This is a genomic window from Exiguobacterium profundum, from assembly GCF_001909285.1.
In the GTDB taxonomy this organism is placed as follows: domain Bacteria; phylum Bacillota; class Bacilli; order Exiguobacteriales; family Exiguobacteriaceae; genus Exiguobacterium; species Exiguobacterium profundum.
In genome coordinates this window covers 57,672-108,066 of the sequence record NZ_MRSV01000001.1, presented here as the reverse complement: position 1 = coordinate 108,066, position 50,395 = coordinate 57,672, and the positions used below count along the sequence as shown (strand labels likewise).

At 47.9% G+C, this 50,395-nt stretch carries 67 protein-coding genes, 2 tRNA genes and 1 pseudogene (1 of these 70 running past the window's edge); 49 read left to right on the top strand and 21 right to left on the bottom strand.

Annotated features, from left to right (window positions below; genetic code table 11):
• The first annotated feature begins 151 nt into the window (after nucleotides 1-151).
• The 4 genes from BBB58_RS00650 (at nucleotide 152) to BBB58_RS00630 (ending at nucleotide 2,727) form a co-directional block, all read left to right on the top strand.
• Entirely contained in the window at nucleotides 152-385 is a 234-nt protein-coding gene (locus BBB58_RS00650; protein WP_031424468.1) for a helix-turn-helix transcriptional regulator, read from the top strand.
• Nucleotides 382-675 carry a hypothetical protein gene (locus BBB58_RS00645; RefSeq protein ID WP_244150651.1) on the top strand — a complete coding sequence of 98 codons (294 nt, stop codon included), beginning with the start codon at nucleotides 382-384 and terminating at the stop codon, nucleotides 673-675. Before BBB58_RS00650 ends, BBB58_RS00645 begins: the two co-directional genes overlap by 4 nt.
• A 167-nt stretch (nucleotides 676-842) precedes the next feature.
• Nucleotides 843-1,781 (top strand): coiled-coil domain-containing protein, encoded by a 939-nt coding sequence (locus tag BBB58_RS00640; protein ID WP_074034846.1) that lies wholly within the window; start codon nucleotides 843-845, stop codon nucleotides 1,779-1,781.
• 304 nt (nucleotides 1,782-2,085) lie between these two features.
• Entirely contained in the window at nucleotides 2,086-2,727 is a 642-nt protein-coding gene (locus tag BBB58_RS00630) for a uridine kinase family protein (RefSeq protein ID WP_074034841.1), read from the top strand.
• On the opposite strand, the gene BBB58_RS00625 is transcribed toward BBB58_RS00630, so the two are convergent.
• Nucleotides 2,712-3,494, bottom strand: coding sequence for a sporulation protein (locus BBB58_RS00625; protein WP_074034838.1), 783 nt, complete (start codon nucleotides 3,492-3,494; stop codon nucleotides 2,712-2,714). The two genes, BBB58_RS00630 and BBB58_RS00625, sit on opposite strands and share 16 nt — an antisense overlap.
• 139 nt (nucleotides 3,495-3,633) lie before the next feature.
• On the opposite strand from BBB58_RS00625, the gene BBB58_RS00620 reads away from it, so the two are divergent.
• From BBB58_RS00620 to BBB58_RS00590, 7 genes are all read left to right on the top strand, one after another.
• Nucleotides 3,634-3,710, top strand: a tRNA-Met gene (locus BBB58_RS00620).
• Between the two features lie 25 nt (nucleotides 3,711-3,735).
• A tRNA-Met gene (locus BBB58_RS00615) sits at nucleotides 3,736-3,812 on the top strand.
• Nucleotides 3,813-3,913: 101 nt separating this feature from the next.
• Entirely contained in the window at nucleotides 3,914-4,363 is a 450-nt protein-coding gene (gene tsaE, locus BBB58_RS00610; protein ID WP_015880566.1) for a tRNA (adenosine(37)-N6)-threonylcarbamoyltransferase complex ATPase subunit type 1 TsaE, read from the top strand.
• The gene (gene tsaB / locus BBB58_RS00605; protein ID WP_074034836.1) at nucleotides 4,360-5,016 is read left to right on the top strand and encodes a tRNA (adenosine(37)-N6)-threonylcarbamoyltransferase complex dimerization subunit type 1 TsaB; all 657 of its coding nucleotides are present in this window, start codon (nucleotides 4,360-4,362) and stop codon (nucleotides 5,014-5,016) included. Before tsaE ends, tsaB begins: the two co-directional genes overlap by 4 nt.
• Nucleotides 5,009-5,470 (top strand): ribosomal protein S18-alanine N-acetyltransferase, encoded by a 462-nt coding sequence (gene rimI, locus BBB58_RS00600; protein WP_074034834.1) that lies wholly within the window; start codon nucleotides 5,009-5,011, stop codon nucleotides 5,468-5,470. The genes tsaB and rimI overlap by 8 nt, the downstream gene beginning before the upstream one ends.
• Nucleotides 5,467-6,489, top strand: a complete 1,023-nt coding sequence (gene tsaD / locus BBB58_RS00595; protein WP_074034832.1) for a tRNA (adenosine(37)-N6)-threonylcarbamoyltransferase complex transferase subunit TsaD — start codon at nucleotides 5,467-5,469, stop codon at nucleotides 6,487-6,489. The genes rimI and tsaD overlap by 4 nt, the downstream gene beginning before the upstream one ends.
• 14 nt (nucleotides 6,490-6,503) lie before the next feature.
• A complete protein-coding gene (locus tag BBB58_RS00590; RefSeq protein ID WP_074034830.1) occupies nucleotides 6,504-7,070 on the top strand; it encodes a hypothetical protein in 567 nt (188 codons plus the stop codon).
• A gap of 9 nt (nucleotides 7,071-7,079) precedes the next feature.
• Here BBB58_RS00590 and BBB58_RS00585 read toward each other — a convergent pair whose 3' ends face one another.
• From BBB58_RS00585 to BBB58_RS00575, 3 genes are all read right to left on the bottom strand, one after another.
• A complete protein-coding gene (locus BBB58_RS00585; RefSeq protein WP_074034828.1) occupies nucleotides 7,080-7,553 on the bottom strand; it encodes a flavodoxin in 474 nt (157 codons plus the stop codon).
• A gap of 104 nt (nucleotides 7,554-7,657) precedes the next feature.
• On the bottom strand, nucleotides 7,658-8,065 hold the full coding sequence (locus BBB58_RS00580) for a hypothetical protein (RefSeq protein WP_074034826.1): 408 nt from the start codon (nucleotides 8,063-8,065) through the stop codon (nucleotides 7,658-7,660).
• Nucleotides 8,062-9,963, bottom strand: a complete 1,902-nt coding sequence (locus tag BBB58_RS00575; RefSeq protein ID WP_074034823.1) for an ABC-F family ATP-binding cassette domain-containing protein — start codon at nucleotides 9,961-9,963, stop codon at nucleotides 8,062-8,064. Before BBB58_RS00575 ends, BBB58_RS00580 begins: the two co-directional genes overlap by 4 nt.
• Nucleotides 9,964-10,113: 150 nt before the next feature.
• On the opposite strand from BBB58_RS00575, the gene BBB58_RS00570 reads away from it, so the two are divergent.
• The 6 genes from BBB58_RS00570 (at nucleotide 10,114) to BBB58_RS00545 (ending at nucleotide 14,052) form a co-directional block, all read left to right on the top strand.
• A complete protein-coding gene (locus BBB58_RS00570; RefSeq protein ID WP_015880579.1) occupies nucleotides 10,114-10,770 on the top strand; it encodes a redox-sensing transcriptional repressor Rex in 657 nt (218 codons plus the stop codon).
• On the top strand, nucleotides 10,770-10,988 hold the full coding sequence (tatA, locus tag BBB58_RS00565; RefSeq protein WP_034770678.1) for a twin-arginine translocase TatA/TatE family subunit: 219 nt from the start codon (nucleotides 10,770-10,772) through the stop codon (nucleotides 10,986-10,988). The genes BBB58_RS00570 and tatA overlap by 1 nt, the downstream gene beginning before the upstream one ends.
• A gap of 3 nt (nucleotides 10,989-10,991) precedes the next feature.
• Complete coding sequence (tatC, locus tag BBB58_RS00560) at nucleotides 10,992-11,780, top strand: twin-arginine translocase subunit TatC (protein WP_074034821.1); 789 nt, start codon at nucleotides 10,992-10,994, stop codon at nucleotides 11,778-11,780.
• Nucleotides 11,781-11,911: 131 nt separating this feature from the next.
• Entirely contained in the window at nucleotides 11,912-12,205 is a 294-nt protein-coding gene (locus BBB58_RS00555; protein WP_074034818.1) for a hypothetical protein, read from the top strand.
• 38 nt (nucleotides 12,206-12,243) lie between these two features.
• Nucleotides 12,244-12,435, top strand: a complete 192-nt coding sequence (locus tag BBB58_RS00550; protein ID WP_074034817.1) for a hypothetical protein — start codon at nucleotides 12,244-12,246, stop codon at nucleotides 12,433-12,435.
• A gap of 270 nt (nucleotides 12,436-12,705) precedes the next feature.
• Nucleotides 12,706-14,052 carry an FAD-dependent oxidoreductase gene (locus BBB58_RS00545; RefSeq protein WP_031424506.1) on the top strand — a complete coding sequence of 449 codons (1,347 nt, stop codon included), beginning with the start codon at nucleotides 12,706-12,708 and terminating at the stop codon, nucleotides 14,050-14,052.
• 35 nt (nucleotides 14,053-14,087) lie between these two features.
• Here the strand turns inward: BBB58_RS00545 and BBB58_RS00540 are convergent, their stop codons facing one another.
• A complete protein-coding gene (locus BBB58_RS00540; protein WP_074034816.1) occupies nucleotides 14,088-14,270 on the bottom strand; it encodes a PspC domain-containing protein in 183 nt (60 codons plus the stop codon).
• 84 nt (nucleotides 14,271-14,354) lie between these two features.
• Nucleotides 14,355-15,287 carry an ABC transporter substrate-binding protein gene (locus BBB58_RS00535; protein WP_074034815.1) on the bottom strand — a complete coding sequence of 311 codons (933 nt, stop codon included), beginning with the start codon at nucleotides 15,285-15,287 and terminating at the stop codon, nucleotides 14,355-14,357.
• Between the two features lie 121 nt (nucleotides 15,288-15,408).
• On the opposite strand from BBB58_RS00535, the gene BBB58_RS00530 reads away from it, so the two are divergent.
• The 5 genes from BBB58_RS00530 (at nucleotide 15,409) to BBB58_RS00510 (ending at nucleotide 19,386) form a co-directional block, all read left to right on the top strand.
• Nucleotides 15,409-16,389 carry a FecCD family ABC transporter permease gene (locus BBB58_RS00530; RefSeq protein WP_074034813.1) on the top strand — a complete coding sequence of 327 codons (981 nt, stop codon included), beginning with the start codon at nucleotides 15,409-15,411 and terminating at the stop codon, nucleotides 16,387-16,389.
• Nucleotides 16,386-17,432 carry a FecCD family ABC transporter permease gene (locus tag BBB58_RS00525; protein ID WP_074034812.1) on the top strand — a complete coding sequence of 349 codons (1,047 nt, stop codon included), beginning with the start codon at nucleotides 16,386-16,388 and terminating at the stop codon, nucleotides 17,430-17,432. The genes BBB58_RS00530 and BBB58_RS00525 overlap by 4 nt, the downstream gene beginning before the upstream one ends.
• A complete protein-coding gene (locus BBB58_RS00520) occupies nucleotides 17,429-18,235 on the top strand; it encodes an ABC transporter ATP-binding protein (protein WP_074034811.1) in 807 nt (268 codons plus the stop codon). The genes BBB58_RS00525 and BBB58_RS00520 overlap by 4 nt, the downstream gene beginning before the upstream one ends.
• Before the next feature lie 95 nt (nucleotides 18,236-18,330).
• Nucleotides 18,331-18,804 (top strand): hypothetical protein, encoded by a 474-nt coding sequence (locus BBB58_RS00515; protein WP_031424514.1) that lies wholly within the window; start codon nucleotides 18,331-18,333, stop codon nucleotides 18,802-18,804.
• Between the two features lie 3 nt (nucleotides 18,805-18,807).
• Nucleotides 18,808-19,386 (top strand): NADPH-dependent F420 reductase, encoded by a 579-nt coding sequence (locus BBB58_RS00510; RefSeq protein ID WP_074034810.1) that lies wholly within the window; start codon nucleotides 18,808-18,810, stop codon nucleotides 19,384-19,386.
• Nucleotides 19,387-19,425: 39 nt separating this feature from the next.
• Here BBB58_RS00510 and BBB58_RS00505 read toward each other — a convergent pair whose 3' ends face one another.
• The gene (locus BBB58_RS00505) at nucleotides 19,426-19,761 is read right to left on the bottom strand and encodes a TM2 domain-containing protein (protein WP_074034809.1); all 336 of its coding nucleotides are present in this window, start codon (nucleotides 19,759-19,761) and stop codon (nucleotides 19,426-19,428) included.
• 104 nt (nucleotides 19,762-19,865) lie between these two features.
• On the opposite strand from BBB58_RS00505, the gene BBB58_RS15100 reads away from it, so the two are divergent.
• A complete protein-coding gene (locus tag BBB58_RS15100) occupies nucleotides 19,866-20,024 on the top strand; it encodes a hypothetical protein (protein WP_031424520.1) in 159 nt (52 codons plus the stop codon).
• Nucleotides 20,021-20,419, top strand: a complete 399-nt coding sequence (locus BBB58_RS00500; RefSeq protein ID WP_074034807.1) for a hypothetical protein — start codon at nucleotides 20,021-20,023, stop codon at nucleotides 20,417-20,419. Before BBB58_RS15100 ends, BBB58_RS00500 begins: the two co-directional genes overlap by 4 nt.
• Before the next feature lie 35 nt (nucleotides 20,420-20,454).
• On the opposite strand, the gene BBB58_RS00495 is transcribed toward BBB58_RS00500, so the two are convergent.
• Nucleotides 20,455-21,690, bottom strand: a complete 1,236-nt coding sequence (locus BBB58_RS00495; RefSeq protein ID WP_074034805.1) for an MDR family MFS transporter — start codon at nucleotides 21,688-21,690, stop codon at nucleotides 20,455-20,457.
• 101 nt (nucleotides 21,691-21,791) lie between these two features.
• Between BBB58_RS00495 and BBB58_RS00490 the strand changes: the two genes are divergently transcribed.
• Both BBB58_RS00490 and BBB58_RS00485 read left to right on the top strand, forming a co-directional pair.
• A complete protein-coding gene (locus tag BBB58_RS00490) occupies nucleotides 21,792-23,417 on the top strand; it encodes an ABC transporter substrate-binding protein (protein ID WP_074034803.1) in 1,626 nt (541 codons plus the stop codon).
• Nucleotides 23,418-23,428: 11 nt separating this feature from the next.
• A complete protein-coding gene (locus tag BBB58_RS00485) occupies nucleotides 23,429-23,830 on the top strand; it encodes a hypothetical protein (protein ID WP_074034801.1) in 402 nt (133 codons plus the stop codon).
• Between the two features lie 14 nt (nucleotides 23,831-23,844).
• Here the strand turns inward: BBB58_RS00485 and BBB58_RS00480 are convergent, their stop codons facing one another.
• The gene (locus BBB58_RS00480; protein WP_015880600.1) at nucleotides 23,845-24,054 is read right to left on the bottom strand and encodes a YdiK family protein; all 210 of its coding nucleotides are present in this window, start codon (nucleotides 24,052-24,054) and stop codon (nucleotides 23,845-23,847) included.
• Nucleotides 24,055-24,070: 16 nt separating this feature from the next.
• Complete coding sequence (locus BBB58_RS00475) at nucleotides 24,071-24,766, bottom strand: CPBP family intramembrane glutamic endopeptidase (RefSeq protein ID WP_084543013.1); 696 nt, start codon at nucleotides 24,764-24,766, stop codon at nucleotides 24,071-24,073.
• Between the two features lie 213 nt (nucleotides 24,767-24,979).
• Between BBB58_RS00475 and groES the strand changes: the two genes are divergently transcribed.
• From groES to BBB58_RS00460, 3 genes are all read left to right on the top strand, one after another.
• Nucleotides 24,980-25,264, top strand: coding sequence for a co-chaperone GroES (groES, locus tag BBB58_RS00470; protein WP_015880602.1), 285 nt, complete (start codon nucleotides 24,980-24,982; stop codon nucleotides 25,262-25,264).
• Nucleotides 25,265-25,303: 39 nt separating this feature from the next.
• Complete coding sequence (gene groL / locus BBB58_RS00465) at nucleotides 25,304-26,938, top strand: chaperonin GroEL (RefSeq protein WP_074034799.1); 1,635 nt, start codon at nucleotides 25,304-25,306, stop codon at nucleotides 26,936-26,938.
• 197 nt (nucleotides 26,939-27,135) lie between these two features.
• The gene (locus BBB58_RS00460; protein ID WP_074034797.1) at nucleotides 27,136-27,942 is read left to right on the top strand and encodes a hypothetical protein; all 807 of its coding nucleotides are present in this window, start codon (nucleotides 27,136-27,138) and stop codon (nucleotides 27,940-27,942) included.
• Nucleotides 27,943-28,342: 400 nt separating this feature from the next.
• On the opposite strand, the gene BBB58_RS00450 is transcribed toward BBB58_RS00460, so the two are convergent.
• The 3 genes from BBB58_RS00450 to BBB58_RS00440 form a co-directional block, all read right to left on the bottom strand.
• Nucleotides 28,343-29,050, bottom strand: a complete 708-nt coding sequence (locus tag BBB58_RS00450) for an ABC transporter permease (protein WP_074034793.1) — start codon at nucleotides 29,048-29,050, stop codon at nucleotides 28,343-28,345.
• Nucleotides 29,047-29,895 (bottom strand): ABC transporter ATP-binding protein, encoded by an 849-nt coding sequence (locus BBB58_RS00445; RefSeq protein WP_074034792.1) that lies wholly within the window; start codon nucleotides 29,893-29,895, stop codon nucleotides 29,047-29,049. The genes BBB58_RS00450 and BBB58_RS00445 overlap by 4 nt, the downstream gene beginning before the upstream one ends.
• A gap of 130 nt (nucleotides 29,896-30,025) precedes the next feature.
• Nucleotides 30,026-31,006 carry a LytTR family transcriptional regulator DNA-binding domain-containing protein gene (locus tag BBB58_RS00440; RefSeq protein WP_074034791.1) on the bottom strand — a complete coding sequence of 327 codons (981 nt, stop codon included), beginning with the start codon at nucleotides 31,004-31,006 and terminating at the stop codon, nucleotides 30,026-30,028.
• Between the two features lie 133 nt (nucleotides 31,007-31,139).
• Between BBB58_RS00440 and BBB58_RS00435 the strand changes: the two genes are divergently transcribed.
• The 3 genes from BBB58_RS00435 to BBB58_RS00425 are packed head-to-tail and all read left to right on the top strand — an operon-like array spanning nucleotide 31,140 to nucleotide 33,525.
• Nucleotides 31,140-32,783, top strand: coding sequence for a DUF2075 domain-containing protein (locus BBB58_RS00435; protein WP_074034790.1), 1,644 nt, complete (start codon nucleotides 31,140-31,142; stop codon nucleotides 32,781-32,783).
• Nucleotides 32,784-32,785: 2 nt separating this feature from the next.
• Nucleotides 32,786-33,094, top strand: coding sequence for a nucleotide pyrophosphohydrolase (locus BBB58_RS00430; protein ID WP_074034788.1), 309 nt, complete (start codon nucleotides 32,786-32,788; stop codon nucleotides 33,092-33,094).
• Between the two features lie 14 nt (nucleotides 33,095-33,108).
• On the top strand, nucleotides 33,109-33,525 hold the full coding sequence (locus tag BBB58_RS00425; RefSeq protein ID WP_074034787.1) for a hypothetical protein: 417 nt from the start codon (nucleotides 33,109-33,111) through the stop codon (nucleotides 33,523-33,525).
• Between the two features lie 73 nt (nucleotides 33,526-33,598).
• On the opposite strand, the gene BBB58_RS00420 is transcribed toward BBB58_RS00425, so the two are convergent.
• Nucleotides 33,599-34,174 (bottom strand): cysteine hydrolase family protein, encoded by a 576-nt coding sequence (locus BBB58_RS00420; protein ID WP_074034786.1) that lies wholly within the window; start codon nucleotides 34,172-34,174, stop codon nucleotides 33,599-33,601.
• Nucleotides 34,175-34,319: 145 nt separating this feature from the next.
• Between BBB58_RS00420 and BBB58_RS00415 the strand changes: the two genes are divergently transcribed.
• Both BBB58_RS00415 and BBB58_RS00410 read left to right on the top strand, forming a co-directional pair.
• Nucleotides 34,320-34,742, top strand: a complete 423-nt coding sequence (locus BBB58_RS00415; RefSeq protein ID WP_074034785.1) for an Lrp/AsnC family transcriptional regulator — start codon at nucleotides 34,320-34,322, stop codon at nucleotides 34,740-34,742.
• A gap of 215 nt (nucleotides 34,743-34,957) precedes the next feature.
• Nucleotides 34,958-35,320 carry a hypothetical protein gene (locus BBB58_RS00410; RefSeq protein WP_143180197.1) on the top strand — a complete coding sequence of 121 codons (363 nt, stop codon included), beginning with the start codon at nucleotides 34,958-34,960 and terminating at the stop codon, nucleotides 35,318-35,320.
• A gap of 6 nt (nucleotides 35,321-35,326) precedes the next feature.
• On the opposite strand, the gene BBB58_RS00405 is transcribed toward BBB58_RS00410, so the two are convergent.
• On the bottom strand, nucleotides 35,327-35,551 hold the full coding sequence (locus tag BBB58_RS00405; protein ID WP_074034783.1) for a hypothetical protein: 225 nt from the start codon (nucleotides 35,549-35,551) through the stop codon (nucleotides 35,327-35,329).
• Between the two features lie 157 nt (nucleotides 35,552-35,708).
• Here BBB58_RS00405 and BBB58_RS00400 point away from each other — a divergent pair, with 157 nt between their 5' ends.
• Nucleotides 35,709-36,452 (top strand): nucleotidyltransferase domain-containing protein, encoded by a 744-nt coding sequence (locus BBB58_RS00400; protein WP_074034781.1) that lies wholly within the window; start codon nucleotides 35,709-35,711, stop codon nucleotides 36,450-36,452.
• Here BBB58_RS00400 and BBB58_RS00395 read toward each other — a convergent pair.
• Nucleotides 36,449-36,733, bottom strand: coding sequence for a hypothetical protein (locus tag BBB58_RS00395; RefSeq protein WP_074034779.1), 285 nt, complete (start codon nucleotides 36,731-36,733; stop codon nucleotides 36,449-36,451). The two genes, BBB58_RS00400 and BBB58_RS00395, sit on opposite strands and share 4 nt — an antisense overlap.
• Before the next feature lie 73 nt (nucleotides 36,734-36,806).
• Between BBB58_RS00395 and BBB58_RS00390 the strand changes: the two are divergent.
• Nucleotides 36,807-37,847, top strand: a pseudogene (locus tag BBB58_RS00390) (flavin monoamine oxidase family protein); the annotation flags it as partial.
• Between the two features lie 41 nt (nucleotides 37,848-37,888).
• Here the strand turns inward: BBB58_RS00390 and BBB58_RS00385 are convergent.
• Together BBB58_RS00385 and BBB58_RS00380 are read right to left on the bottom strand one after the other, a co-directional pair.
• The gene (locus BBB58_RS00385; protein WP_074034775.1) at nucleotides 37,889-38,320 is read right to left on the bottom strand and encodes a MarR family winged helix-turn-helix transcriptional regulator; all 432 of its coding nucleotides are present in this window, start codon (nucleotides 38,318-38,320) and stop codon (nucleotides 37,889-37,891) included.
• 19 nt (nucleotides 38,321-38,339) lie between these two features.
• Complete coding sequence (locus BBB58_RS00380; RefSeq protein ID WP_074034773.1) at nucleotides 38,340-39,545, bottom strand: MFS transporter; 1,206 nt, start codon at nucleotides 39,543-39,545, stop codon at nucleotides 38,340-38,342.
• 162 nt (nucleotides 39,546-39,707) lie between these two features.
• On the opposite strand from BBB58_RS00380, the gene BBB58_RS00375 reads away from it, so the two are divergent.
• The 11 genes from BBB58_RS00375 (at nucleotide 39,708) to BBB58_RS00325 (ending at nucleotide 46,202) form a co-directional block, all read left to right on the top strand.
• Nucleotides 39,708-40,166: a hypothetical protein gene (locus BBB58_RS00375; RefSeq protein ID WP_074034772.1), complete on the top strand. Its 459-nt coding sequence runs from the start codon at nucleotides 39,708-39,710 to the stop codon at nucleotides 40,164-40,166.
• 9 nt (nucleotides 40,167-40,175) lie between these two features.
• Entirely contained in the window at nucleotides 40,176-40,679 is a 504-nt protein-coding gene (locus BBB58_RS00370; RefSeq protein ID WP_015880631.1) for a hypothetical protein, read from the top strand.
• The gene (locus tag BBB58_RS00365; protein ID WP_074034771.1) at nucleotides 40,676-41,161 is read left to right on the top strand and encodes a hypothetical protein; all 486 of its coding nucleotides are present in this window, start codon (nucleotides 40,676-40,678) and stop codon (nucleotides 41,159-41,161) included. The genes BBB58_RS00370 and BBB58_RS00365 overlap by 4 nt, the downstream gene beginning before the upstream one ends.
• Nucleotides 41,136-41,618, top strand: coding sequence for a hypothetical protein (locus BBB58_RS00360; RefSeq protein ID WP_015880633.1), 483 nt, complete (start codon nucleotides 41,136-41,138; stop codon nucleotides 41,616-41,618). Before BBB58_RS00365 ends, BBB58_RS00360 begins: the two co-directional genes overlap by 26 nt.
• Before the next feature lie 106 nt (nucleotides 41,619-41,724).
• Nucleotides 41,725-42,663, top strand: coding sequence for a DMT family transporter (locus BBB58_RS00355; RefSeq protein WP_074034769.1), 939 nt, complete (start codon nucleotides 41,725-41,727; stop codon nucleotides 42,661-42,663).
• A gap of 12 nt (nucleotides 42,664-42,675) precedes the next feature.
• Nucleotides 42,676-43,101, top strand: a complete 426-nt coding sequence (locus tag BBB58_RS00350) for a DMT family transporter (RefSeq protein ID WP_015880635.1) — start codon at nucleotides 42,676-42,678, stop codon at nucleotides 43,099-43,101.
• A gap of 12 nt (nucleotides 43,102-43,113) precedes the next feature.
• Nucleotides 43,114-43,773 carry a Crp/Fnr family transcriptional regulator gene (locus BBB58_RS00345; protein WP_015880636.1) on the top strand — a complete coding sequence of 220 codons (660 nt, stop codon included), beginning with the start codon at nucleotides 43,114-43,116 and terminating at the stop codon, nucleotides 43,771-43,773.
• A 12-nt stretch (nucleotides 43,774-43,785) separates the two neighbouring features.
• The gene (locus BBB58_RS00340; RefSeq protein WP_074034767.1) at nucleotides 43,786-44,259 is read left to right on the top strand and encodes a DMT family transporter; all 474 of its coding nucleotides are present in this window, start codon (nucleotides 43,786-43,788) and stop codon (nucleotides 44,257-44,259) included.
• A gap of 455 nt (nucleotides 44,260-44,714) precedes the next feature.
• Nucleotides 44,715-45,185: a hypothetical protein gene (locus BBB58_RS00335; RefSeq protein WP_015880639.1), complete on the top strand. Its 471-nt coding sequence runs from the start codon at nucleotides 44,715-44,717 to the stop codon at nucleotides 45,183-45,185.
• 58 nt (nucleotides 45,186-45,243) lie between these two features.
• Nucleotides 45,244-45,726, top strand: a complete 483-nt coding sequence (locus tag BBB58_RS00330) for a hypothetical protein (RefSeq protein WP_015880640.1) — start codon at nucleotides 45,244-45,246, stop codon at nucleotides 45,724-45,726.
• Nucleotides 45,726-46,202: a hypothetical protein gene (locus tag BBB58_RS00325; RefSeq protein ID WP_074034766.1), complete on the top strand. Its 477-nt coding sequence runs from the start codon at nucleotides 45,726-45,728 to the stop codon at nucleotides 46,200-46,202. Before BBB58_RS00330 ends, BBB58_RS00325 begins: the two co-directional genes overlap by 1 nt.
• A gap of 110 nt (nucleotides 46,203-46,312) precedes the next feature.
• Here the strand turns inward: BBB58_RS00325 and BBB58_RS00320 are convergent, their stop codons facing one another.
• From BBB58_RS00320 to BBB58_RS00310, 3 genes are all read right to left on the bottom strand, one after another.
• On the bottom strand, nucleotides 46,313-47,041 hold the full coding sequence (locus BBB58_RS00320) for an AAA family ATPase (RefSeq protein ID WP_074034764.1): 729 nt from the start codon (nucleotides 47,039-47,041) through the stop codon (nucleotides 46,313-46,315).
• A 9-nt stretch (nucleotides 47,042-47,050) separates the two neighbouring features.
• Nucleotides 47,051-47,776, bottom strand: coding sequence for a hypothetical protein (locus BBB58_RS00315; protein ID WP_074034762.1), 726 nt, complete (start codon nucleotides 47,774-47,776; stop codon nucleotides 47,051-47,053).
• A 113-nt stretch (nucleotides 47,777-47,889) separates the two neighbouring features.
• On the bottom strand, nucleotides 47,890-49,386 hold the full coding sequence (locus tag BBB58_RS00310) for a phytoene desaturase family protein (RefSeq protein WP_074034759.1): 1,497 nt from the start codon (nucleotides 49,384-49,386) through the stop codon (nucleotides 47,890-47,892).
• Nucleotides 49,387-49,583: 197 nt separating this feature from the next.
• Here BBB58_RS00310 and BBB58_RS00305 point away from each other — a divergent pair, with 197 nt between their 5' ends.
• Both BBB58_RS00305 and BBB58_RS00300 read left to right on the top strand, forming a co-directional pair.
• Entirely contained in the window at nucleotides 49,584-49,967 is a 384-nt protein-coding gene (locus BBB58_RS00305) for a hypothetical protein (protein ID WP_074034758.1), read from the top strand.
• 92 nt (nucleotides 49,968-50,059) lie between these two features.
• On the top strand, nucleotides 50,060-50,395 hold the 5' portion of the coding sequence (locus tag BBB58_RS00300; protein WP_074034757.1) for an efflux RND transporter periplasmic adaptor subunit. The gene runs 306 nt beyond the window's last position; only the first 336 of its 642 coding nucleotides appear in the window; it begins with the start codon at nucleotides 50,060-50,062; its stop codon lies off the right edge, out of view.

Here is a 50,395-nt window from a genome sequence, read left to right as displayed (position 1 = left end):
AGGACGTTGCCAGGCAACAACGCAGGACGACCGAGCATACGCTCGGTCGTTTTTTTGTATGTTTAAGTGTAATATTTATTTGACTAAATGACAAAAAAATATTACATTCGAATGAGAGAGAACGCTTTTTTAAGAAAGAAGGCATTTAAAAATGGTCAAAAAAACGAGCGGACAACTTTATAACCGATTAAGTGTGCTACGAGCAGAACGGAAATGGTCACAGCAACAAGTCGCAGATTTTTTAGGGGTAAGTCGACAAACGATTGTATCGCTTGAACATAATCGATACAGTCCCTCGCTAAAATTGGCATTTGAGATTGCCATTTTATTTGATACAACAGTGCATGACGTATTTCAATATGAAAAGAAGGAGCAACCTTTATGATGTTATGGATCAACATTCTTATTTTTCCAATTTTTCTTGTCATGCTTATCGTTACATTGAGGTTTTTGTTTGGAAAGGAAGGCAAGGACGAACGTGGAAAAGAAATTGCAACTACTTCTTATATGGTAGCCGCTCCGATTTTTCCCATCGGATGGTTACTTATCGAATGGTATCATCGCTGGTTACATGTCTTGTCGTTTGATGTGTATCGTGATGTGATTTCACTTCTGATCGGTTTGACGTTTACTGTTCAAGGAGTGACCATCACCGTATTAAAATATCGAATTTGATTGGCACTCATATCGAGTGCTTTTTTTGTTGGATGAAACATTTAACGAGTGAAGCACGTATAGCATTGTATAGAGTCAGCATGACCTAACAAATGACGAATCGAAGGCATGACGATAAATGGCGTTCCAATCGACACTTTAATCAGTACAAAGAGAGGGGAAACATAATGGGAAATTTTCAGCAGACCCAATTAGACTTACAACAGCGTATCGCCGAGCGTGATCGACTTGTTCGTAAGCAAGAGATACTAAACAAACAGTTGAACGAGCATGAGGCGGTGCGGAAGGCACTACTCAACACATTCACGAAAGAACAACGTGATGTGTATGACCTTGAAGAATTCTCGCTCGTCAACACATGGCGAAAGTTACGAGGTACGTTTGATGAACAACGGACAATCGAAATGGAAGAGGCTGCTCGCGCTGAACTGAAATTACGAGAACACGAGGCGATGATTGACGAATTGACGCTCGAACATCGAGAATTACAAGAACAGCTCGAGGTTTATGAGGGCATCGACGCTGAGTGGGAGACCTTCTTAGAAACAAAAGAATCCCATCTTGCGAAAGATCCAGCTATTCGCCGAGACCTACACCATCTCACGAATCAACAAGCCGAAACGAATGAACTTCTTATCGAGTATCGGGAAGCCATCGTTGCCGGTAAGGCGGCGCGATCAACGATTGCAAAAACACTCAAACATCTAGATAGTGCGAAGGGGTGGTCGACGTATGATACGTTCTTCGGGGGTGGCTTGATTGCCACAGCAATGAAACATGAGGCGCTAGATGCTTCCGAGCAGACGATGCACGAATTACAATCTGCGTTAGAGCGTTTCTCCCGTGAATTAGCGGACGTGCAAGGTATTGTTCAGGAGTTGCATGTCGATCGAGGTTCACTCATTCAGTTCGCAGATTACTTTTTGGATGATATTTTTTCAGAATGGACGATGCATGGACGAATCAATGATTCCTTAGATCAAGTGAACGGACTGGATAAGGAAATCAGTCAGCTGATTGCTCGTATGACGAGACAAGTGGAAACGTTAGAACAGAAGCTTGACGAGACTGAAGAAAAAAGAAGACAGCTCATCCTGACACGATGAGCTGTCTGTCATTATATTTATAGTAAGGGTTCTTTTGCTTAGTTCAAGGAAAGTGAAGAGAAAATGAGTAAAACGATGGTATTTCTTATTAGAGGGATGGCAGTCACCGGGGCGCTATTGATTTTATCGATTCCATTTTTCTTTAGTTCTCCCATATCGACCACTCTGATCATTGTCAGTTCGATTTCGTTGATTGCCTTTGTGATGTTTACTGTTTCAGCAATCAGGCTTCGAAAACGGATAGAGGATGAATGACGTGTATTTGTTTTTCTGAAACAACAAAATTACCAAAAGGGAGAGAATCATGGAACAACTGATTGAGGGTATCGTACAAAGCGTGAGACCGGATCAACGAACGCTGATTGCTATCTCCGGACACGGGGCAGCCGGAAAATCGACGTTGGCAGAAAAATTACGGGAACGACTCGGTGATATAAACCTGCTTCACACAGACCCGTATATTACAGATTCACAGTTGCGGAAACAAACGATCCTCACGTATCAACACGATGGAACGACCCATCAGTATAAGATGACGGCGTGTCATCCGGCCGCACATCATCTGCTCTCACTCGAGCGAGATGTCCGTATGATTCGGGAAGGAATTGGGTTTTATACGATTGATGTCCCCTATCTAGAGCGGACATGGATTGATCCGGAGAAGCCGATCACGATTATTGAAGGGATGAGTGTCGCATTCCTGGATCTTTCATCTTTTGATCAATCGATTTATCTCTACACAGACGGGGAGACTGAGTTCAAGCGACGTTCGCATCGTGATATTCAGGAACGGGGTATGGAGCTGGACTACTTACACGCTTCACATGTAGAGCGACGTCTGCAATATGAATTGTTCATGCATCCGTATCGCCACCACTTTCAAACTATCGTCAATACGAGTAAGGATGGAATTCAAATTGAAAAAACCGCTCACGAGGAGCGGTGACTGCGTAACGTATCTTGAATGCCGAGACCGAGCTGTTCCTGTTCGCGCTCGAGCTGCCCCCAGGTGAGGGAACGATGACGCAATTCGACGTCGGTCGCCATCGATTCGAGCGTTCGCTGGGTCTCGATGTTGTCGAGCCAGTAGTAGAGGTCGATCCCGTCTTCATGTAAGCGCCAAAACGATTTGACGACCTCGAACTCATCGGCCCATTCTCCGACCGGCTTGAATCCATACTTTTCAACGAATGGATACGGACGTTCTTCCCCGAGCGGGTCGATTACGTTTCGGACGAACATCGGCTCAAGTCCAGCGTGAGCGGTCGCATCGAGTAATCGTTTCAGTTCAGGCATCGGTTCGATTTCGATGTGTTCGATTACATCAAACCAAACTCGTTTGATGTCCTTGTCCCACAATGTAGCCTCTATACTATACGGGGCGCCGGCAGAAGAGGGTGCGTACATCGTCAACTCGAATGAAAACGGAACGTCCTCTTTCGCTCCAGGCTCTAATACAAGCGATAGTGGAATCGGGACTTCTTGAATATCAGCTTCTCGATTGAACTCGTTTCCTTCCATGGTGATGTCTTTGAACGTCGTCAAGAAGGTCAGGGTGAGTTCCTGTAATCGAACGGCATTCGTTGTCGGGTTGGAGACGTGCAACGTACCCGTCACGGTCTGCTTCGGAATGAGTGCTGCCGGGTCAAACGTGATCTCGGCTTCGATCTCCGAAAAGAACCATTTCTTGAATCGATTTCCCCATTTGGACATGGCGGTCGCGCCCCTTTTCTCTGATAGTTTATGCTGTTATATCTGTTCCCGATTCCATTTTTGAAAAAACATTAAGAAAATGGTTGCTTTTTATAACTGTCTCGCTTATTATAGAGGATGTCGAAACAATTCAAACCATCGCGGGGTGGAGCAGTCTGGTAGCTCGTCGGGCTCATAACCCGAAGGTCGTCGGTTCAAATCCGGCCCCCGCAACCAATTTTTATTTAATTTCATATGTCGTCGCGGGGTGGAGCAGTCTGGTAGCTCGTCGGGCTCATAACCCGAAGGTCGTTGGTTCAAATCCAGCCCCCGCAACCAATTTTTAAATGAGATAGCGAAACGATAGCGTTTCGTGTTTTTTTTTGCTTAAAATGAAGTGTACAATGAGTACGTATGAGAAGTGAAAAAGGAAACCATTCATGTATACATTGATTACGCATTCTGCGGCGGAGACGCAGGCGGTGGCAGAACGTTTGGCCACACTCGTCGAAGCAGGGACGGTCATCACGTTAAACGGTGACCTCGGTGCCGGCAAAACGACGTTCACACAAGGGTTCGCAAAAGGACTCGGTGTCACGCGGAACGTCAACAGTCCGACCTTCACCATTATGAAACAATATAAAGGGCGATTGCCGCTCTATCATATGGATGTCTATCGTCTCGAAGATACGGGGGATGACATCGGTCTTGAGGAATATATCAACGGTGATGGTGTCGCCATCGTCGAGTGGTCGAACTTGATCGAGTCCTCCCTCCCGGAAGAACGCTTGGCCATCACGATTGAACGGGTTGGCGACGAAGAACGTAAACTGACACTTGCTCCGACGGGTGAGCGTTACGTTCAAATCGCCAAGGAGGTGCTCGCATGAAGCAATTGATGATTGATACGGCGACGACACGTTTGTCAGTCGCGTTAAGTGAGGCTGGAGAGATTCAAGCCGAAGCAACGGTAATGGTCTCAAAAAACCATGCGGTCACACTCATGCCAATGATTGAACAGCTCATGGCAGCGGTCAAGTGGACACCGAACATGCTCGAACGCATCGTTGTCACGACAGGACCCGGGTCGTACACGGGAATTCGGATTGGAGTGACGACAGCGAAGACACTCGCCTATACGCTCAATCTTCCACTCATCGGTGTATCTGCCCTTCAGCTCATGGCAGCGGCCCCGAATACCGATTTGCCGGTCGTTTCATTGATTGACGCGCGCCGTGGCAACGCGTATATCGGATATTATCAACACAACAAAGCACTCACACATGATCAGCACGCTTCCGTCTCAGATTGGTTGCGACTGAATAGTCAAGGGCGCTTCCTTGTCGTCGGAGACGTGGAACCGTTCCGTGACGTGTTAAGTGAATATGACTATATCGAAGCACCGGCTGCCCATCGATATGGGCGTGCGAGTGATTTGGTCGTCTTCAGCGATGAGACGAGCGATGTTCACTCGTTTGAACCGGAGTATTTGCGACTCGCCGAGGCGGAAGCGAAATGGTTAGAGGGACAAAACAATGGCTGACGTGAAAATTCGTCGGATGACGTGGCTTGATGTCGAGGAAGTGACGAAAGTCGAAGAAGCGTCGTTCGCCATCCCGTGGACAAAAGAGGCGTTCATGAATGAGATGCTTCGAAATGAACAGGCCATTTACTTTGTCGCGGTCCATGACAAACGGGTCGTCGGGTTTGTCGGCGTTTGGACAATCGTCGATGAAGGACATATCACAAACATTGCCGTCTTACCTGAGTTTCGTGGACAGGGCATCGGCAATCAATTGTTAGCGGAACTTGTCGCGTTCGCCAAGTCAAAAGGACTCGTCGGATTGACGTTAGAAGTCCGCGTGTCGAACGTTGGCGCGCAAAAACTATATGAACAGTTCGGTTTTATGCAAGCCGGTCGGAGAAGACGCTACTATCAGGATAATAATGAAGACGCCTATATTTATTGGGCGAAGTTAGGAAGTGAGTCAGAATGAACACATCACTGATTCTTTCGATTGAGTCGAGCTGTGACGAGACGTCTGTTGCGCTCGTCAAAGACGGAAAGACGTTATTGTCGAACGTCGTCTCTTCTCAAATCGAGAGTCATAAACGATTTGGTGGCGTCGTCCCTGAAGTGGCGTCTCGTCATCATGTGGAACGAATCACGTACGTGATTGACGACGCATTGAGTGAGGCCGGCGTGACGATGGAAGACGTCGATGCGGTCGCGGTCACACAAGGACCGGGTCTCGTCGGTGCCCTTCTCGTTGGGATCAGTGCGGCCAAGGCGTTGGCATTCGCCCATCAAAAACCGCTCATCGGTGTCCACCATATCGCCGGACACATTTACGCGAACGAACTTGTCGAAGAGATGCAGTTTCCGCTCGTCTGTCTCGTCGTTTCAGGGGGACATACAGAACTCGTCTATATGCCAGAACATGGTGTCTTCGAAGTCATCGGGGAGACACGTGACGACGCGGCAGGTGAGGCGTACGATAAGGTTGCGCGCACGCTCAGTCTCCCATATCCGGGAGGTCCTGCGATTGACCGCCTGGCAGCGGTCGGGGAAGACACGTACAACTTCCCACGCGTTCGTCTCGAACCGGGTAGCTTTGATTTCAGTTTCAGTGGCTTGAAGTCATCGGTCATCAACGCCGTACACAATGCGGAACAACGTGGAGAGACGGTCATCCCTGAAAACTTGGCGGCGAGCTTCCAGGCGAGTGTCGTCGAAGTGCTCGTCGAGAAAGCGATTCGTGCCGTGAAGGAAAAAGGGGCGAAGCAATTGCTTGTCGCGGGTGGTGTCGCGGCGAACCGTGGCCTCCGCACAGCGCTTCAAGAAGCTGCTACAGCTGAAGGAATTCAACTCGTCATTCCACCGCTTGACCTCTGTGGGGACAATGCGGGCATGATCGGGGTGGCGGCACATCACGCGTATGTGCGCGGTAAGCGCGATACACTAGCGATGAACGCGGTTCCTGGGTTATCCTTAGAAGAGAGCATGACAGTCTAGGGGGAAATAGAGACATGACGAAACGCATCATCATCGGAGGGCTCATCGTACTACTCGTCGTTGCGACGTTCTTACAAGTACGTGAGATTATCCGCGCTTACAATATCGCCTATCAAGAGGAGATTGTTCCAGAAGAGACACGAGTGAAGTCACTCACTGGAGAAGAGGCATTAGAAGGTATCGGTCGCGTGACCGGAGAGAATACGCTCATCAAGTCACTATATGGCTACACAAGTGTCGTCGACCAAGAGCCGGAGCGTGTGATCGTCGTCGATCGCAATCTCGGGGTACAACCAAAAGCGAGCGATGCTTATTATGAAATCGAGCGGGGTCGCGAGGCAACAGAAGAAGAAGCGGCGAAGTTTGATGATTTGATTGAGGAGCTCGACGAACAGCAACTGTTCGCACAAGTCATTTCGACGCATGAAGCACGCTATGTGACGAATGGCGAAAAGCCGATGACGTTCTATAAAGTGTTCACACGTGACGTCGACACGAACGAGGCTGTCTTCTTTATCGCTGAAGACGGGACGAAGCTCGACTTCCATACAATCGGATTCCAACCACTGCGTTACTTCTAACAAAAAGGTTCAGCCACGAGGCTGAACCTTTTTGAGTGCTTCAAGTTGTTGAAGGAATGTATGGGCGAACGCGAGACATGCTTCCTTTTTTTCATCCGTATCCGGGTCGAATTCAATCTTGAGCGCAGGAACAAGAACGTGTCCACCGGCAGTTTGAAAGGCTTGCTCGACGGTATCGACGGCTGCACAATACTTGGGATAATCCGTGTCCCCTGAACCGAAGGCGGCACACGGCAAACCGTTTAGCGACGATTCTTCCAAATCATATACGAAATCCTCGGCCTCATACGGAACATCTCCGTCTCCCCACGTATACGTACCGAGTATGACTGCATCATATTCGGCGAATTGCTCGATACGTAAGGATTCCAAATCGTCAGATATCGATACATCGTGTCCTGCGTCCTGCCATGTATGTCGAATCAGATTCGCGATGTCTTCCGTATTGCCAGACATGCTCACGTACCCAATCAATAGTTTCATTGTCATCACCTCAACAACAGACTAATTGAAAATGATTATCAATGTCAATGATAACGTTGATTGTACAAACAAAACCACGCCTTCAAACAGAAGACGTGGTTTTGTTATGCTTTTGGTTGTCGATAATTCTCCCGATGCCACGTATTGATGCGGCTCACGATGAACACGAGCATGGCGAGGATCCACATGAAGAGCGTCTCTTCATAGAAGTGGGCCCACACCGATCCAGGCGCATAGAACGTGTGAACGGTCACATCGACCGGCCAGACGACGACACGGATGAAGAGCGTGCTCATGAGCAGGCCACTGAAGAGACTGAGTAGTATCCCTGGCCACGTCTGAATGATGAAGCCGATGACGACCGGCAGGAAGAAAAAGAGAATAGACGGGACAATCGTTGGCTCCCCACGGATGAGTTCAGACACGAACTCGGTCCCGGTCGGCACGATGTAGGCGAGTCCCGTGAGGAACGCTTGAATGAACTCGATTCGCATGGCACGGGTACGCATCATGTATGGAGTTCCTCCCATTCCGCATAGAGCGCGGTAATCGATTCTTTCGCTGCGTCCGATTCGGTCGACAACTCCTGGGCACGGGCGAAGTCGTTGAAGACGTCCGGCTCACAAAGCAACTGTTCGATTTCATCAAGACGATTCTCATGTTGCTCAATCGCTTGCTCAATCTCTTCGATGCGCTGTTTGATGCGGCGCTCTTCCCGTTGCTGCTCTTTGTCAGCGCGCTGTTTTTTCACGACGACCTGCTTCGTCTCTTCACGGGCGAGTCGCGCGAGTTCCTCGAGCTCTTCTTTCTTCTCGACATAGTACGAATAGTCCCCGAGATACTCGTCGATACCGTTCGGTGTGATCTCTAGAACACGCGTCGCGAGTCGATCGATGAAGTAGCGGTCATGCGAGACGAAGAGAATCGTGCCCGGATAGTCGAGAAGGGCATTCTCTAAGATCATCTTCGAGTCGAGGTCCAAGTGGTTCGTCGGCTCGTCCAGGATGAGGAGGTTCGGTTGCTCGAGCTTCAGCTTGGCCAACGTGAGTCGTGCCCGTTCGCCACCGGATAGTTCATGGACACGCTTCATGACGTCATCGCCGCTGAAGAGGAACTGTCCGAGCAGACTCCGCACTTCTTGCTCGCGCATGAGCGGCCAGTCGTTCCAAATCTCATCGATGACACGGTTCGCGTCAGACAAGTTTTGTTGCTCCTGGTCGTAGTAGCCGATTTCGACGCCCGTCCCGTAACGGATCTCACCGGTGAGGGCGGCTTGTTGTTTCGTCAACACTTTGAGGAGGGTCGACTTCCCGACCCCGTTCGGACCGACGAGCGCGACGGATTCACCGCGTTGCAGTTGGAAGCGGAGATTCTGAGCGATCGCTTCCTCGTACCCGATGGCGAGGTCACTCGCGCTCAACACATCGTTCCCGCTCTGGCGTTTGATGGAGAACGATAGGACGGCGCTGCGCTCGTCACCATCCGGAGCATCGAGTCGGTCGACTTTCTCCAGACGTTTCCGCACGCTTTGTGCCCGTTTCGTCGTCGTCGCCCGGGCGATGTTTCGCTGAATGAAGTCTTGCATCTTGGCAATCTCTTCTTGTTGCGACTCGAACTGCTTCTTCTCTTGTTCGTAGAGGGCCGCCTTCTGTTCGAGATACTTCGTATAGTTCCCGACGAAACGACGGCTCCGATGACGTGACAACTCATAGACGACCGAAACGACGCGGTCGAGGAAGTAGCGGTCGTGGGAGACGATGAGGACGGCGCCTTTATAGCCGCTTAAGTACTTCTCAAGCCAGGCGAGCGTCTCGATGTCCAAATGGTTCGTCGGCTCATCCAAGATGAGCAGGTCGGGACTTTGAAGGAGCATTTTCGCCAAGGCGAGACGCGTCCGTTGTCCACCAGAGAGCGTGTCGATGCGACGCTCGAAGTCGTCCGGGTAGAAGCGCATCCCGTGAAGGACCGAGCGGATGGTCGCTTCGTATTGGTAACCGCCACGCTCTTTGAACGTATGTTGCTCTTCATCATAAGAAGAGAGGAGGCGTTCATATGCAGCGGCGTCATTTAGGATTCGTTCGGAGCCCATGTCAGCCTCCATGCGACGGAGCGTCTTCTCTTGCTCGATCAAGTCCGTGAAGACGGTGAGCATCTCATTCCAGATCGTCTCGTCGGATTCTAACCCTGAGTCTTGGGCGAGATAGCCGATCGTGACGTCTTTTGGCTTCATGATGTCCCCGGAGTCATAGTTGTATTCACCAGCGATGACTTTCAAAAGCGTCGACTTCCCGGCCCCGTTACGACCGACGAGGGCGACGCGTTCGCCTTCCTGGATTTCGAGTTTTACGTTTTCTAAAATCGGCTCGACGCCGAAGGATTTGGATAAGTTGTTGACTTGCAGTAGGATCAAGTGAAAAAACCCCTTTCTCTCTATTTAGTATACTGTATTTTTCAGCGATTTTAGGTATATTCGTTGAGTGGTCATGTGAATTCGTTTACAATCAAGGTGTATGAAATTCAGATTCGTTTGTAACGTGTCGTAAAAAGGAGGCTCTTTCCGTTGAGTCAAAACGAACCAAAGATTCCACAAGCGACAGCCAAACGGTTGCCACTATACTATCGATTTATTCAAAGCCTACATGCTTCAGGGAAACAACGTGTCTCTTCAGCAGAACTGAGTGAGGCGGTCAAGGTCGATTCGGCTACGATTCGCCGTGATTTCTCGTACTTCGGTGCGCTCGGTAAAAAGGGATATGGCTATAACGTGCAGTATCTGTTAGACTTTTTCCGAAAGACACTGAATCAAGACGAGATTACGAATGTCGCCTTGGTCGGAGTCGGTCACCTTGGGACGGCATTCGTCAACTATAACTTCCTTAAAAACAATAACACACATATCGTCGTCGGGTTCGACGCAGACGAGACAAAAGTCGGCACGACGATGTCAGGCGTCCCAATTCATCACGTCGATGAGATGGAACAAATCATGAAGCAAAACAAGATCGACGTCGCTATTTTGACGGTACCTTCTGCATATGCGCAGTCCGTCGCAGACGACTTGGTGCGTTTCGGCATCAAGGGCATCTTGAACTTCACACCGGCACGACTTACTGTACCGGATACGGTTCGCGTCCATCATATCGATTTGTCGATTGAGCTGCAGTCACTCATTTACTTTATGCAACACTATCCAACCGCTGAGGGGGTCCATCAATAATGGAATTACTAGCATCATCACTCGTCGTCGGGATTCCGGGTGGGGCGAGTCTATTCATCATCGCCATCATCGCGCTCATCATCTTCGGACCGAAGAAATTGCCGGAGTTTGGTCGCGCGGCCGGACAAACGCTTCGTGAGTTCAAAAATGCAACGAACGGCATGATGAACGAGCACGACGAGAACGACAAGAAAGCTATCGAAAAGAAAGAGCAGTAAGCCATGAATCATCAACCTGATCAAGAGCGGGAACTCACCGATCACTTGACAGAGCTGCGGAGACGACTGATGCTATCTGCATTTGTCGTCTTTGCCTTCTTTTTGATGGCTTTGCCGAGTGTCAAATATGTACTCGCGTATTTGCAAAAAGACCTCGTCGAACGCGGGCTCGAACTGAACGCCTTTGGGGTCGCGGACCCGCTCATGATTTACTTGAACTTGGCGCTCATCATCGGCCTGATTGCGGCGAGCCCATTTCTACTGTATCAAGTGTGGGCGTTTGTCGCACCCGGTCTGCATCCGAATGAGCGGAAAGGCACGCTTGCCTATATCCCGATCATCTTCGGACTGTTCTTGATTGGCCTTGCGTTCGCCTACTACTGGTTGTTCCCGCTCGTCCTCGATATCTCGACGGACCTCGGGCAAGACCTCGGACTCGAACAAATCATCGGGGCCAACAATTACTTCACGTTCTTGTTGCAGCTGACAATTCCGTTCGGTCTATTGTTCCAACTACCGGTCGTCATGATGTTCTTGACCCGAATCGGTGTCGTGACCCCGTACTTCTTATCAAAGATTCGAAAGTACGCATACTTCGCCCTATTCGTGATCGCGGCATTCATCACACCGCCGGATTTGACGTCGCACCTCATGGTGTCGTTACCACTCTTCTTCCTATATGAAATCAGTTTATCGATTTCACGTATCACCTACAAAGGGGTGCTGCGCCGGGAAAAAGAGGCGATGGTGCAAGAACAGATGGATATAATGAAACAGATGAATGAAAAATGAGCATCGTTCCGTAAGTGGGATGATGCTTTTTTGTTGTGACATACTGTTATGATAGGAAACGAGTGATTGAGAAAATTTTCCATTTTATATGCTATAATAAAAAGAGGCACAGATGTAAGGGAGGATGCACGATGATTCGGGAGTACAACGGAGAGGACTTTATATTGCTAGGCACGATGACAACCATCTTACTGTTTTTCTTATTTTTCTCTATACAATCTCGATTGCGACGTCAATTCATCGTTTCGTCGTTCCTACTCGTGACTGGCTATATCTTCTTTCTTGTCGGAATGACAATCGTACGTGGTTGGGACGCGATTGGCTGGCTTGCACTAGGGCTGATCCTGTACGTGCTTGGTATGATTCTTCACGTTGGCATTGTCATTTATCAGAAAGTGAAAAGTAGACGTGAAGGACAGTCTTGAAAGAGTTGTTCCAATCAAGTTATGAGGAGGTAAAAAGGATGAATGACATTATCATTTTGCTCGTATTGCTGTTTGGACTGACACTGGGAGTCATCATTTCAACGTATCAAATGATTCGAACGAAGAAACAAAGGCCTTTTCCATTCATCTTGAATACAGTATTAGTCGTAAGTGGCTATACGCTATTGGTTGGCAGTTTAATGCTTGGATACGGATGGGGAGCATTGTAGTGGGCGGTCGTTGGGCTCGCTATGAACGTCTTCGGTTTGATCGTGCATCTATTTGTAATAATCTATCATCTATTGAAAAAGCGGCGAGTCCGGTCATGAGAATGAGCGGATTTTTTCTGTTCAAACTTTAGACACTTCTACGTGAAATAGTGAGCAAAGTCATTGAATCTTATATTGTGAAATAGTACACTAAGGTCAAGAAGTAAATGTGATGTTTATCACAATATAAAACGAAACGTATTGTTTAACATAAAAGGAGAGACGACTCATATGAAAATCGCAGTCATCGGATGTACACACGCAGGAACAGCAGCAGTCAAAGGATTACTCGCCAAGCACGACAATCTCGATATCACCGTTTACGAGCGGAACGATAACGTTAGCTTCCTCTCGTGTGGGATTGCGCTCCACGTTGGTGGTGTCGTCCAACGTGCGGAAGAGTTATTCTACTCGTCTCCACGTGAACTTGAAGAACTCGGTGCGACGATGCGCATGAAACATGACGTCTTGTCGATCGACTCCGAAGCGAAGACGGTCCACGCTAAAAATCTTGAGACCGGGGAAGACGTGCATGACACGTATGACCGCTTGATCGTCACGACGGGTTCATGGCCGATCGTCCCGACGCTCCCGGGGATCGAAATGAATGGAATCGAGCTCTGTAAAAACTACGCGCACGCCCAACGCATCATCGAGCGGGCGACAGACGCGACGAAGATTGCCGTCATCGGGGCGGGCTATATCGGCGTCGAGCTCGTCGAAGCGTTCGAAGCATACGGAAAACATGTCACGTTTATCGATAGTGCCGACCGCATCTTGAACAAGTATCTCGACAAGTCGTTCACGGATCAATTGGAAGCGGATATGACAAGTCGCGGAATCGACCTCGAACTCGGTCAGACGGTCGAGGCATTCCGTGGAACGAGCGGAAATGTCACACATGTCGTAACAGACAAAGGTGAATTCGAAGCGGATCTCGTCATTCTCTGTGTCGGATTCCGTCCGAACACGGGACTCTTAGAAGGACAGGTCGATATGCTCGGGAATGGTGCCATCATCGTCGATGAATATATGCGTACGAGCAACCCGGATATCTTTGCGGCAGGGGACAGCTGTGCCGTCTACTACAACCCGGCGCGTACACACGCCTATATCCCACTTGCGACGAACGCTGTCCGCATGGGGACGCTCGTCGCGGAGAACATGATGCAACCACGCGTCCGTTACCAAGGGACACAAGGAACGTCAGGACTTCGACTCTATGACTGGAATATCGCGTCGTCTGGTTTGACGGAAGAAGCGGCAGCACTCTTCGGACTCGAAGTGGAGAGTGTCGTCATCGAGGACGCGTATCGTCCGGAGTTTATGCCGACCGCAGAGAAAGTCGAATTCAAACTCGTCTATGAAAAAGGGACACATCGTATTGTCGGTGGACAAGTGTTATCGAAAGCAGATTTGACGCAAGCGGTCAACACGCTCTCGCTAGCCATCCAAAACGAGATGACGATCGAAGAGCTCGCCTATGTCGACTTCTTCTTTCAACCACACTACAACAAGCCATGGCACTTCCTGAACAGCGGAGCGCTTGAAGCGATGAAAGACAAAGTGAATGCTTAACAAAAAACGCGGAAGCTCATGGCTTCTGCGTTTTCTTATAGATACCTTGGCGTATCTTTCATGGAATTCGTCAAAATCATATAAAGCAGGAAACTCCCAGGTAGAATCAAGAAGATGAGTCGAACTCCTATTGAAGAAATACCAAAGTATTCAGCAATTCCACCACATACTCCTGACAGAGAGCGGTCCGTCGCCGACTTTCGAAGTGTACGTTGCATAGTAAAGCTCCTTATGAGTTGATATGTAAATTTTACCATATGAGTGTATGAAAAAGCGCATCAATTCAATTGATGCGCTACTGTTTATTTCAAGATGTCGACGAGTTCATCGAGCACTTGGTTGGCAGACAAGACGCCACCAGACGTGTTCCAAATGTCATCACTGACTTCTGTCACTTCCCCTGCTTTGACAGCATCGAGGTCTTTCCACAACTGATTCGATTGCCATTCTTCGGCTGTCTTCGACCCGTCTGCTCCACCATATGTGAAGTAGACGATGTGGTCGCCCGCCATCTCTGGGATTCGTTCCATCGCGACTGGCTCAGCGAATTCCGCTTTATCTTGTGACGCTGGACGTTTGATGCCGACATCGTTAAGGATGACGCCGGAGAAGCTGTCATTGAAGTAGATGCGTGACTCGCCAGGAAGGAAGCGGACGACCGAGAGTTCTTTATTCACGGCGTCTCCGAGTTCTGCTTTCGTATCTTCGACGTGCTGTTCGTAGTCGGCCAACGCTTGATTACCTTCCTCTTCTAGGTTGAGTGCGTTCGCATAAAGGGCGAAGTTTTCTTGCCAATCACCTTTCAAAGTCTCTGACATGACCGTCGGTGCGATTGCGTTCAATTTGTCGTAAATGTTCTCTTGACGAAGTTTCGTCCCAATGATGAGATCTGGCTTGAGTTTCGCGATGGCCTCTAAGTTGACTTCACTTTCTGTCCCGACTTCCGTGACGTCTGTCATCTCAGACTCGATGTGCGGGTACCACGGGTCGCCGTTCCATGATTTGACGGCTCCGACTGGTTTGACGCCGAGGGCGAGAAGGGCTTCTGTCCCTTCGTTCGTCAAGACGACGACGCGTTCCGGGTTTTCAGGTACGTCCGCCGTTCCCATCGCGTGCTCAATCGAGCGAGTCGCTGTTTCTGAACTTGTATCGTTCTCTGTATCGTCAGACCCGCCGCAAGCAGCGAGGACGACGGTTAAGCAAAGCGTAAGTAACGCGAGCATCCATTTTTTCATTACAATTCTCCTCTATGTAGGTGATTTTCCTTCCTGACTATAAGTGATAATGATTCTCACTGTCAACCCCTTTTTATGGAACGCAATATTTGCTATGGTAGGAAAGGAAAGAAGTGAGGACATGAAAAAACCTTGGATCAAATTACTTTTCTTGATCATCTGTTTACCTATCTTAAGTTATATCTCCTTGCGCGTCGGTGTGATTGCGGTCAGCCATGAAGATGTGATGACGTTCCAAGCGGACGGTTCATCACAAGCGATGATTGCGTTGGCAGACAATCGCATCCCACGGACGGTCGTCGCGCTACTCGTCGGTAGTGTCCTAGGTCTCGCCGGGCTCATTTTTCAACTCGTGACCCGTAACCCGCTCGCATCTCCTGATATTTTGGCGGTGAATGCCGGAGCGAGTCTGGCCATCGTGCTCGTAACGCTTTTTGGGTTCAGCAGTATCGCCTCGTTCACGACAGCCTCGCTCATCGGAGCATTTGTTGCCGGCGTGATTGTCTATCTACTGAGTGCGAACGGAGGGAACGTCATGTATATGACGCTTGCCGGGGCGTCGCTTGCCGCTCTATTCAGCTCATTTACCCAGTCAATCATCGCGTATGAGGAAGGTGCGCTTGATGAGGTACTGTTCTGGCTAACCGGATCAGTCGCCGGACGATCGCTCACGCTCGTCGAGACGTTGTTGCCATGGATGGCGGCGGCGGTCATTCTCGTTCTCTTGCTCAGTAAAGAGTTAGAGACGTTATCGCTCGGAGACCAGGTCGCCCGTTCACTCGGACAAAATGTCGGCATCATCAAGTTCGTCGCCGTGACGCTCGCCGTCGTGCTCTCCGCATTCGGGGTGGCACTTGCCGGACCAATCGCATTTGTCGGTCTGCTCGCTCCCCATTTGGCGAAATATCTGTTCGGGACGGCCTTTTTCGCTCGTCTCGCCGGAAGTGCCCTTATCGGTAGCGTCCTGTTGCTTGCGGCGGATATTCTGGGACGTATCATCCTGTTCCCACGCGAAGTGACCGTTGGGGTCGTACTCGCCGTCATCGGTGGGGCATTCTTCATCTATCTCGTCAGTGTCAGACAAGGAGTCTTTAAATCATGAAAACATATCGCTTTCGAAAAGGTCCTGTCTCGTTCACGCTCCGGAAGCGTGAAATCGAGTTGGCGCTTCTACTTGTCGTTGGATTGCTCGTGTCGATTTATTTCGGGCTCGCCATCGGTGACACATTCCTTAGTCCCGCCTCACTCGCTGCCCTGTTCATCGGAGCAGGGGATGCATTCGAGCAGCTCGTCGTCTTCGAGTTTCGGATGCCACGTGTGTTGATGGCAATCACTGCCGGCGCAAGTCTCGCCGTCAGCGGTCACTTGTTACAACTGACAATCAAAAACGAACTGGCATCCCCGGAGATTTTCGGGATTGTCGGAGGTGCAGGGGTTGCGACGGCTACGTTCTTCACCGTTTTCTCGGATGAGCGAACGAATCAGCTGTCAGTGCCGCTCGCCTATATCCCAATCGCTTCGTTCCTTGGGGCGATTGTTGTCGGGATGTTCCTCTTCTATTTGTTGAAACGTGGAGTCCCACCTGTCCGGCTAGCACTTGTTGGGATTGGAATCAGCATCTTCTCGCAAGGGATCGTTCAGTTCATGATGCTCGCCTCGAACGTTTACCGAAAGAACGATATCCAACAATGGCTCACCGGTACAGTCTACGCCGCGACGTGGAATCAATTGAAGATTATGGTGCCGTTCGTCCTTCTCTTTTTGCTGGCAGCCTTCTTGATTGAACGTCATGTTCGTCCGCTTCATATCAGTGAAGCGACAGCGACGAGCATCGGCGTACCGGTACGCGGGATTCAGCGTGGGACGTTGTTGCTTTCCTGTTTACTCGCCGGAATCGGTGTCGCCTTTGTCGGTGCAATCGGTTTTGTTGGGTTGATGGCACCTCATATCGCTCGACAAGGGTTGAAGCTCCCTTACATTTGGGCGACGCTGCTTGTAGGGGCGACGATTGTCGTGTTGGCGGACGTACTCGCTCGGACGATTTTTTATCCGTATGAACTACGGACCGGCGTGATGACAGCCGTCATTGGAGCACCGTATTTCTTCTACTTACTTCGACGGATGATGAAAGGAAGCATGAGATGAACACATTTGATTTGAACCACGTAACCATCGGATACGAACAGAAGACGGTGCTCGATCAATTATCCTTCTCCATCCCACATGGGAAAATCACCGTCCTTCTCGGCGCGAACGGCTGCGGGAAGTCAACGCTCCTCTCGACGCTTGCGAGACAGCGAGATGCACTGGGCGGGGAGATCGCATTTCGGAACAAACCGCTCGATTCGTATCGGGCGAAAGAGGCGGCTCGACTTATGGCATTCATGCCACAAGTGAACGTGGCACCGGATGGATTGACCGTCGAACAACTCGTCCGATTCGGGCGTTATCCGTACCAGACGTTCTTCAAACGATATTCGGAAGACGATGAACGGGCCGTCGAGCGGGCACTCGCCTTCACCGATACGGTATCGCTCCGTGACACGCTCGTCAGCAACCTTTCCGGAGGACAAAAGCAACGGGTATGGATCGCGTTGGCACTTGCTCAAGAATCGGAGACGATTTTGCTCGATGAACCGACGACATATTTGGACATGTCTCACCAAATCGAAATTTTAGATTTGATGTATCGATTGAATCGATTGGAAGGAAAGACAATCATCATGGTACTTCACGATCTTCACTTGGCCTGTCGCTATGCCGATCATGTCATCGCATTAGCTGGCGGTAACGTGTATCGCGAAGGAAGTCCGAACGATGTCGTCGATGAGACGTTCATGAAAGACGTATTCGGTCTCAAAGTCGTGGTGACCGAGGATCCGCTATACGGGACACCGCTCTGTGTACCGTATTCGCACTATGAGTTGAATGAAAAACGACCGACCTGAACCTAGTCTGCGGACTAGGTTTTTTTACGGAAAAGCAGGGAAAAAGAGTAGGGTAAGTGCGTGTCATGTTTTCTACCTAAGAGGAGGAATTTTTCATGGCTAAAAAGGAAAAACAACCGTATCACATCGTCACGTTCACGTTCCCAGAAGAGGCAATCTCGTATCAGGCGTTCAGTAAGCTGAAAAAGTACCATTCGGATGGGCTCGTCGGTTTTGAACAATTGGTCGTCATCAAGCGTGAAGAGAACGGGGCGTTCTCGTTTGAGGATGCGGCACAGCTCGCACCGGTCAATAAGTCGACGAAAGGTGCGCTCATCGGGATGGCTGTTGGAATCCTCGGAGGTCCGTTCGGTATCCTGTTCGGGACACTCACAGGTGGTCTCATTGGCGGCACGAAAGACGTAAAACATTTACAAGGCATCCAAGACACGTTCAAACGGACGGTCGGTAACATCGAACCAGGTCAGACCGGGGTCATGGCGATCGGAGAAGAATTCGACCCATCGATTTTAGACGGGCTTGCAGAAGAGTTCGGAGGAACGGTCACGCGGACAGACGAGGAGCTGTGAATCATGAAACTCGGGATCTTAGGTGCCGGGAAAGTGGGACGCACGCTCGGGGAGCAGTTCGAACGAGCGGGCTATGAGGTGCTGTACGGGACACGGACGGAGCGAGAAGGCACAATGACCTTACAAGAGGTCGCCTCGACGAGCGATGTTCTATTGCTCTGTACACCGTTCGCGGCTGCAGTCGATCTGTTACCGATACTCGACGGACTAAATGGGAAAGTATTGATCGATGTGACGAATCCGATCGCGATCGAGTTTAACGAGGTCGAGCGACCGGACGGGGTGTCGGGTGCGGAATATTTGCAGCGACTCATTCCTGATACGAAAGTTGTGAAGGCGTTCAATCAGACAGGGGTCGAGAATTTAGGCGATCCGGATGGCTCCGTCATGTTCGTCGCAGGTGAAGATGAGGAAGCGGTGCGGCTTGTCGTCGAGCTTTCGAACAAAATCGGCTTCGATACGCATCCGCTCCACGGGCTGAAGCTTGCTCGTGAGTTGGAAGGGTTGGCGTGGCTCTGGATTCATAATGCAGTGAAAGAGCGAAAATCACGGGACTTCGCCTTCTACTTAACAGAACATTAAAAGACGATCGGGGCGATATGCCTCAATCGTCTTTTTTGATTAAAAACCTGTATAGCGATCAGAGCGTGTTTGAAGCAGCTCAATCGTCTCGCGCTCAATCTGCTCGACTTCCCGTTGTTGCCAACCTGGCATGAGGAACGCATCGACGAGTGCCCAAATGCCTGTGATGAATGCACCGAGACCGAGCGTCAAGACGACGAGTAGGACCATGGCGATTCCTGAACCGATTTTTTTGAAATAGAAACGGTGCGCACCAAATGCACCGAGGAAAAACCAAAGCAAGTAGGCGACGAGCAAGCTACGTTTTCGTTTTTCGACTTCGCTGTTCACGAGTAACATTTCTTCTGTCGTCAAATCCATACGCGAATAATTCATAGGACTCCAACTCCCTATCCATAATTGTTATAATGAGTTCGCACTCAAGTATATCGGAAAATGGATTTGTTTCCATGATTTCCTAAAAAGAAAAGAGGTTCTTTATGCTTTTTCCGATTTTGACGTTCATCGTCGCTTTCGTACACGTTGTTGGTGGGGCGGTTGCCCTTTATCAATATCCGCAATATAAACGTATGGCAATCAGTGCCATCGTACTCGGGTTCGTCTACGGTGGATTGACCGTGGCGGTGATTGGATTATGAAGTGGGGGTCAAACGGATCACTTCGTTCGCGTCTTCAAATGCAGAGCGGCTATCAGTTGGGGACATACTTATTTTTAGGTCTCATCATTTTTGATTTACTCTTAGGCGACGTTCCGAGAATCTCGTTTGCGATGTATGCCTTGTTCTTTTACTTTTGGCAGCGTGAACGCGTAGAGAAAGAAGAGAAGGGGTTGGCGGAGAAGATGAAGCGGAAGTCGGATGAGTGGACGATCACACTTGTCGTCTTGCTTTGTTTAGTAGGCTATGTGGTCTCCCTTGGACTACAATATCCATCCGTTTCGTTGCTCGAGCTGAGCATCTATGGCTTCTCGACAATATTCTGCATCCGGGCGTTGACCTTGATCTATGCGATGCACCAACAGCAGCTCGACTAAAACCCATCCTTCCACTGAGAAAGGATGGGTTTGATTTAGGACGCGGCTCGTCGCAGGACGAGCTTTTCTTTTACATAGATGCCGCTATAGACGAGGAAACAGCCGAAGCTGACCAACAGACCGATGTAGACGCTCATCATGAACGGGGTGAGAAGCGACCCAATCAAAATCGTTGAACGTGATAAGAAGTCGGCACCGGCGAACGAGGTCCCGGCAAACGCAGAGTACGCACCACGGCGGTCCTCTGGCATCATGTTCGCCTTCTCCGTATTCAATACGGGTGAGTACAACAATTCGCCGAACGTGGCGATGAGCATGAAACCGAGAAGGAGCATCATCGAGTTCGCGCTCGTGATGACGGCGTACCCGATCGTGTACAACGCGAGTCCGCTGAGTAGCGTATGCTTGTTTGAGAAACGTGAGGCGAGACGTTGAATGAAGAATGTCAACGCGACGACGATGAGCGTGTTCTCGATTTGAATGAGACTCATCATCCGCACCCCGTTGATTGTCCATGATTCAATCGAGAGCGGTTCGAATGAATCGGCGAGCCGGACCGCGACGTAACTGCCCATCGAGAATTCGGCGGCGAGGATACACATCGAACCGAAGACGACTTTGACGAACGGGCGGTCACGCCAGGCGATTTGATAGCTTTGAAACACGTCGACGAAGACGAGCTTGAGCTTTTGTGAGGTCCACGTCCGTTTCGTGTCCTCGAGGAAGATGGCGTACGCGATCGGCAACATGCTCGACGTGAACGTCAAAATCCAAAATAGTAACAATTGATTGCTGACATAGAGCCAGCCTCCGAGTGCTGTCCCGATCGTGATTGAGAGGTTGATCAACCAGTAATCGAGCGCGTATACGGCTTTTCGGTTCTCAGGTGTTGTCGCGTCGATAATGATGGCACTCATCGCAGGTCGTCCAAGGTTATTCGTGACCGTGAAAATCGTATAGGCAATCATAAAGACGATCATCTGGTCGAACTGAAGACTGAGCGTCATGACGAGAAACATCGAGGCTGTGAGGCTAGCCGTCAATACGAGGAGTCGCTTCCGTGAGAACTTATCGGCGAGGTATCCCCCGATTAACCCGATCACGTATCCGAGACAGACGAGCGAGATCAAGAAGACGCCCGCAATCCATTCGTTGAACGATTTGACAAAGAGAAGTGCCATGAACGGCATGATGGCGAATGAGACCGAACGGTTGAAAAATGATGTCACGAGTCGAACTTTTATTGGTTTAGGTATATCTTTCCATTTCATCTTGTCACCTTCCATTCTGTACCTGTATGATAAACAAGACAACGGATTTGAAAAATGGACGACATGGGTAAATGATGTCCACTTTTAAGGGGGGATGTGACGTGGATGCGTATTTATTTCGATTGTGGAAAGAGTGTCGCGATGGGGCGTACACGATTTCTGATATGGCGGAAGCTATTCATTTAAGCCCGAAACAGACGAAGCGTCATTTGGCACGGTGGCAAGAAGAAGGGTGGCTCAAGTATACGAGCGGACGTGGACGGGGGAATTTGACGCGTCTCGAATGGTTGCGTCACGTCGAGCGTGATTTAGCCAAACAGCTGCTCGAACGCATGGAGAAAGAGTCAGTCGAGGCAGTGACGAATCAACTGGAGTGGGACTGGTCGCCGGCACAGGCGGGACGGTTCATGCGCCAGCTCGAGAAGAAGTTCGGTTACGTCCAGACGTCGAGTGATGCGCTCATCATCCCGCGCCGTCGTCACTTTTTGACGACACATCCGCTCGAGGCGGCTGACATCCACAGTGCCCACCTCGTCCAGAACGTCTTCAATCGTCTGTTCATGATTGACGCGTCTGGTGAGGTCACAGGGGAGCTTGCCCATCACTATGAATGGCAGGGGAATACGCTCGTCTTGTTTCTTCGGAAAGGGGTCCGATTCCATGACGGGTCGCTCATGACGAGTAAAGATGTGACGAAAAGTTTACGCAAACTCGTTCAGTCGGATGCGTATCGCTATATGTACCGGCACGTCCGGCATATCGCATCGAACGGCACGTATCGCGTCGACGTCACGCTCGACCGGCGTCGGAATTCGTACATACCGAAACTGTCGATGATCCATACGAGTATCGCCAAAGGAAGTGTCGGGACGGGGCCGTTTCAATTGGATCGCCATGACAAGGAGAAGACGGTCCTCCTCGCCTTCGAGAATTATTTCGGGGTGCGGGCGCTCCTGGACCGGGTCGAGTTCATCAAAGTGCCGGACGGATACGATCCGACGTATCGCATCTCATCAAGGGATTCCAAAGAAACCGGACACATCTCGACACCGTCCGGGTTCGGGCTTGTCATCTTGAACAGTCATCCGAATAGTGTGTTCGCGAATGAAGAGGCGCGGCATTATATGCATCGCTTGATTGCGGAGATTCGACCGGAGATTGGGACGTTGAATGAGCGAAGAACGCCAAACGATCGAGGATTTCTCGGTTCGATGAGCGAGACGTATCGCATTCCAAAAGGAACACCCGTCACGTTCGACCGACCGATTCGCATCAAACAGACGGACTTCACGAACGATACGACCGACTGGATTGCCGAGATGTTGACGCGTCACGGCATTGCCTATGAATTCGTACCCATCAGCTTCAAAGATTCGATCCATGATAAAACGTATTATGAATACGTCGATTTGGTCGTTCACGGGGAAGTGTTCGAGCGGAACATCACGCTCGGGTTTGAACAGTTCATGACGAACGAGTACTCGCCTCCTCATAAAGTGTTCCCTTATATAGAGGGGATGACCGAGCGAGTTGGGCAATATGATGACCTGCCGTTTGAGGACTGGTTGCCGCTGCACCGAGAGATCGAGCGCGAGTTAAAAGAGAAGTCGTACTTTATCCCGCTCTATAACGAGGAGCGGACCATTCCGTTCCCGGTCGAGCTGAAGGACGTCTGTGTCGACTTGTTCGGTTATTTTGATTTTGCGAAACTATGGATTCCATCATAAGGAGGGATATTTTGCGTAAGAAGTTACTGATTGGGTTTATGATTTTTTCGATTGTTAGTTTTTTGTTCGCGCTATGGGATGGTGTTTTTCTCGGCGTTACAGTCATGAGTCTAGGGGCCACAATCTTTACTTATTATCACGAGGAAATTGAAAAGCTTGAGGAAAAGGTGTCTAAGGGAATCATGAGGCAAGTCGATGCAAAGGTGATGAACTTGACGATTTATATATTGATGGTCGCATTCATTATTGCCATCTTTTTCATGGAAGAACCACAAATCTCATTGATTGATGCCATTTATGTCGTATTGGGTGTGGTGTTCGGTCTGCGTGGACTGCTCATTCGAAATGTCTATCAAGAGGAAATACAGGATCGATCGAAAGTTACAGCCATAAGAAAAACCCCGAGCTCGTAAGACTCGGGGTTTCGTTATGCGGATTTGTCCGTGCCTTCTTTTTTGACTTTTCGGGCGAGTGCCAAGATTTGATACACTTTGAAAAAGTCGTAAGCGGCGACGGCGATGATAAAGTACGTCCAGAAGCTGAAGCCGTACTCTTGTACCGAGAAGTACGCGAGGACGGTGAACAACACACCGAACGATAGACTGAAGAGCATCATCACTTTTAATTGTCGCGGCATAACTGCCACCTCATTTCTACATTAAAAATAGTACGAGCATCACGAGCGCGTTGTTAAACGCGTGGATGGCGATTGGAACGATCAATCGTCTTGTCTTCGCATACGCGTAAGAGAATGCAAAACTCATCGCGATATACACGAGGAACCGATTATCTTGGTGGATGAGTGCGAATAGGATCGAACTGACACCAAAGGCAATCCAGAAACCGAAGCGCACGTTCAAGTTCCCGAACAAAATATGACGGAAGAGAATCTCTTCGATGATCGGTCCGAGTAAGACGACTGGCAAAATCATAAGTGGAATGACTTCCACCATCTCGGCGATGTTTTGTGTGTTCATCGACTCGACCAGTTCACCAGAGATGGCCGTCTCAATCAAGTTCGCCACGATGACGAGCCCGTATTGCATCAAAATCCCGAGCCCGATCCATTTGACCGTGTCGTTCAAGTTCGACTGGATACCTTGGGCTTTGTATTGTTTCAAGTCTGGCCAGATGAGCAAGATTGACAGAACAATCGTCACACCGAATCCGATGGCTAGCCAGAGCCCGACGAACGTTTCCGTCAACCATTCCGGCCGTACTTCACTAATGACGAGCGGGAACAGTTGGACGAACGCATATAGTAAAATCGGGGTGAGGTGCCGGAGACGAATGTTAGGCGCCATCGAAAAACGGGTATTTATCGATTGGTTTGAGTTTAGTGTAGCCAATTCAACACGTCCTTAATTATAAGAGTGAACCTACCTTTTTTTCATTGTAACAAATAAGTTCTCTTGACCGCGAGTAAGAGCATTTTTTAATGTATCCCACTTGATTTTTTTATCTACACATACTACACTAATCAGTGTTAGCACTCCTTTTAACTGAGTGCTAAAACCTTACGATACACATTACATCATTCATATTCGGAGGAGGGTTTTTCCATGTTAAAACCACTAGGCGATCGTGTCATCATCGAAGTCGTGGAGAAAGAAGAAAAGACGATCGGGGGCATCGTGCTTCCTGATACGGCGAAAGAAAAGCCGCAACAAGGGAAAGTCGTCGCAGTCGGTACAGGCCGCGTGACGGACGAAGGCAAGCGCATCGATCTCGACGTGAAAGAAAATGATTTGGTCATCTACTCGAAGTATGCAGGTACCGAAGTGAAGCATGATGGAAAAGAGTACTTAATCGTTCGCGAGAGCGATATTCTCGCAATCGTAGGCTAAGCACCATTATTCAAAAACTTTTTTAGGGGGAAATGAACGATGGCAAAAGATATCAAATTCTCAGAAGATGCACGTCATGCGATGCTTCGCGGCGTCGACGCACTCGCTGACGCAGTCAAAGTAACGATTGGACCAAAAGGACGTAACGTCGTCCTCGAGAAGAAATTCGGTTCACCACTCATCACAAACGATGGTGTGACAATCGCGAAAGAAATCGAACTCGAAGACCGCTTCGAAAACATGGGCGCGAAACTCGTTGCTGAAGTCGCGTCGAAGACGAACGAAGTCGCAGGGGACGGTACGACAACAGCGACAGTCCTCGCACAAGCGATGATTCGTGAAGGGCTCAAGAACGTCACGGCGGGCGCGAACCCGATGATTCTTCGTAAAGGAATCGACAAAGCGGTCACACGCGCGCTTGAAGAATTGAAAGCCATCTCGAAACCAATCGAGTCAAAAGAAGCGATCGCACAAGTCGCGGCTATCTCGGCAGCGGACGAAGAAGTCGGCGAATTGATCGCAGAAGCGATGGAGCGCGTCGGTAACGACGGTGTCATCACAATCGAAGAATCACGCGGCTTCACGACTGAACTCGACGTCGTTGAAGGAATGCAGTTCGACCGTGGATACTTGTCACCATACATGATCTCAGACTCTGACAAGATGGAAGCGTCACTCGACAACCCGTACATCTTGATCACAGACAAGAAGATCTCGAACATTCAAGAAATCATCCCGGTGCTCGAGCAAGTCGTGCAACAAGGGAAGCCAATCTTGATCGTCGCAGAAGACATCGAAGGCGATGCACTCGCAACACTCGTCTTGAACAAACTCCGTGGTACGTTCAACGCGGTTGCCGTCAAAGCACCAGGATTTGGTGACCGTCGTAAAGCGATGCTCGAAGACCTCGCGACACTCACAGGTGGTCAAGTCATCACAGAAGACCTCGGTCTCGACCTCAAATCAGCATCACTCGACATGCTCGGTCGCGCATCGAAAGTCGTCGTCACAAAAGACACAACGACTGTCGTCGAAGGTGCAGGAAACGAAGACGCAATCAAAGCACGCGTTCAAACAATCCGTAACCAAATCGAAGAGACAACGTCTGACTTCGACCGTGAAAAACTCCAAGAGCGTCTTGCGAAACTCGCAGGTGGCGTAGCCGTCGTCAAAGTCGGTGCAGCGACAGAGACAGAGCTCAAAGAGCGTAAACTCCGCATTGAAGACGCACTCAACGCGACACGTGCGGCCGTTGAAGAAGGAATCGTTGCGGGTGGTGGTACATCACTCATCAACGTCATCCCAGCCGTTCGTGCGTTGCTTGCAGAAGTGACAGCGGATGAAGCGACGGGTGTCAAACTTGTCCTCCGTGCCCTCGAAGCACCGGTCCGTCAAATCGCAGAAAACGCGGGTGAAGAAGGTTCGGTCATCGTCGAGAAGCTCAAGAACGAGTCAGTCGGTGTCGGTTACAACGCGGCAACTGGCGAATACGTCGACATGATCGCACACGGAATCGTCGACCCGGCGAAAGTGACGCGTTCAGCACTCCAAAACGCAGCATCTGTCTCAGCGATGTTCCTCACAACAGAGGCCGTCATCGCAGACAAGCCAGAAAAAGATGGTCCTGCAATGCCTGACATGGGCGGCATGGGTGGAATGGGCGGTATGATGTAAGTCATACGCCTTTACAGGAACCATTCATCAGCGAAAGCTGGTGGGTGGTTTTTTGTTTTATATATTGGAAATAAATTAAATACACCCTTTGGCCCTTATTATTTTCTTTTATAGATAATATTTACTTAAATGTAATTAAGAACTTAATTAATGATTAATAGTGGTATAATATAGAAATTAAATAAGGAGGGTTAAAATTGAAAAAAATTAAGCTAATCACATCTCTAGTACTAGTTAGTTCAATTTCTATCTCGAATGTTCAAATGCTTACACCAGTTTCAGCAGAAGAGGAAAAATATAATCTGTCTTCTGAAGTAAATGTGCTTAAAGACACTGACGAAGTTATGATTTATACAGTTAATGAGGAAGGTTCTTTATATAAATATTATGAGTATATAAGTTTATATAAAGTAAAAACGTATAAGTATTTGATTGCAAACAATGAAGAAATACTAGTTGAAAATTTTGAAACAGTTTTTAATTCCGAGGGGAATATAATTGAATCTGAAATAGCAAATCAAACTAGTGAAGTTGACAATTTAGATTATGGAACTACATATAATCAAGTGAGCAGCGTTTCACAAGGTATTTCTTTAGCAAGTGCAAGTGGTAAATGGGTTAAAACTAGTTCGGTTGCCGGTATGAGTTATATTCAATACTCTAATGGGGGAGGATTGGCTAGATACAGTACTATGGAAAAGAAAATACCTAAATACAATACAAAATTTAATGAATATACGAAAAAGGTAGATTCTCTGATTAACATTGAGCGTAGTACTTTGATTAGCGCCTTTGGATTGGGCGGTATCGATGCTCTCATAAAAGCTTTTTCAGGTAAAAAGATGAGTGTGGCAGCAGTGAAAAAATTCGCTTCATCAGTTTTAAAAGGTACGATAGGAGTAGGGACTGCATACAACATAATTGACTATGTTCTTACTTATGATAAAACTCATAAACAATTTTATAGTATCCCGGGAAGTTATTATTATTGGAAGAGACTTTAAAGTATAAGACAAAACTTGAATGGATGTTAGAACATGACATAATCATCTTCAATAATGAATCTTCAAATTGAAACCTACTTATCCTTCATTCGTAATGATCGAAGGAGGGGGAGGTTTCGATGGCACCACATTGCACGAATTGTCACTATAAATGGAAAGTGAAAGAGGTATGGTCACTCGGATTTTCCAAAGACGGAAAAGGATGTCCGAATTGTGGACACACGCAATATATTTCTGGTGAAACTCAGCGTCTATTTACATTAGGCTATTTGAGTCTTCTATTTGTTCCATTTCTTCTATTTCGAATCCGATTAAGCGATGAGAATAATCCATTCCTGTAACAAGGATAACGAAAAACAGGGCTACGATGCGTAGTCCTGTTTTTGTATGGTCTTAACATTCAATCCGTCTGCTTCCGGTTATACATCACGACGCTACCGACGAATGCAGCAAGCGCCCAAGCAGTTAGCAACCCAAGCTCTAGCCCGACGGTACCGAAGTTCGCACCGTCTTCCACTTGATGAGCCACATCAATCAAGAGCACGTTCGGTAAATACTCAAGCAATCCGATGATGGCGAAACGGTCTTGTAGTGGCAACAACATCGGTGAAAATGAGAAGAAAAAGAACGGTAACATGACAATCAATGAAGCTTCCATGACTGTCTTCGTCATCAAGCCGAACATCGTTCCGATCCCGATATAAAAGAATGTCGAGACGATGAGCGCGAGGGCGATCACAGCCAGATTTTGCGGGGCATAATCCATCAAAAATGACGAGGCTACGATGAGGATCATCGTCGTCACGAACGTGAGGGCACTCTTTCCGAGCAAGATGTCGAGCGTGCTCGCTGGGGACAACATGAGCCCGCGAAGCGTGTTCTTCTCTTTCTCTTCGGCGATCAATGCACACTGCACAAAAATCGCGACGAGGCTGAACGTGATGTTGATGACGAAGTACGTGATATCGACGCCGCCGTCACCGATTCGTGAATAGAAGACGGCGAAGAAGAGCGGCATGATCAAGGTCGACGAGACGAACAAGTTTCGAGACAAATCCTTGTAGTCTTTTTGGAAAATGGCGAGTGCACGTTTCATTGAAAAAGTCATGATAATTTCCTCCCTGTCACTTCGATAAAGATGTCGCCGAGTGTCGGCTCATTGGAGTGGATCGATGCGATATTTTTAGCACGCATCTGTTTATGGAGCCAGTCCGCGCCTTCGTCGGTTTGCGTCACTTCATGCGTCTGACCGTTGTTCAACTCAACTCGCATCGATCCTGTCGCATATTTCCTGCGCAATACGTTCGGGGCATCGAGCAGTTGAATCGACCCTTGATGTAAGAAAGCGACACGGTCACACAGCTCCTCGGCTTCTTGCATATCGTGGGTCGTTAAAAAGATGGTCGTTCCGTTTGCCTTTAACCGTTCAATTCCTTTATAGATATGTCGAGAGTTGACCGGATCGAGAGCAGAGGTCGGTTCATCTAGAAACAGGAGCTCTGGCTCATGAAGAAGGGCGCGTGCGAGCGTCACCCGTTGCAACATCCCTCTAGAGAGTTTGTCGATGCGCTTTTTCCGTTCCCCGCTAAGATTGACCATGTTCAATACTTCATCAATCCGGGTCTTCGGTTCATCATAAAGGTCACAATATAAGCTCAGGTTCTCTTCTATAGAAAGTCGTGTATACAGACCACTATTGTCCGTCAACACGCCTATGCGTTTACGGTACTGTTCTTGTTTCAAGTCAGCGACCGGCACGCCGAAGACGGTAGCATCACCGGCTGTCTGTGCGAGTTGTGACGTCAAAATTTTTATCGTTGTCGTTTTTCCAGAACCACTCGGTCCCAAGAAGCCGAACACTTCTCCTTTTCCAACTGTAAACGTCACATCATGTAACGCTTCCTCGTTCCCAAACAATTTCTTTAACCCGTTCACTTGAATGATTGGTTCCATTCCCGTTCCTCCTTGTCGATGTCGTCTTGCTTGCCTCTATCGTATAAGGATTGGGGGAAGGCCGCACTAAAATGGCGATAAATGGTGCTTATCAGGAGTTGAATGAAGCAAATAGAACTGTGAATGGAGACTATTTGAGCCCCATCATCGTCTTCAATTCTGCCATTTTTGTCTTGGATAACGGAATCGTTGTCTTCTCTGAATCATCCAAGACGAGACTGAAGCTATTTTTCGTATAGGTGATGACTTCGCGCACACGTTGTAAGTTCACGAGATATGACCGATGGCAGCGGAAGAAACCGTACGGAGTCAAACGCGTCTCGAGCTCGTTCATCGTGAAGACGCTCGGGAACTGATCCGATTGACTATGTAAAATCGACTGTCCGTCCTGACTTTCGATGAAGTCGATTTCAGGAGGGTCGAGTAAGATGATTTTTTCGTTCACTTTCGTCGGGATTTTCTCGAAACGGACGTGAATGACTTCAGATGGAATTTCTGTATCAGCTGTATCTTCAGACTCCACATCTAACAGGCGCAAGTGACGGTGGTCGATCCGATAAACGGTCGATGTCATGAAGAGCGCACTCTCCATGTTGCTCGTCAACACGAGGACGGCTTTTTGTCTCGACGTTAATGTCTGTAACGTATCGCGTAAAAGGTGGCGTGTCTCTTGGTCCACGTCTTGGTCAGGTTCTTCAAACACATACAGGTCACGGTCCTGGAGAAGCAGCGCGGCGTACTGTGTGCGTCTGACAAGGGAGCGATTAAGACGGTGGAGGCGGTGCTTGCGGTAAGTCGTGAGTTGGAGCTGTTGCATCACCGATTCGACTGATTCGGATGAATCATATAGGCGCATGGTGAAGCGTAAATACTCCTCGATGGTGAGCCGGTCGTATAAACCGTCCCGGATGGAGAAGAGGGACAGCGTTGAAGCGTGGTCGATGTTACCGGTATAAGTCGTGATCTCCTGACTGATGAGACTGAATATGATTTCCCGAGAAATCACTCCACAATGAATGGCGGCCAACTCACCTGGTTGGATCGTAAATGAAATGTTTTCGAGAATAAGTGTGTCTTGTTGGCGAACCGAGACGTTTTGAAAAGTAAGCACCGAATCCCTCCCTTTTTAGTGGAATTATACCATTATCTGATTTAGAACTCGGAAAGTGATGCGTAATCATTTAAAAAGGTATTGTATGATAAAATGGATATAATTTGAAATCAGAAGAGAGTAGGTCTGTTGTATGGTTAAAGTCATTCCATTCACATTCGAAGAAAGTAGTCTACATAGCATCGATGATACAGAAACATATGTGAACTATCCGGTGATTTACATTTTGAACGGAAAGAAAGAAGCATACATTGGTGAAACGGTTCATTTTAAAAAGCGAATGAAGCAACATCTAAAGCTTAAACAAACGGAACGGAAACAGCTGAGTCAAATTCATCTCGTCAATCATGACAAGTTCAACCGTTCAGCAACATTCCATCTCGAAACAAAGCTCATCAATTATTTTTTAGGAGATGAGAAGTATACACTTCAGAATAAAAGTAAAACTGCGAACGACTTCACGCACAATTACTATAATAAAAATTATTACGACAACGAATTGTTTCCCGAACTTTGGAATGAATTACATCGTAAGGGGCTTGTTCAAAATGAACTTCACGCCATTGAAAACAAGGATATCTTCAAGCTGTCTCCGTTTAAAGAGTTATCTGTCGAACAGTTAGATTTAAAAGAGCAGGTTCTTGATTTTTGTGAAACGCAAATGTCGAAAGTGGATCCGAATGCAACATACGGAGATTTATATGTGATTGAAGGGGAAGCAGGTGTAGGGAAGAGTGTTGTCTTGAGCTCAATCTTTAATACAATCCAAGCTCGAACAAAAGACACTAATTCAACACTTCATCAGACAAAAAATTATTTGGTTGTTAATCATGAAGAGATGTTGAAGACCTATAAAGGAATCGCCAAGCAGGTGAAACATCTTAAAGCAGGGGACTTCATAAAACCGACGCCATTATTGAATAAAATGAAAGACGAGAAAGCCGACATTATCTTTGTGGACGAAGCCCACTTGTTGCTGACGAAATCAGATCCCTATAACAATTTCCGGCAAAACAATCATCTCGAAGAGTTGCTGAAGAAAGCCAAAATTGTCATCGCTATTTTTGATCAACATCAAGTATTGAAACTGAAGAGTCACTGGAATTCACTCAAGTTGGATGATTATAAAAAGAAAGCAAGGACAGTAGAGACTTACAAACTAACCAGTCAATTCCGAATGCAAGCAGATGAAGATATGATGAACTGGGTCAACGCATTTAAAGAAAAACGAATTAATCCATTACCGAAATCTAAGCGATACGATTTACGAATATTTGAAACGTTAGAAGAGATGCACCGTGCCATCATCGAGCAAGATCGACGATACGGCTTGAGTCGGGTCGTTTCGACCTTTGACTTTTTACACAAAAAGGACGGAGACACCTATTATGTATATGAGTCGAACGGAAATTATAAAATGCCATGGAATACAACCGGTGGAAAAACGACGTGGGCTGAAAAAGCAGAAACCATCGCCGAAGCCGGCTCTATCTATACGATTCAAGGATTTGATTTAAACTATGTTGGTGTCGTTTTAGGCCCATCCGTATCCTATGATGAGGAGCAGGAAGGTCTAATGATTGACCCGAATTTATATAAAGATACGGGAGCCTATGCTGGAATCGAAGGTATTGAGAATGTTGATTTGGCAAAAGAACAGATTGTCTTGAACTCGATTAACATATTGATGAAGCGTGGCGTCAAAGGCCTCTATCTATATGCATCTGATGAATCGCTACGACGAAAATTATTGAAGTTACAAAGAGAGAGGGTATAAATATGAACGAAGTACAACGATTAATGGATGAGGTCATTAAATTCCGAGATGAGCGCGACTGGGCGTTCCATCATAACCCGAAAGACTTGGCGTTATCGTTATCACTTGAGGCAAGTGAGCTCCTTGAGGTATTCCAATGGGTGTCGAGTGAAGAAGCGCTTGAGACGAAGAAGACGGAGATGGAAGAGGAATTGGCAGATGTGTTGATTTACGCGTTGACGTTCGCTCACGCTGCCGGAATCGATGTTTCGAAAGCAATTGAAGACAAGCTTGTGAAAAACGCAGTGAAATATCCGAGTCCGCAAAAATGACCGAGGAGTTCTATATGAACATTCCATCCGATCGATTTATGATTCCTTGTCATTTAATGGGGCCTCATTTTTCTCCTTGCGCTGCATCAGAGAAAACAGGTATTCAATTTTATAAGCAAACGGAAGTTGGAGAAATTGAGCATATCGGAAAACGTAAAGAAATCGCTAAGGTAGGTCATGCGTCGTTTGAACCACCACTTGAATTTCAGAAAATGGAAAATCCGTATATCGGACTTTTTTGGATGATTGACACTCTGGCAGAACATATTGATACCCTTCGCTCTTGTGGAGCCGATGATATCTGGATTGATTTGGGTGTGGTCTCTCACTTAGATGTGAAGTTAGAATTTGAACCAGATTTCTTGATGAAGCTTGCGAACTTAAAGATTCCATTTTTGATTAGTGGATATATAGAAACTGCTGATGAATAATAGCAATACGAAAAATATGAGTGACATCTGTATACTTTAAAGCCAGGTTATGAATAAAAAGAAGTACAATCCATCAGGACTGTACTTCTTTTTGTAACACATCTTTCATGACCTCAATTGTCGTCTGAATCGATGCAAATTCTTCATTTAGACTAGCGAGCGACACATCATGGATGACCTCTGCAGGGATCCATGTCCCGCTGATCGATTGTCGGTCGAACGTTGCCGTCGCATCGGAGACAACAATCGGATTGAATCCCAAGTTTCCTGCCATCCGTGCGGTCGTCTCGACACAATGGTTCGTGATTAATCCGGTGATGACAATCTGTGTCGCACCAAGTGATTCGAGTCGTTCCTGTAAGTCTGTTCCGATGAAGGCGCTATTCACCTGTTTCGTTAAGATGACATCTTGTTCACGAGGTTGAATGAAGTCTTGGAACAAATGACCATCTTTTTTGAAATAGAAGAGTGAGGTCGGAACGTTCGTGACATGTTGGACATAGATGATGGGTTGATCATGATGTTCCCACGCTTCAATCAACCGTGCGATATTCTCTTCGCATTTTGGATTGTTGCGGTTTCCCCAGCTTGGATCATGAAAGGCTTGTTGGACATCGATGATGAGTAATGGAACGACTGTCGTTTGCATGTTGATTCCCCCTTGAATTGGATACTTCAAGTGTATGCAACGGAGGAATATAGATACATAGAGGTTTTACGGAAGTTTCAGCGAATGACTTTAGAAAGAACGGATTATGTATCGTTTCACTTTAATTTTGAAAGGTGAATGCCAAATGGATGAAATAGATCGCCATATTCTTGAATTGATGCAACAACAAGCCCGGATCTCGATGACCGAATTAGGACGACAAATTGGATTGTCTACGCCTGCTGCGACAGAACGGGTGAAGCGACTCGAAGAACGTGGAGTCATCACAGGCTATCGGGCTGTCATCAATCCTGAAAAGATGGACAAACACGTGACCGCCTTTATTCTTTATGACACCCATCGTTGTGAGGCGTTCCGTGAATTTTGTCGTCAACAGCCGTCCGTGATCGAATGTCATCGCTTAGCCGGGCAGTACAGTTACCTCGTCAAAGTGGTAACGGAAAACGTGCGCACATTAGAGACGTTCATCGACGAATCGATGGAATACGGTCGTCCCTCATCTTTGATAAATCTATCTTCACCAGTATCATTCAGACCCGTTTTATGAAAGCGATGGAGTGACTTTTAACAGTGAGAGTGATTGCGAGCTAGTAAAAGAGAATAGATGAAATTTTTTCAGTACAAATTGATTTTTAATCAAATGAAAAGGAGGGGGACACGATGTCGCACGATGAGCGTTTACGAGAAATAACTAAGGCTCGCCTACTTACGAACCGTATTAATGTCATGTTATCGCTCATTCTTTTGTTAGGGGGATGGATGATGTGGTGGTTTGAAGAGTTCTCTCTCATTCAAGTTCTCTTGGGAATCCTTTTGCTCATTCCACCTCTTTTGATGGTTCATATGTGGAGACGTACCCGAATGTTGCTTCGTTTCAATGAAGCGATGGAATATCAACGTATAGTTTGGTCGGAGTTCATTTTTGCGCTGGTTGTCGTCTGCATATTGATCGGAATTGCAACTACGATCATCCTAACCGAATCATTTAGCTTATCGACTGTTCCACTCCTGGTCATGTTCGTCACGGCCCTGATGTCTAGACACGTTGATCAGCGGATGAAGCAAATCGACCCTGAACATGTGACGTACGCAAATCTCGCTCGATATCAGACGAAACGCAGCTAACCTGAGTCAGCTACGTTTTGTGTTCGAATCTAATTGTTGTTCGATGTGGTCGAGACGTTCGATTAATACTTGTATCTGCTTCGAACGTTCACGTTCCATAAAGAGTTGCTCGTCTGCTCGTTTCTCAGAACGTGCCACGACATTACGAATCCACAAAATACCGATGATTAGTACAACGATTGGCAAAATCGTGAAGATGAGTCCGAATAATGAGACCATGATGACGTTCATATAGACATACCTCCCTTTCTACGTCTTCATTATACTTCCAAATATAACCTGTTTGAAAGGGGGAACCGTGGTATTTCAAATCCGACATGCATAAACTAAAAAAAGGAGTTCGATACATCATGACGTTTACTACATTTCAACGAGTCGGTACGTATCTATGAAACGGCCGACCCGACTTGGTACGGACGATGCGGGTTATGTCATCAACCAGACGTCCATCCGTCATGTGCAGCCTGAGTTTGAAAGTGTCCTTTTCAAAGCAATCGAATTGGTGAAAGAAGCATTCGATGAACAGTTACACAGCATATATCTTTATGGAAGCATCGGTCGCGGGACAGCTGTTGCTGGGCAATCGGATTTAGATTTGACGGTGCTCGTGCATGAGGATGTCGATGCGACAGAATTGGTGGAGCAGACGGAGCGATTGCTAACGCAACATCCGGAAGTCATTAAAATCGATTATGACATCGGGCGTCTCGATGTGGCGCTGGATCCGGCGAATCGTTTTGAATGGGGCTTTTGGCTAAGACATCTTTGTACATGTGTGGACGGGGAAGATGTCTCGATTCAATTCCCGCGCATGAAGCCGGATGTTCGTGTGAGTGAGGCGTTGAACCAGGACTTGATTTCTTCAATTGAAGCAGCCAAGTCGAAATTGCTTCGTGGACAGATGTCTCATCTGGAGAAACGCTCCATTGTGAAGCGCGTCACCCGAGGTTGGTATTTAACGATCAACGTAAAAGACGAGAGTTTTGCGACGACTGTAGAAGCGTGCTTGGTGATTCTAAAACTCTATTTCTCGGAAGATCCGCGAGTAGAGCAAGGAGAAGCGCTGTTGAGACAAGATGACATCACAAATCAACAGCTTCTAGACTATTTGAATGAAATAGATTGGATTTAACGATGTCGCTCCTCGATTGGGATATATCCGTTCGGTCGTCTTCGCTTCACGTCTGTGTCAAAGAAGAAATAAGGGACATATAAAGCGCTTGATACGTACATAATGGTGACAAATTCGATTGCGGTCGACCATTGAATGAGGTCAAATAAAAATAGAGACCATATGGGATATGAAACGAGACACATCGCCACAGTCATCCGACCCTTAGTTTGAATAAAACGGTACAAAATGCGCATCAATACGATATAAGGGAAGAATAGATAATAGAACATATTTTTCAATTGATGTCGTCCTTTCTTGCATATGTAAAACCATCTAACTCAGTATAATCGAGGAGAGACGGACGACAAAGGAGAATTTACAATGAAATCAATCGCCATCATTGGAGCTGGTGTCAGCGGGCTTTATGCTGCAATCCAACTTCATCAAAAGGGATATGACGTCACCATCTTTGAGGCACGTGATCGTATTGGTGGTCGTATCTTGACGAAGGACGGTTATGACCTCGGACCGACATGGTATTGGCCGGATACGGAGAAGACCATCTCTAAACTCGTGGATACACTCGGACTCGAGTCATTTGTTCAACATACGACAGGACACATGGTGCTCGAACGTCAAACGACGACCGCACCGGAACGACATGTGTTACCGGAAGAAAGCATCGTCTTATCCAAGCGTTTAGTCGGTGGGATGACGAGTCTGGTGGAAGCTCTGCATGCGAAGTTGCCCGATGACATCGTTCGGCTTGGGCATCGCCTGACCTCGATCGAGCGACAGTCGGACCGAGTCCAACTGACGTTTCAAAATGGTTCGGTGCATCACACGGATGACGTGATCCTTGCGATTCCACCCCGTCTCGTTGCGGAAGTGGCAATTGAACCGGCATTGTCAGCGCAAACGCGAAAAGCGCTCAAAACGACTCCCACATGGATGGCTTCTCAGGCGAAAGCGCTCATCGTATACGAGACACCGTTCTGGCGAGAAGAAGGTCTGTCTGGCTTTGGGATGAGCTGGGTCGGTCCACTTCAAGAGATTCATGACGCTTCTCTGATAGATGGACCAGGTGCGCTGTTCGGATTTTTCCGTCTGTCACCGGGAGAACGGGAAGCGTTAGGAGAAGGACAAGTAAAGACGCGTGTCATCGAACAACTGGAGAAGCTGTATGGTCCGAAAGCGAATGACTTCTTGCGATTTCACTTTATGGACTGGTCGACAGAATCAGAGACAGCGACATCTGACGATTTCCTACCGCTCACAGCATTCCCGGCTTACGGTCCGATTGAGCTCGGAGACCGTCTCCATTTGATTGGTTCGGAGACGGATACGCAGTTCGGGGGACATATCGAAGGGGCATTGCGGTCGGCGAATCGAATCGTAAAAGGGTTGGTATAATGAAAAAGACAAATCGTCCGACTAGCGGCGATTTGTCTTTTTCATTTGAATTTCTGAATCATCAACGCGAGCGAGCGGTTGATCATCTTCATCTCATCATCCTCGAGAACGGAGAACATCTCCTCAGCGAGACGTTCTTCAATCGCATCGATTTGTTTCGAGTACGCCAGGCCGTTCGGACCAAGTCGGATGAAGCTTTCTCGAAGGTTCTCGGGATTCTTTTCCCGCATGACGAAGTCGCGTTGCTCGAGCACTTTGAGCACCTGACTGACAGCACTTTTGGAGATGGACATCTTCGTCGCAATCTCTGTCGTCGTCCACGTCTCTTGGCGTTTGAAGAGAAGCAGCATCTGTTCTTGTTGATAGCTCAGCTCGAACTCGTTCAGTTCCGTGAAATATTTCGTGAACAGCAAGTCGAGCTCATCGATTTGGCGATACATCGTGAGGACTTGTTGTTTTCGTGTTTCATTCAACGTGTCATTCATCCTTTCTTTACGGTGTCCGCCGGAACGTTTCGCTCCGGAGATATAAGAGGACACCACACACTAATCCGATTATACCAAATGCCAATAAGAGCGTTTGAATCGGCACGGACAAGGCAACGAGAATCGATAAGATGGCGAACGCGATCGGTTCCAGGCCTGAGGCGGCGAGCGACATGATGCTCATGACACGCCCGATTTTGTCAGAGTCGCTTTGTTCCTGCATGATGGTGACCGTCGGCAAGTAGACGAGCATGATCATAAACCCGCTCATAGAAGCCGCGACCGCGAGAAGCGGAATCGATTGGACTTGCGTGTAGAGGAAGAAGGCGCCGAGTGTCAGGAACAGGGAGCGGAAGACGAAGCGTCCACGATGAACCGACCGTAACAATAGAATCAGGAAGCTTGCAACAAATGTCCCGACAGCGAGCCCGCCTTCGATGATACTCAAATCAAATGCTGTCCCTCCGACCGCACCAACGAGAATCGGGATACTCATGATGAGTGGTCCCATGACGAACAAGTTGACGATGGCAATGGCGAACGTCCCACTACGTAACACAGGTGTCTGCGATACGTAACGAATGCCCTCTTTCAAATCAAGGAGTACATCTTTCGCTGTGAGTGGAGCGACCTCGGGAATATTGTCTTGAATCAGACGTGGCATGATCAAAATCGCGGAGAGGAAAATCAATGCAGCCGACGTGCCGAAACTGAGACCAAAACTTCCCCACGTCAGTAGGATTCCTGCAAGAAACGGACCGATAACGAACATCAACTCGAGCGACCCTTGGAAAAGGGAGTTTGCCCGTTGCAACTGTTGACCTGATACGATTGAAGGCATAAGTGATGACAGTGCCGGGTAAGACATGCCATCTAAAAGACCAAACAATACGGAGATGATCAAGAGGGCTGTCACCGAGTACGCGTCAGCGAAATGGAGCGAGACGACAATTAACATCAACACGCCTTGTCCGATATTGGTTAAGCATAACAAGCGACTCTTTTGGAATCGATCAGCGAACACACCGCCGAACACCATCATGATGACACGCGGCAACGAGACCGCCGTCAAGATAATTCCGAGGAGTGCCGGTTGCTTCAACACGTCGATCGTCAACCATGAGACGCTCAAGAAGAAAATCGAAAACCCTAGCGTGAGCGTCATTCCGGATAACCAAGTGAATACGAACCGAGTATTCTTCAATAAATTCATATTAATAACCTCTTACTTCCATTCTTCAACATATAGTTAAGTTAACTAAACTATAAGGCGAGAAATTCATATCGTCAAGAAGCATGACTTCGGTACGAAAATGTAAAATAACGGAACTTTTATCGTGTTCATCCCGTATAGTGGAAGAAGAGGTGAATCAAGATGAACAAACAAGAACGGATTAATACGATTTATCGTTATCAACAGCGTTGGCTCTTTTGGAGAATGGGACTGGCAGGTCTGACTGGGATGTTCGTCTTTCTTGCACTGCAATCTGACGGTGCGTCAAAGTATATCGTTCCATTAGGGGTCACATTAGCAGGCATGTTGTTCGCCATCGGACGAGAGCGGCGCTTCGTCAGGAAGTTGACCAGTGTGGAACAAGCCAAGCGCATCATCGATTGGCAGTATGTGTCGGAGATGGGACTCCTCGTCTTGTTGGCAATTCTTTTCCCATTAATCGTCTTGATTAACTGGCCGGCATGGTCGCTTTTCGTCGTCTTCTTAGGCGGGGTCATCTTATTGCAAGTCGCACAGAAAATGCTCGACCGGCAGATGCCGCAGTATGACGAAGAACAGCCGATGCGCCGCGAAATCAAACTCGACTTCGTGAAAGACTGAGGTGATACCGTGGACAAAGCAGAGCGATTTGAAAGAATTGAACAGTTTGAGAAACGATATACTCGTCTCAACATCATCGTGAGCGTAATCATGCTAGGCGTATCCATCTATTTTCTTTCGACATGGAGTCCGTATAGCATTCTTTTACCCGGTGTCGCACTTCTCTATACGACATGGCTTGAATGGAACAAGATGAAACTGCAGCAATCCTTCAACGAATCGACACGCTATCATCGATTGTTGCGGATTGATTTTACTGTCATGTTGATGAGTTTGATATGGTTTGTGATTTTGATTGGGTTGCATTTCAACGGAATCGATATCTTACCGTGGATGAGTTGGACGCTCCTGATTGGCGGTCCGTGTCTCATATTGATTCCACTTTGGATTGATCGAAAACAGTCCGAGTTTGATAAGCACCACGTCACATCAGGCGAGTGGGCTCGGTCAAACCGGGAACGTTTGAAACATACGTTAGATGATATTTCAAGGAAAGGTCGTAAAGATTCATGACAAAGAAAGAACGGATTCAAGTAATCGGAGGATATCGGCAGTCACGACAAACCCTCTACCTTTGGCTCACGGGAGCCCTTATTTTTTGTAACAGTTTTGTGCTCGGTTTTGATACATGGTGGATATGGGGAATCGGTTCGGTCCTCACGGCTGCCCTACTCATAAGGCTGACAATCAAAGAAGGACGTGTCTTACAGATTTTCACGGTGGGTCGAGGCATCTTGCTGACAAAACGTTTGTATCGCCTCTATTCTTACTGGATTGGAGCGGTCACAGCAGCAATTCTTTTCAGTCGTCTCCAGATTGCACCTGTCGCATGGGTCATCTTCGGTCTAGGCATCGTCATGTTAGCATGGACGCACTATCAGACCGTCCAACAATTGCGACAAGCCGACCCGGAGCAACCGACACGAGATGAGGTGACAAAGCACTACCGTTCGTATGAAAGGAGTACATATGCTGACGAAAGAAAAGCGAATTGAACAATTGCTGAAGCAAGATGACAGTCATTGGCGTTGGGGGTGGGGCATCGCCATCGCGACAATTGTGATGACGCTCGTGATTGCCACGCAGTCCAAACTCTACGCTCCACTCCTCGTCTTCATCAGTTTCTTTCCGTATCTCTGTTTCGAGTGGCGGAAAACAAAACTGCTCCTGACCTTTAACGAGGATACGCGTTACCAACGTCTGGTGTATACAGACTTTGGCATCCAGTGGCTCTGCTTCGTATTGACCATCAGCTTATTGGCTGCCTATTATGCCGACTCGTTGTCTCCCGTCGTCGCGATTGCCGGGCTGTTCGGAATCGGTGTGATGTCGATTCTGGCACCTTATGTCATCAATCGAAACTTACAATCACTCGATTCGCATCATGTACGAGGGAAAGAATTGCGTGAAGCGCGCGATCAACGCTTCCGTGAGTCCAAAACGAACACCTGAGAAGGGTTCGTTTTTTGTTTGAGGACATCGGTCCTTTTCTTCTTCGGTACGGAGGCGTAAGCTGACAATGTACACAGAACTACTAGAAGAATCGAGGAAGACATTCATGTTAGCTATTATGATTGGATTGACGATTGGGATTTTATTGCCGATGCAGACGAGTGTCAACTCACGTTTGCGTCAGGTGGTCGGCTCCCCGTTCGTTGCATCTTTTTTATCGTTTACTGTCGGGACGATCTTTTTGTCCTTATTGCTCTTATTGACCGGACAGTCATTCGGATTTGACGGCTCGGTGATTCAGGAAGGTCCGGGTTGGATGTGGATTGGCGGACTGTTAGGGGTCTTGTTCTTAACGGGAAATATTTTGCTGTTCCCAAGACTCGGGAGTGTCCAGACGGTCATCATGCCGATTTTTGGACAGATTTTGATGGGGTTGTTGATTGACCATTTCGGTTGGTTCAATTCTGTAGAACACCCAATTACGGCGCTTCGTTTGTTCGGAGTCGTGCTCGTCTTGTTCGGAGTCATCGGAACGGTCGCCTTATCCGATTGGCTCAACCGCCGAAGAGGCAAACTGGTCGTCTCCATGGAAACGGACACGGGGAATCTGAACCTTTGGCGACTGTTCGGGATTTTCACAGGGATGATGAGTGCCACGCAAACGGCCATTAACGGCTATTTGGGAACAGTGCTCGAATCGGCTCTGAAAGGGGCATTGGTCTCTTTCGTTGTCGGAACCTTGGCGCTCTTACTCATTTTACTCGTCTCACGCCAACCAGTTCCGCTCGGTCAACTGAAAGGTCAACCGTGGTGGATTTGGCTCGGTGGGATCATCGGGGCGCTCTTCATCGGAGGAAACGTCCTCATCGTACCGATTGTCGGGACAGGGATCGCTGTCATCATCGTCATCGTCGGACTGTTATGCGGTAGCTTGCTCATCGACCGCTTCGGTTGGTTCGGCGCGAAGAAAAATCCGGTCACCGTGGTACAACTCATCAGTCTGGTTGTCATGGTGATTGGGATTGTATTGATTCGTTTATCTTAAGGGGGGAGAACGATGCGAGGAGTGCTGTTCGCCATGAGTGGGGGATTCTTTCTCACGTTGCAAAGTGTCGCTAACGCCCGAATCAGTTCACAGATTGGGACGTGGCAAGCGGCGACGTTGACACAATTCACTGGATTCGTCGTCGCGCTCCTCGTCATGCTGGTGCTCCGGGACCGCACGTATGTCGAGATGCGGCACGTGAAGCCGCTCTATTTATCGGGAGGAGCATTTGCGGCGATTATCTTATTTAGTAATATGACGGCCGTCCATAAACTCGGGGTCACGATGACAATCTCGTTGTTTCTCATTGCGCAACTGGCGCTCGCGCTCGTCATCGATTGGCGAGGATGGTTCGGAATGGTGCGACGGAAGTTGAACGGGGCTCAGTTGATTGGTGTGTTCATGATGATTGCGGGGGTCATCTTATTAAAATGGTAGGGGGAAACGTGCATGGTTGACGCGTATGTGAAGCAATTTGAATTGACTGTCTTACCTGTCGCTGCGCAGAACGAATTGCAGCTCGTCCGATACGAGCCGGGGGACGTCATCTGTACGCAAGGTGATGAAGCAGAACATCTCCGTTTCTTAGTGAAGGGGAAGATTCGCGTTTCCCATACTTCCGCTACCGGGAAGCGCCTCGTCCTCTCCTTCAAATATCCGCTCGATTTGATCGGGGACATCGAATATATTCAGCGGACCCCGTTTTTGAATACGGTCGAGGCGGTCACGTCAGTCGAGATGCTTGTCATTCGCTTCGAGGATTTGGTTCGACATGCCCACCATGATGTTGCGTGGTTACACTATTTATTAGAAGAGATCACAAGAAAATTTGAACGAAAATCTCAATCACTCAGCTTCAACTTGTTTTACCCTGTCGAAGTGCGCTTGGCGAGTTATCTGTTATCGATGACGCCGAATGACCAAACACTCGGCTCGACTGTCGACCAATTGACGGATATCGCTGATTTGATTGGGACGAGTTATCGTCATGTGAATCGGACGCTCCGGCGTTTCGTTGAGGCAGGATTGATTGAACGAAATCGGCGGGTAATCACGCTCGTCGATCGGGAAGGTTTGTTGGAGATTGTCGGGGAGAGCATTTATGAATAGGAGGGGAGACATATGGCGATTGGAATGATGCTTGCCATCTTCGGCGGGATGCTCGTCTGTGTGCAAAACACGTTTAACGCCAACGTCAAGAAGCGTGTCGGAGCATGGGCGACGACGACGCTCGTTCTCTGTCTTGGATTTTTAGCATCGCTACTCATTGGGTTGTTTCAAGAAGGTGGTGGCTTGTTCCGAGTAGAGGAGATGGAGACATGGTACTGGTTCAGCGGAATCCTCGGCGTCGGGGTCGTCATGAGTGTGACGCAAGGGGTTGAGCGCCTCGGGCCGAGTTACGCGATCTCAATCGTTATGGTGTCTCAAATCTTATTCGCGCTCCTCTGGGATACGTTAGGGTGGTTCGGATTGACGGCCGTCCCGTTCACATGGAAAACGTTCGTCGGGATTGTGTTAATCGTTGGTGGGGTGCTCGTATTTCAGTTGAGTGGAAAGGTAAAACCAACTCGCGCGTCGATGAATCGAGCGAGTTAAATGTTAAAAAGAAGTTCCACGTTTTGAACAAGTTTGTCCATGCTGCTGTCGATTCAGTTGAGTATGACAGATCGGGTCCATCACCGTTGACTTCTATTCCGTTGATTGACCAGATGTAACCAAAACTTTTGACTCATTAGGAAAAAAAGATAAAAAGAACAATTTGACCGAATCTTTTTTTGAAAAGACATGTATAATTTAGAAGAACAGGATAGAAGGGGTAATGATATGCAACAAGTGATGGACATGGGATGGACAATTCTAAACTTAGGGTTGTTGACGATGATTGGAATCTTTTTATTCCGACTCCTTCGCCGGCATTCAAATTAATCAGCATCTGACAATCGTCAGATGCTTTTTCCTTTTTAATGGGAAAACCTCGAAAGTTTGCTTATAGATTGTTAAGATATAGATATCGATAAATTGGATGTTTTTTACTTTTGGAGGGGTGTTGGATGTTACGTGAAGAACGAATGGAATACTTGTACGACAAAGCATGGACTAAAAGAGGTCCGCTACTAGTGATCATCATTGGAGTAGTGACAGCGCTTTGGTTAATGTTAAATGATTCAAGAATGAGCCTGTCCCTGTTCATCTTTTGTGCGGCGATGCTGATGCCGCTTCTGGTAGCGACCTGGCATAAAATCAAGTTGTTTTTACAGTTCAATGACTCATCCACGTACCAGCGCTTTATTTATCTAAAAGGCATGATTCAGTTTATTCTCTTGATTGGTGTCATATCGATGATGGCGCTCTATGCACTGAAGTACATATCGCTTGATACGTTAAGCCTTGGCTGTGCGACGCTGATTGCGAGTTGTCTCATTCTCGAGTCATGGATTGACTGGAAAATTCTAAAGATTGATGACGAGCATGTGGTCGAGAGTTTGTTGGGATTGATGAACCGGGAGAAGCGTAGAGGATGAAACTAATCGAGCATAGTTTCCGTATAGAAAAATAAAGAACACACACGAGGGGGATTCGATGGTAGACCATGAAGTTAGATTAGAACAGATGTTGAAAGATGATGAAAAACGAAAGAGACAAATGGTGATTCCTTTAATTGGCGTCATGTTGCTCTTCTTTTTATATTTTTGGAAGACAGACATCCTCTTATTGTTACCAATGATTATCGTTGGACAAGTTCCGCTCCTGTATCACGCTTGGCATCGCAAAAAGTTACTTCTTTCATTTAATGAGAACACACGTTACCAACAACTCGTGCGTTCCGAGTTTGCATCTAAATTTGCTCAGCCGCTCCTTCTTCTCATGCTGATTGCCAGTGTAGAGCTTGAATGGATTACATTACTTACATTTATCATCGCAGCTTTTATCGGAATCCTGAGCTTGTTGATTTTAAGTGTTCGCTTCGACCGTAAATTAAAAGAAATCGATCCGTTACACGTGACGGGTGTTGAACTCGGTCATGTCCAGCTGCAACGGAAAAAACGAAAAAGTGAAGCGTGATGAATAAACAAGAGCGTCTCCCCAAAATGGTCGAACAGGATCTCGATGCACGAGGGATCAGCACACTATTTGGCATCATCGGCCTGTTTCTCTTTCTCGTTGTTTCGGTCATAAACGGTGTCACGGTGACGACGGTTGCCTTCTCTTTCCTCGTGACCCAATTGCCGATGCTTTATCAAGCGTGGCGACGGATGAAGTCGTTACGTACATTTAACGAAGACGAGGAATACCAACGTCTCGTTCGTCGAGAATTTCAAATCATCGTCGCCATGTTTGTGTCACTTGGTGTATTCACCTTCCTCACGTGGTTCGTATTCGATTCGATGCAAGAACTACTCGGTGTCGCATTGATTGGCATCATTCCGCTTCTCATCTTGTACGTGTCGATGGACCGTAAACTGCGTGAAGCGGACCCGGAGCATGTGACGAATCGGGAATTACGACGCGCACATCGAGAACAGAAACTCAGCCCCTGACACGCGTCAGAGGCTGAGTTTTTTCATGAGAACATCGGCAACGAGAAGACCGCAGACGACCATCCCGAGTGTATAGAATGTGAACCGGTGTCGTTCTCAAAAGGAGTCATTCATCGTGTCACCGCGACATCATCGAGCGGTGTGTCGACCATTCGCACGAACGCTTCGTCCGGATCGGTCGTTCCGGATTCTTTGAGCCAATCCTGAAAGTCCCCTTCATATAAAATACGTCCATCGTGTAGGAAGATGACGTGAGCATCGAGCTGAGCCAAGTCGTGCAATTGGTGTGTCGAGATGAGACATGTCTTGCCTTCGTCGACGAGGCGTTGCAGACGGCGCATGATTTGAATGCGGGATGCCGGGTCGACCCCGCTCGTCGGCTCATCAAATAAATAGAGAGAACGTTTGATTGAAGATAAGAGCGTCACGAAGAGCCATTTCTTCTCCCCGACCGACATCTTCCCGAGCTTCATCGTCCATAGATGTTCGAACAGTTCTTGTTCGCGAGAAGTTGAAAGGTTATTCATATACGATTCGAGTTTCTTGAAGTCGGGACGTTGCGACAAACGTCCGATGAAATAGGCGAAGTCTTTCCCCGTCAACTCATGATGGTTGTACATGAGTTGCGTCAAATAGAGCATGTCCGTCGTTGGAACGAGTTCGAGTGATGTCTTGTCGACCGGAAGTGCCCCGGTCATACAATCAAACAGGGTCGTCTTCCCAGCACCATTTTGTCCAATCAAAACGTTCAGTTTATTCGATTGCAGTGTGAACGAGACATCATCGAGAACAGGACGTGCCGCTTTCGGATAGCGATAAGTGAGTTGGTTTACGTGCATAAGAACCTCCTAGCGTGTGATGAGTGAGACGAGACTGAAGCGTTTCAACGCAATCGCACCAATGATGAAGTAACCAAGTATGGAAAGGAATGTCGCCCATACTCCGAACGAGAGCTCGACTTGAGTCGTCAGATGCAGCAACCCGAGCGCGAATTCGTGAAGCGCGTAGAACGGGTTGAGGAAGCTGAACCATTGATCAGGTGACTTGATTGCCAGTAAAAAGAGTGGGAACATCAGTATGTTCGCGAACGTCCCGAGACTCGATACTTTCACTGGAAGTGTCGTGATGGCGACACTGGCAACCGCGAACGGGATACTGCCAATCAATACGAGTAGAGACGTTGCAATCAACTTGAACGAGAAGAACCCGTGTACGAGCGTAACGACCGTTGTGAATAAAGTTAAGCTGATGGAGGCGAATAGAAGTTGCGCCAAGATGACGGCGATGACATATGTCAGTTTGTTGCCGGAAATCATCACGTACGTCTTCATCAGTCCGTATTCGCGCATGCGAGCGAGCTCCATGCCGACACCGTTCACATATGTAGCAAGAATAATATACACCCAGAAATAAGAGAGCCCTGGGTAGTATTCCGCTGTCGTTGCTTGGCGAATATCTGAAAATGACTGCGTCAAGGCGATAACGAGTGGGATTACGAATGTCCAAATGAATGGAACTTTATCCGTGACGACAACTTTGGCATACATAAAGAAATAACTTGTGATTTGATGCATCCTGTTCCTCCGCTTGTCTATTTGATTGTTTGTATCGTAGCACAATATACGGAAGGTTATTGGAAAAAGTTTCAAAAAATAATCCCTCATATCGAATGAGGGATGAAAGAAAATCATTTCACTTTGTCACGTTTCGCAATCTTGTCGCTCACTTGCTGACCGCTCAATGTCACCATCGGCATGCCACCGCCCGGATTGACGGTTCCGCCGACGAAGTAGAGGTTGTGGTAAAGTTCACTCTGTTTCTTATGTTTGAAGCCGCCATTCCGATTCTTGTCGGCGACCGTTCCATAAATGGCACCTCGGTCCGATCCATACGTCCGCTCGATATCATGGGGCGTCCATACATCACGTGTCACCGTATGTTCACGCAAACCATCGAGACCCATTCGTTCCAATTTGTCGAGTACACGTTCTTCAAAAGCGGCGTACTCTTCTTCCGTGAACGGCACATCCTGGATATACGGAATGTGTGGCAAGATTTTGATGTTCTCATGTCCTGGTGGCGCTTGGGTCGGGTCGGTCTTGTTGACGTTGACGAGATAGATTGTCGGGTCGTCCGGAAGTTCGTGTTTCTCAAAAATTTTATCCATTTGTTCATGTAGGTTCTCAGAGAAGAAGAAGTTATGATGTGCCAGTTGTGGATAGGCTTTCTTCACCCCGAGATGGAGGACGAATCCGGAACTTGCCGGTTCGTATTTATCGACGAGTTTGTCGACGTACTGTTCGTCCGCGTCGACCATCTTCTGATAGAACGGAATGACTTCCATGTTCGAGACGAAATAATCAGCAGAACGGAGACGTCCGTCTTCAAGCTCGATGGCGGTCACCTTCTGGTTCACCGTATGGGCACGAACCACGCCTTCTCCGGTATGTAGCTTCACACCGATCTCTTCAGCGAGCTTCGTCAAACCTTCTGCGAGCTTATGGGTCCCGCCTTCGACGTACCAACAGCCTTGGGCATATTGCATGTAAATCATCATATTTAAGACAGCGGGTGCGTTATACGGAGACGACCCGACATATTTGACGTAATACGAGAGCATGTCCCGAAGATGAGGGTTACTGATCCGTTTCTTGATGGCGCTATACATCGTCGACGTCAAGTCGAATCCGAATAGGGTCGGGAAGATGCCTGTTTTCATGACTGCTTCTAAAGGCGACTCAAACCCTTCGGCCAAATAGCCCTTCTCGGTCGTCTTATAGATGCGCGCTGCATAATTCAACAGTTCACGATATTCTTGCATGTCTTTTCGAGAGAGGGAAGGATTCGCCCGTTGCATTTGTTCGAGGTCATGGTAGAGGTCGAGGACGGTATCGTCCGGGAAGAAAGAGCGCCATTCGAGCTCAAGTCGTTTGATGGACACATAGTCTTCCATCCGTTTCCCGCTTCCGCGGAACAATTTGTCGAAGATGTGGGGCATCGTTAATATTGAGGGTCCGAGGTCGAAACCGAATCCGTCTTGTTCGAGCCGATTCACTTTCCCGCCAATGTGATCATTCTTTTCGTAGAGTGAGACGTCGTAACCTTTTTGAGCGAGTGAGATGGCTGCTGACAATCCGCCGAGCCCTCCGCCTATGACGATGACCGACTTATCCACTGATGGCATATATTCGCCGCCTTTCCGAAGTGTTATTTTCAAAAAACAGAATGAGTGCTACCTCTTCTATTCCCGTTTCTAAATGAAACGAACATGCATTTACGGATTTGCCACATCCACAAAGATGTCATCCCTGAATCGGAAAAAGTTTTGTATAGTTAGGCTAGAAGCATAGGACGGAGTCTAGATGAAGGTAGGAATTTAAGATGATCGTAAAAACAATCACACTTCACTTTGCGAACGGGGATGAAATCACCATCCCGTTTGATGATATCGAATCGTGTCGGATGCATGATATTCAAGACGGGATGCGTGTTGCCGCGGATGGACAATTGATCAAAGAAAAAGTGATGCATGGACTCGACCTCGTATTAAAGGATTCGGCGAACCAACTGGAATGGGATGGTCCAGGTAGACCGTTTGACCGTATCCTAAGTATGTCGGATTTACAACATCTCTCCTTCGAGTTTGAAGGAATGCGAGGAAAGTCATACCGCATCGCCTGGCATGATCTGGAGGCAGTACAGAACGCATACCAGACGACAACTGAAGCAAATGGGAACTTACACGTGCACGTTCGCGTTTCGTAAGTGAACGCCTCTCGTTTATCGCGAGAGGCGTTTATAATTTGTTTACAACTTGTGTTTATCCTTAACATATCAACAATAAGGAGGAACACAAGATGAACAAAAAAGTGAAATGGGGCATGGGGATTGGTGTGCTCGCCCTTACATTAGGAGCTGGAGTCTTCTTGATGCCGGATGCGACCGACTATAAAACGGAAGCCGTCGCGGTTGAGACGATTGAAAATCGTTACACGTTTGCGGGGCAGGTCACGGCAGTCGGGGATGAGACGACAGGTCGATTCATGGTCGATGAGCGAGATATCGGCAAAGTGAATGAAGGGGATGCGTTGACGATCAATGTGACGGCGCTCGACACCGAGGTAGATGGAACAATCGACGTCATCGCAGAGGAAGCTGAACCGATGACGACACCAGGCGCATCCGCTCGCTAT

What these genes read in the sequence shown, in the direction of transcription:
- BBB58_RS00345 (WP_015880636.1), top strand. Translation starts at nt 43,114, where the DNA reads ATGGTTGACGCGTATGTGAAGCAATTTGAATTGACTGTCTTACCTGTC.
- BBB58_RS00535 (WP_074034815.1), bottom strand. Translation starts at nt 15,287, where the DNA reads ATGAAAAAATGGATGCTCGCGTTACTTACGCTTTGCTTAACCGTCGTC.
- BBB58_RS00445 (WP_074034792.1), bottom strand. Translation starts at nt 29,895, where the DNA reads ATGGAACCAATCATTCAAGTGAACGGGTTAAAGAAATTGTTTGGGAAC.
- BBB58_RS00400 (WP_074034781.1), top strand. Translation starts at nt 35,709, where the DNA reads ATGAAACGGCCGACCCGACTTGGTACGGACGATGCGGGTTATGTCATC.
- BBB58_RS00625 (WP_074034838.1), bottom strand. Translation starts at nt 3,494, where the DNA reads ATGTCCAAATGGGGAAATCGATTCAAGAAATGGTTCTTTTCGGAGATC.
- tsaB (WP_074034836.1), top strand. Translation starts at nt 4,360, where the DNA reads ATGAAGCAATTGATGATTGATACGGCGACGACACGTTTGTCAGTCGCG.
- BBB58_RS00630 (WP_074034841.1), top strand. Translation starts at nt 2,086, where the DNA reads ATGGAACAACTGATTGAGGGTATCGTACAAAGCGTGAGACCGGATCAA.
- rimI (WP_074034834.1), top strand. Translation starts at nt 5,009, where the DNA reads ATGGCTGACGTGAAAATTCGTCGGATGACGTGGCTTGATGTCGAGGAA.
- BBB58_RS00555 (WP_074034818.1), top strand. Translation starts at nt 11,912, where the DNA reads ATGATTCGGGAGTACAACGGAGAGGACTTTATATTGCTAGGCACGATG.
- BBB58_RS00510 (WP_074034810.1), top strand. Translation starts at nt 18,808, where the DNA reads ATGAAACTCGGGATCTTAGGTGCCGGGAAAGTGGGACGCACGCTCGGG.
- BBB58_RS15100 (WP_031424520.1), top strand. Translation starts at nt 19,866, where the DNA reads ATGCTTTTTCCGATTTTGACGTTCATCGTCGCTTTCGTACACGTTGTT.
- BBB58_RS00545 (WP_031424506.1), top strand. Translation starts at nt 12,706, where the DNA reads ATGAAAATCGCAGTCATCGGATGTACACACGCAGGAACAGCAGCAGTC.
- BBB58_RS00335 (WP_015880639.1), top strand. Translation starts at nt 44,715, where the DNA reads ATGTTACGTGAAGAACGAATGGAATACTTGTACGACAAAGCATGGACT.
- BBB58_RS00430 (WP_074034788.1), top strand. Translation starts at nt 32,786, where the DNA reads ATGAACGAAGTACAACGATTAATGGATGAGGTCATTAAATTCCGAGAT.
- groL (WP_074034799.1), top strand. Translation starts at nt 25,304, where the DNA reads ATGGCAAAAGATATCAAATTCTCAGAAGATGCACGTCATGCGATGCTT.
- BBB58_RS00340 (WP_074034767.1), top strand. Translation starts at nt 43,786, where the DNA reads ATGGCGATTGGAATGATGCTTGCCATCTTCGGCGGGATGCTCGTCTGT.
- BBB58_RS00355 (WP_074034769.1), top strand. Translation starts at nt 41,725, where the DNA reads ATGTTAGCTATTATGATTGGATTGACGATTGGGATTTTATTGCCGATG.
- BBB58_RS00410 (WP_143180197.1), top strand. Translation starts at nt 34,958, where the DNA reads ATGTGGTGGTTTGAAGAGTTCTCTCTCATTCAAGTTCTCTTGGGAATC.
- BBB58_RS00435 (WP_074034790.1), top strand. Translation starts at nt 31,140, where the DNA reads ATGGTTAAAGTCATTCCATTCACATTCGAAGAAAGTAGTCTACATAGC.
- BBB58_RS00450 (WP_074034793.1), bottom strand. Translation starts at nt 29,050, where the DNA reads ATGACTTTTTCAATGAAACGTGCACTCGCCATTTTCCAAAAAGACTAC.
- BBB58_RS00495 (WP_074034805.1), bottom strand. Translation starts at nt 21,690, where the DNA reads ATGAAATGGAAAGATATACCTAAACCAATAAAAGTTCGACTCGTGACA.
- BBB58_RS00515 (WP_031424514.1), top strand. Translation starts at nt 18,331, where the DNA reads ATGGCTAAAAAGGAAAAACAACCGTATCACATCGTCACGTTCACGTTC.
- BBB58_RS00405 (WP_074034783.1), bottom strand. Translation starts at nt 35,551, where the DNA reads ATGAACGTCATCATGGTCTCATTATTCGGACTCATCTTCACGATTTTG.
- BBB58_RS00350 (WP_015880635.1), top strand. Translation starts at nt 42,676, where the DNA reads ATGCGAGGAGTGCTGTTCGCCATGAGTGGGGGATTCTTTCTCACGTTG.
- BBB58_RS00550 (WP_074034817.1), top strand. Translation starts at nt 12,244, where the DNA reads ATGAATGACATTATCATTTTGCTCGTATTGCTGTTTGGACTGACACTG.
- BBB58_RS00590 (WP_074034830.1), top strand. Translation starts at nt 6,504, where the DNA reads ATGACGAAACGCATCATCATCGGAGGGCTCATCGTACTACTCGTCGTT.
- BBB58_RS00420 (WP_074034786.1), bottom strand. Translation starts at nt 34,174, where the DNA reads ATGCAAACGACAGTCGTTCCATTACTCATCATCGATGTCCAACAAGCC.
- BBB58_RS00500 (WP_074034807.1), top strand. Translation starts at nt 20,021, where the DNA reads ATGAAGTGGGGGTCAAACGGATCACTTCGTTCGCGTCTTCAAATGCAG.
- BBB58_RS00325 (WP_074034766.1), top strand. Translation starts at nt 45,726, where the DNA reads ATGAATAAACAAGAGCGTCTCCCCAAAATGGTCGAACAGGATCTCGAT.
- tatA (WP_034770678.1), top strand. Translation starts at nt 10,770, where the DNA reads ATGGAATTACTAGCATCATCACTCGTCGTCGGGATTCCGGGTGGGGCG.
- BBB58_RS00585 (WP_074034828.1), bottom strand. Translation starts at nt 7,553, where the DNA reads ATGAAACTATTGATTGGGTACGTGAGCATGTCTGGCAATACGGAAGAC.
- BBB58_RS00425 (WP_074034787.1), top strand. Translation starts at nt 33,109, where the DNA reads ATGAACATTCCATCCGATCGATTTATGATTCCTTGTCATTTAATGGGG.
- BBB58_RS00480 (WP_015880600.1), bottom strand. Translation starts at nt 24,054, where the DNA reads ATGCCGCGACAATTAAAAGTGATGATGCTCTTCAGTCTATCGTTCGGT.
- BBB58_RS00540 (WP_074034816.1), bottom strand. Translation starts at nt 14,270, where the DNA reads ATGCAACGTACACTTCGAAAGTCGGCGACGGACCGCTCTCTGTCAGGA.
- BBB58_RS00320 (WP_074034764.1), bottom strand. Translation starts at nt 47,041, where the DNA reads ATGCACGTAAACCAACTCACTTATCGCTATCCGAAAGCGGCACGTCCT.
- BBB58_RS00375 (WP_074034772.1), top strand. Translation starts at nt 39,708, where the DNA reads ATGAACAAACAAGAACGGATTAATACGATTTATCGTTATCAACAGCGT.
- BBB58_RS00525 (WP_074034812.1), top strand. Translation starts at nt 16,386, where the DNA reads ATGAAAACATATCGCTTTCGAAAAGGTCCTGTCTCGTTCACGCTCCGG.
- BBB58_RS00640 (WP_074034846.1), top strand. Translation starts at nt 843, where the DNA reads ATGGGAAATTTTCAGCAGACCCAATTAGACTTACAACAGCGTATCGCC.
- BBB58_RS00580 (WP_074034826.1), bottom strand. Translation starts at nt 8,065, where the DNA reads ATGATGCGTACCCGTGCCATGCGAATCGAGTTCATTCAAGCGTTCCTC.
- groES (WP_015880602.1), top strand. Translation starts at nt 24,980, where the DNA reads ATGTTAAAACCACTAGGCGATCGTGTCATCATCGAAGTCGTGGAGAAA.
- BBB58_RS00380 (WP_074034773.1), bottom strand. Translation starts at nt 39,545, where the DNA reads ATGAATTTATTGAAGAATACTCGGTTCGTATTCACTTGGTTATCCGGA.
- BBB58_RS00650 (WP_031424468.1), top strand. Translation starts at nt 152, where the DNA reads ATGGTCAAAAAAACGAGCGGACAACTTTATAACCGATTAAGTGTGCTA.
- BBB58_RS00505 (WP_074034809.1), bottom strand. Translation starts at nt 19,761, where the DNA reads ATGAATTATTCGCGTATGGATTTGACGACAGAAGAAATGTTACTCGTG.
- BBB58_RS00310 (WP_074034759.1), bottom strand. Translation starts at nt 49,386, where the DNA reads ATGCCATCAGTGGATAAGTCGGTCATCGTCATAGGCGGAGGGCTCGGC.
- tatC (WP_074034821.1), top strand. Translation starts at nt 10,992, where the DNA reads ATGAATCATCAACCTGATCAAGAGCGGGAACTCACCGATCACTTGACA.
- BBB58_RS00415 (WP_074034785.1), top strand. Translation starts at nt 34,320, where the DNA reads ATGGATGAAATAGATCGCCATATTCTTGAATTGATGCAACAACAAGCC.
- tsaE (WP_015880566.1), top strand. Translation starts at nt 3,914, where the DNA reads ATGTATACATTGATTACGCATTCTGCGGCGGAGACGCAGGCGGTGGCA.
- BBB58_RS00365 (WP_074034771.1), top strand. Translation starts at nt 40,676, where the DNA reads ATGACAAAGAAAGAACGGATTCAAGTAATCGGAGGATATCGGCAGTCA.
- BBB58_RS00360 (WP_015880633.1), top strand. Translation starts at nt 41,136, where the DNA reads ATGCTGACGAAAGAAAAGCGAATTGAACAATTGCTGAAGCAAGATGAC.
- BBB58_RS00520 (WP_074034811.1), top strand. Translation starts at nt 17,429, where the DNA reads ATGAACACATTTGATTTGAACCACGTAACCATCGGATACGAACAGAAG.
- BBB58_RS00330 (WP_015880640.1), top strand. Translation starts at nt 45,244, where the DNA reads ATGGTAGACCATGAAGTTAGATTAGAACAGATGTTGAAAGATGATGAA.
- tsaD (WP_074034832.1), top strand. Translation starts at nt 5,467, where the DNA reads ATGAACACATCACTGATTCTTTCGATTGAGTCGAGCTGTGACGAGACG.
- BBB58_RS00305 (WP_074034758.1), top strand. Translation starts at nt 49,584, where the DNA reads ATGATCGTAAAAACAATCACACTTCACTTTGCGAACGGGGATGAAATC.
- BBB58_RS00645 (WP_244150651.1), top strand. Translation starts at nt 382, where the DNA reads ATGATGTTATGGATCAACATTCTTATTTTTCCAATTTTTCTTGTCATG.
- BBB58_RS00530 (WP_074034813.1), top strand. Translation starts at nt 15,409, where the DNA reads ATGAAAAAACCTTGGATCAAATTACTTTTCTTGATCATCTGTTTACCT.
- BBB58_RS00315 (WP_074034762.1), bottom strand. Translation starts at nt 47,776, where the DNA reads ATGCATCAAATCACAAGTTATTTCTTTATGTATGCCAAAGTTGTCGTC.